This window comes from Pseudonocardia bannensis (assembly GCF_012911875.1).
GTDB classification, from domain to species: Bacteria; Actinomycetota; Actinomycetes; order Mycobacteriales; family Pseudonocardiaceae; genus Pseudonocardia; species Pseudonocardia bannensis.
Genome location: NZ_JAAXKZ010000011.1, coordinates 1 through 57,671 on the forward strand (window position 1 = coordinate 1; position 57,671 = coordinate 57,671).

Annotated in this window: 52 protein-coding genes and 2 pseudogenes; 27 read left to right on the forward strand and 27 right to left on the reverse strand. The window is 72.4% G+C overall.

Annotated elements, in window-relative coordinates; all coding sequences use genetic code 11:
- Window positions 1–482: hypothetical protein (locus HF519_RS05035; protein ID WP_169410559.1), on the reverse strand; the 482-nt coding region annotated here is incomplete at its 3' end.
- Between the two features lie 161 nt (window positions 483–643).
- On the opposite strand from HF519_RS05035, the gene HF519_RS05040 reads away from it, so the two are divergent.
- Together HF519_RS05040 and HF519_RS05045 are read left to right on the forward strand one after the other, a co-directional pair.
- Window positions 644–1,636: an LLM class flavin-dependent oxidoreductase gene (locus HF519_RS05040; RefSeq protein ID WP_312859908.1), complete on the forward strand. Its 993-nt coding sequence runs from the start codon at window positions 644–646 to the stop codon at window positions 1,634–1,636.
- Between the two features lie 17 nt (window positions 1,637–1,653).
- Window positions 1,654–2,034: a nuclear transport factor 2 family protein gene (locus HF519_RS05045; RefSeq protein WP_169410563.1), complete on the forward strand. Its 381-nt coding sequence runs from the start codon at window positions 1,654–1,656 to the stop codon at window positions 2,032–2,034.
- Here HF519_RS05045 and HF519_RS05050 read toward each other — a convergent pair whose 3' ends face one another.
- Entirely contained in the window at window positions 2,035–3,324 is a 1,290-nt protein-coding gene (locus tag HF519_RS05050; RefSeq protein WP_169410565.1) for an alpha/beta hydrolase, read from the reverse strand.
- A gap of 473 nt (window positions 3,325–3,797) precedes the next feature.
- Here HF519_RS05050 and HF519_RS05055 point away from each other — a divergent pair, with 473 nt between their 5' ends.
- Together HF519_RS05055 and HF519_RS05060 are read left to right on the forward strand one after the other, a co-directional pair.
- On the forward strand, window positions 3,798–6,089 hold the full coding sequence (locus HF519_RS05055) for a transglycosylase domain-containing protein (protein ID WP_312859909.1): 2,292 nt from the start codon (window positions 3,798–3,800) through the stop codon (window positions 6,087–6,089).
- A 45-nt stretch (window positions 6,090–6,134) separates the two neighbouring features.
- Entirely contained in the window at window positions 6,135–6,383 is a 249-nt protein-coding gene (locus HF519_RS05060; RefSeq protein WP_169410569.1) for a hypothetical protein, read from the forward strand.
- 262 nt (window positions 6,384–6,645) lie between these two features.
- Here HF519_RS05060 and HF519_RS05065 read toward each other — a convergent pair whose 3' ends face one another.
- The 7 genes from HF519_RS05065 to HF519_RS05095 form a co-directional block, all read right to left on the reverse strand.
- Window positions 6,646–7,332 (reverse strand): cyclase family protein, encoded by a 687-nt coding sequence (locus HF519_RS05065; RefSeq protein ID WP_169410571.1) that lies wholly within the window; start codon window positions 7,330–7,332, stop codon window positions 6,646–6,648.
- Window positions 7,333–7,348: 16 nt separating this feature from the next.
- Window positions 7,349–8,128, reverse strand: a complete 780-nt coding sequence (locus HF519_RS05070) for an SDR family NAD(P)-dependent oxidoreductase (RefSeq protein ID WP_169410572.1) — start codon at window positions 8,126–8,128, stop codon at window positions 7,349–7,351.
- A gap of 30 nt (window positions 8,129–8,158) precedes the next feature.
- Window positions 8,159–10,603 (reverse strand): xanthine dehydrogenase family protein molybdopterin-binding subunit, encoded by a 2,445-nt coding sequence (locus tag HF519_RS05075; RefSeq protein WP_169410574.1) that lies wholly within the window; start codon window positions 10,601–10,603, stop codon window positions 8,159–8,161.
- On the reverse strand, window positions 10,600–11,109 hold the full coding sequence (locus tag HF519_RS05080; protein ID WP_169410576.1) for a (2Fe-2S)-binding protein: 510 nt from the start codon (window positions 11,107–11,109) through the stop codon (window positions 10,600–10,602). The genes HF519_RS05075 and HF519_RS05080 overlap by 4 nt, the downstream gene beginning before the upstream one ends.
- A gap of 4 nt (window positions 11,110–11,113) precedes the next feature.
- Window positions 11,114–11,983, reverse strand: a complete 870-nt coding sequence (locus HF519_RS05085; RefSeq protein ID WP_169410578.1) for an FAD binding domain-containing protein — start codon at window positions 11,981–11,983, stop codon at window positions 11,114–11,116.
- 175 nt (window positions 11,984–12,158) lie between these two features.
- Complete coding sequence (locus HF519_RS05090; protein ID WP_169410580.1) at window positions 12,159–14,042, reverse strand: helix-turn-helix domain-containing protein; 1,884 nt, start codon at window positions 14,040–14,042, stop codon at window positions 12,159–12,161.
- Window positions 14,043–14,136: 94 nt separating this feature from the next.
- Window positions 14,137–14,820, reverse strand: coding sequence for a nucleoside/nucleotide kinase family protein (locus HF519_RS05095; RefSeq protein ID WP_169410582.1), 684 nt, complete (start codon window positions 14,818–14,820; stop codon window positions 14,137–14,139).
- A gap of 137 nt (window positions 14,821–14,957) precedes the next feature.
- Between HF519_RS05095 and HF519_RS05100 the strand changes: the two genes are divergently transcribed.
- The gene (locus HF519_RS05100; RefSeq protein WP_211169574.1) at window positions 14,958–16,127 is read left to right on the forward strand and encodes a DUF3500 domain-containing protein; all 1,170 of its coding nucleotides are present in this window, start codon (window positions 14,958–14,960) and stop codon (window positions 16,125–16,127) included.
- A gap of 110 nt (window positions 16,128–16,237) precedes the next feature.
- On the forward strand, window positions 16,238–16,777 hold the full coding sequence (locus HF519_RS05105) for a TipAS antibiotic-recognition domain-containing protein (RefSeq protein ID WP_169410584.1): 540 nt from the start codon (window positions 16,238–16,240) through the stop codon (window positions 16,775–16,777).
- A gap of 28 nt (window positions 16,778–16,805) precedes the next feature.
- On the opposite strand, the gene HF519_RS05110 is transcribed toward HF519_RS05105, so the two are convergent.
- The gene (locus HF519_RS05110) at window positions 16,806–19,205 is read right to left on the reverse strand and encodes a SpoIIE family protein phosphatase (RefSeq protein ID WP_169410586.1); all 2,400 of its coding nucleotides are present in this window, start codon (window positions 19,203–19,205) and stop codon (window positions 16,806–16,808) included.
- 133 nt (window positions 19,206–19,338) lie between these two features.
- Between HF519_RS05110 and HF519_RS05115 the strand changes: the two genes are divergently transcribed.
- Both HF519_RS05115 and HF519_RS05120 read left to right on the forward strand, forming a co-directional pair.
- A complete protein-coding gene (locus HF519_RS05115; protein ID WP_169410588.1) occupies window positions 19,339–19,572 on the forward strand; it encodes a hypothetical protein in 234 nt (77 codons plus the stop codon).
- Between the two features lie 20 nt (window positions 19,573–19,592).
- Window positions 19,593–20,378: an alpha/beta fold hydrolase gene (locus HF519_RS05120; protein ID WP_312859910.1), complete on the forward strand. Its 786-nt coding sequence runs from the start codon at window positions 19,593–19,595 to the stop codon at window positions 20,376–20,378.
- Between the two features lie 24 nt (window positions 20,379–20,402).
- On the opposite strand, the gene HF519_RS05125 is transcribed toward HF519_RS05120, so the two are convergent.
- From HF519_RS05125 to HF519_RS05135, 3 genes are all read right to left on the reverse strand, one after another.
- Window positions 20,403–20,825: a TIGR03668 family PPOX class F420-dependent oxidoreductase gene (locus tag HF519_RS05125; protein WP_169410590.1), complete on the reverse strand. Its 423-nt coding sequence runs from the start codon at window positions 20,823–20,825 to the stop codon at window positions 20,403–20,405.
- A 6-nt stretch (window positions 20,826–20,831) separates the two neighbouring features.
- Window positions 20,832–21,713, reverse strand: a complete 882-nt coding sequence (locus HF519_RS05130) for an SMP-30/gluconolactonase/LRE family protein (RefSeq protein ID WP_169410592.1) — start codon at window positions 21,711–21,713, stop codon at window positions 20,832–20,834.
- A 184-nt stretch (window positions 21,714–21,897) separates the two neighbouring features.
- On the reverse strand, window positions 21,898–23,046 hold the full coding sequence (locus tag HF519_RS05135; protein ID WP_169410594.1) for a hypothetical protein: 1,149 nt from the start codon (window positions 23,044–23,046) through the stop codon (window positions 21,898–21,900).
- Between the two features lie 544 nt (window positions 23,047–23,590).
- On the opposite strand from HF519_RS05135, the gene HF519_RS05140 reads away from it, so the two are divergent.
- From HF519_RS05140 to HF519_RS05150, 3 genes and pseudogenes are all read left to right on the forward strand, one after another.
- Complete coding sequence (locus HF519_RS05140) at window positions 23,591–23,746, forward strand: hypothetical protein (protein WP_169410595.1); 156 nt, start codon at window positions 23,591–23,593, stop codon at window positions 23,744–23,746.
- A gap of 30 nt (window positions 23,747–23,776) precedes the next feature.
- A pseudogene (locus HF519_RS33205) lies at window positions 23,777–24,109 on the forward strand (MBL fold metallo-hydrolase); the annotation flags it as partial.
- A 48-nt stretch (window positions 24,110–24,157) separates the two neighbouring features.
- Window positions 24,158–24,759 (forward strand): annotated as a pseudogene (locus tag HF519_RS05150) (DinB family protein).
- 62 nt (window positions 24,760–24,821) lie between these two features.
- Here HF519_RS05150 and folD read toward each other — a convergent pair.
- The 10 genes from folD to HF519_RS05200 form a co-directional block, all read right to left on the reverse strand.
- Window positions 24,822–25,685, reverse strand: coding sequence for a bifunctional methylenetetrahydrofolate dehydrogenase/methenyltetrahydrofolate cyclohydrolase FolD (folD, locus tag HF519_RS05155; protein WP_169410601.1), 864 nt, complete (start codon window positions 25,683–25,685; stop codon window positions 24,822–24,824).
- A 10-nt stretch (window positions 25,686–25,695) separates the two neighbouring features.
- Window positions 25,696–26,652, reverse strand: coding sequence for a formyltetrahydrofolate deformylase (gene purU / locus HF519_RS05160; RefSeq protein ID WP_246242497.1), 957 nt, complete (start codon window positions 26,650–26,652; stop codon window positions 25,696–25,698).
- A 60-nt stretch (window positions 26,653–26,712) separates the two neighbouring features.
- Window positions 26,713–27,381, reverse strand: coding sequence for a sarcosine oxidase subunit gamma (locus HF519_RS05165; protein ID WP_169410603.1), 669 nt, complete (start codon window positions 27,379–27,381; stop codon window positions 26,713–26,715).
- Window positions 27,374–30,262 (reverse strand): 2Fe-2S iron-sulfur cluster-binding protein, encoded by a 2,889-nt coding sequence (locus HF519_RS05170; RefSeq protein ID WP_312859911.1) that lies wholly within the window; start codon window positions 30,260–30,262, stop codon window positions 27,374–27,376. Before HF519_RS05170 ends, HF519_RS05165 begins: the two co-directional genes overlap by 8 nt.
- Window positions 30,259–30,510 carry a sarcosine oxidase subunit delta gene (locus tag HF519_RS05175; RefSeq protein WP_169410605.1) on the reverse strand — a complete coding sequence of 84 codons (252 nt, stop codon included), beginning with the start codon at window positions 30,508–30,510 and terminating at the stop codon, window positions 30,259–30,261. Before HF519_RS05175 ends, HF519_RS05170 begins: the two co-directional genes overlap by 4 nt.
- A gap of 61 nt (window positions 30,511–30,571) precedes the next feature.
- Window positions 30,572–31,891: an FAD-dependent oxidoreductase gene (locus HF519_RS05180; RefSeq protein WP_312859912.1), complete on the reverse strand. Its 1,320-nt coding sequence runs from the start codon at window positions 31,889–31,891 to the stop codon at window positions 30,572–30,574.
- 57 nt (window positions 31,892–31,948) lie between these two features.
- Window positions 31,949–33,301 carry a type III glutamate--ammonia ligase gene (gene glnT / locus HF519_RS05185; protein WP_169410607.1) on the reverse strand — a complete coding sequence of 451 codons (1,353 nt, stop codon included), beginning with the start codon at window positions 33,299–33,301 and terminating at the stop codon, window positions 31,949–31,951.
- 37 nt (window positions 33,302–33,338) lie between these two features.
- Window positions 33,339–34,751 carry an FMN-binding glutamate synthase family protein gene (locus HF519_RS05190; protein WP_246242500.1) on the reverse strand — a complete coding sequence of 471 codons (1,413 nt, stop codon included), beginning with the start codon at window positions 34,749–34,751 and terminating at the stop codon, window positions 33,339–33,341.
- Window positions 34,751–35,434 (reverse strand): GltB/FmdC/FwdC-like GXGXG domain-containing protein, encoded by a 684-nt coding sequence (locus HF519_RS05195; protein ID WP_169410609.1) that lies wholly within the window; start codon window positions 35,432–35,434, stop codon window positions 34,751–34,753. The genes HF519_RS05190 and HF519_RS05195 overlap by 1 nt, the downstream gene beginning before the upstream one ends.
- On the reverse strand, window positions 35,422–36,309 hold the full coding sequence (locus tag HF519_RS05200; RefSeq protein WP_169410611.1) for a class II glutamine amidotransferase domain-containing protein: 888 nt from the start codon (window positions 36,307–36,309) through the stop codon (window positions 35,422–35,424). The genes HF519_RS05195 and HF519_RS05200 overlap by 13 nt, the downstream gene beginning before the upstream one ends.
- Window positions 36,310–36,510: 201 nt before the next feature.
- On the opposite strand from HF519_RS05200, the gene HF519_RS05205 reads away from it, so the two are divergent.
- The 11 genes from HF519_RS05205 to HF519_RS05255 all read left to right on the forward strand — a co-directional run bounded on the left by HF519_RS05205 (window position 36,511) and on the right by HF519_RS05255 (window position 46,415).
- On the forward strand, window positions 36,511–37,227 hold the full coding sequence (locus HF519_RS05205; protein WP_169410613.1) for a FadR/GntR family transcriptional regulator: 717 nt from the start codon (window positions 36,511–36,513) through the stop codon (window positions 37,225–37,227).
- 258 nt (window positions 37,228–37,485) lie between these two features.
- On the forward strand, window positions 37,486–37,788 hold the full coding sequence (locus HF519_RS05210; RefSeq protein ID WP_169410615.1) for a hypothetical protein: 303 nt from the start codon (window positions 37,486–37,488) through the stop codon (window positions 37,786–37,788).
- A gap of 1 nt (window position 37,789) precedes the next feature.
- The gene (locus HF519_RS05215; RefSeq protein ID WP_169410617.1) at window positions 37,790–38,212 is read left to right on the forward strand and encodes a hypothetical protein; all 423 of its coding nucleotides are present in this window, start codon (window positions 37,790–37,792) and stop codon (window positions 38,210–38,212) included.
- Window positions 38,209–38,400, forward strand: coding sequence for a hypothetical protein (locus HF519_RS05220; protein WP_169410618.1), 192 nt, complete (start codon window positions 38,209–38,211; stop codon window positions 38,398–38,400). The genes HF519_RS05215 and HF519_RS05220 overlap by 4 nt, the downstream gene beginning before the upstream one ends.
- Complete coding sequence (locus tag HF519_RS05225; protein WP_169410620.1) at window positions 38,397–39,854, forward strand: APC family permease; 1,458 nt, start codon at window positions 38,397–38,399, stop codon at window positions 39,852–39,854. The genes HF519_RS05220 and HF519_RS05225 overlap by 4 nt, the downstream gene beginning before the upstream one ends.
- Window positions 39,855–39,882: 28 nt before the next feature.
- Entirely contained in the window at window positions 39,883–40,557 is a 675-nt protein-coding gene (locus HF519_RS05230; RefSeq protein WP_169410622.1) for a hypothetical protein, read from the forward strand.
- Window positions 40,557–40,820 (forward strand): hypothetical protein, encoded by a 264-nt coding sequence (locus tag HF519_RS05235; RefSeq protein WP_169410624.1) that lies wholly within the window; start codon window positions 40,557–40,559, stop codon window positions 40,818–40,820. Before HF519_RS05230 ends, HF519_RS05235 begins: the two co-directional genes overlap by 1 nt.
- Before the next feature lie 189 nt (window positions 40,821–41,009).
- Window positions 41,010–41,999, forward strand: coding sequence for a pirin family protein (locus HF519_RS05240; protein WP_169410626.1), 990 nt, complete (start codon window positions 41,010–41,012; stop codon window positions 41,997–41,999).
- Window positions 42,000–42,001: 2 nt separating this feature from the next.
- Complete coding sequence (locus HF519_RS05245) at window positions 42,002–42,310, forward strand: GNAT family N-acetyltransferase (RefSeq protein WP_169410627.1); 309 nt, start codon at window positions 42,002–42,004, stop codon at window positions 42,308–42,310.
- A 135-nt stretch (window positions 42,311–42,445) separates the two neighbouring features.
- Entirely contained in the window at window positions 42,446–45,577 is a 3,132-nt protein-coding gene (locus HF519_RS05250) for a DEAD/DEAH box helicase (RefSeq protein ID WP_169410629.1), read from the forward strand.
- The gene (locus HF519_RS05255; RefSeq protein WP_169410631.1) at window positions 45,570–46,415 is read left to right on the forward strand and encodes an SWIM zinc finger family protein; all 846 of its coding nucleotides are present in this window, start codon (window positions 45,570–45,572) and stop codon (window positions 46,413–46,415) included. The genes HF519_RS05250 and HF519_RS05255 overlap by 8 nt, the downstream gene beginning before the upstream one ends.
- A 17-nt stretch (window positions 46,416–46,432) precedes the next feature.
- Here HF519_RS05255 and HF519_RS05260 read toward each other — a convergent pair whose 3' ends face one another.
- A complete protein-coding gene (locus tag HF519_RS05260) occupies window positions 46,433–46,783 on the reverse strand; it encodes a DUF3817 domain-containing protein (protein WP_169410633.1) in 351 nt (116 codons plus the stop codon).
- 121 nt (window positions 46,784–46,904) lie between these two features.
- Here HF519_RS05260 and HF519_RS05265 point away from each other — a divergent pair, with 121 nt between their 5' ends.
- Window positions 46,905–48,101: a trans-sulfuration enzyme family protein gene (locus tag HF519_RS05265; RefSeq protein WP_169410634.1), complete on the forward strand. Its 1,197-nt coding sequence runs from the start codon at window positions 46,905–46,907 to the stop codon at window positions 48,099–48,101.
- 184 nt (window positions 48,102–48,285) lie between these two features.
- Here HF519_RS05265 and HF519_RS05270 read toward each other — a convergent pair whose 3' ends face one another.
- Complete coding sequence (locus HF519_RS05270) at window positions 48,286–50,352, reverse strand: transglycosylase domain-containing protein (protein WP_169410636.1); 2,067 nt, start codon at window positions 50,350–50,352, stop codon at window positions 48,286–48,288.
- A gap of 371 nt (window positions 50,353–50,723) precedes the next feature.
- Between HF519_RS05270 and HF519_RS05275 the strand changes: the two genes are divergently transcribed.
- The gene (locus tag HF519_RS05275) at window positions 50,724–51,647 is read left to right on the forward strand and encodes a TIGR03854 family LLM class F420-dependent oxidoreductase (protein WP_312859913.1); all 924 of its coding nucleotides are present in this window, start codon (window positions 50,724–50,726) and stop codon (window positions 51,645–51,647) included.
- Between the two features lie 89 nt (window positions 51,648–51,736).
- Here HF519_RS05275 and HF519_RS05280 read toward each other — a convergent pair whose 3' ends face one another.
- Window positions 51,737–51,916, reverse strand: coding sequence for a hypothetical protein (locus HF519_RS05280; protein ID WP_169410638.1), 180 nt, complete (start codon window positions 51,914–51,916; stop codon window positions 51,737–51,739).
- A gap of 172 nt (window positions 51,917–52,088) precedes the next feature.
- Window positions 52,089–52,835: a Clp protease N-terminal domain-containing protein gene (locus tag HF519_RS05285; protein WP_169410640.1), complete on the reverse strand. Its 747-nt coding sequence runs from the start codon at window positions 52,833–52,835 to the stop codon at window positions 52,089–52,091.
- Between the two features lie 148 nt (window positions 52,836–52,983).
- Between HF519_RS05285 and HF519_RS05290 the strand changes: the two genes are divergently transcribed.
- From HF519_RS05290 to HF519_RS05300, 3 genes are all read left to right on the forward strand, one after another.
- Window positions 52,984–53,604, forward strand: coding sequence for a ribonuclease H family protein (locus HF519_RS05290; RefSeq protein ID WP_169410701.1), 621 nt, complete (start codon window positions 52,984–52,986; stop codon window positions 53,602–53,604).
- A gap of 458 nt (window positions 53,605–54,062) precedes the next feature.
- A complete protein-coding gene (locus tag HF519_RS05295; protein WP_211169575.1) occupies window positions 54,063–54,941 on the forward strand; it encodes a YceI family protein in 879 nt (292 codons plus the stop codon).
- Between the two features lie 294 nt (window positions 54,942–55,235).
- The gene (locus HF519_RS05300; protein ID WP_169410642.1) at window positions 55,236–57,371 is read left to right on the forward strand and encodes a molybdopterin-containing oxidoreductase family protein; all 2,136 of its coding nucleotides are present in this window, start codon (window positions 55,236–55,238) and stop codon (window positions 57,369–57,371) included.
- Window positions 57,372–57,671: the final 300 nt, after the last annotated feature.

Genomic DNA, 57,671 nt, shown 5'->3' on the forward strand with positions numbered 1-57,671 from the left:
GCGCGTGGCGGGACGGCGGCCGGGGACGTGGCAGGCGCGGGTGCAGCGGCGGCCGCCGCCCCGGTGTCCCGGGCGGCCGCTGACACGTCCCCCCGATCGCTGCGCCCACGGGCCAGGTCGAGGACCGCCCGCTGGATCTCCGCAGTGCCGAGTTCGCGGCGGGCGAGGGCCAGGGTGGCACGGCCGCGCTGCAGACGGATGTACAACAACAGTGTCGGACCGGCCGGGACATCCACCGGACGCAGCACGTGATAGCAGCGCCGGGAACTCAAGATCAGGTCCTCGACGGGACCCTCTCCCGGTGCGTCGGCGATTTCTGCGGCACTCGTCGCCAAGGCGATGACAGAATTGATGTCGACCGCGTGTCCGTCGTTTCCACCGACATCGCCCAGAATGCGTGCAGAATCGCGCTCGACCACGCAGACATACGAAGCACCCGCCAATTCGAGAAGCTTCGACAGAACGCCACCGAGACCAGCCACGCGCTACTCTCTCGCATCGATCAGGAGTATCGTCGACCAACCCTCTCGGAGCATCCGGCCGACGATGATCAGAGGTCGCTGCTACTCCGTGCGGCACATCCGTAGCACGGCTGATCGGCTCAGGGAAGATCCGGACCCGGGGCCGTGTTGCATCCGGCGTGGTGCCTCTCTCCGTTCTCGATCTCGTTCCCGTCGGATCCGGCTCGACCGCCACCGCCGCGCTCGCCAGCAGCACGGCCCTGGTCCGGCGCGCCGAGGAGCTCGGCTTCCGCCGCTACTGGGTGGCCGAGCATCACGCGATGCCCGGCATCGCGAGCTCGTCGCCGGCCGTCCTGATCGCGCATCTCGCCGCGGCGTCGTCGTCCATCCGCGTGGGCTCGGGCGGTGTGATGCTGCCCAACCACCAGCCGCTCGTCGTGGCCGAGCAGTTCGGCACCCTCGAGGCGCTGCATCCAGGCCGCATCGACCTCGGCATCGGCCGTGCGCCGGGCACCGACCAGCGAACCGCCCGGGCGCTGCGCCGGGGCACGGACGCGATGAACGTCGACGACTTCCCCGACCAGCTCACCGAGCTGGCCGCCTACTTCCGCGGCGAGGGCCCCGTCACCGCCGTGCCGGCCGCGGGGAACGCGCCGGCGATGTGGCTGCTCGGGTCGAGCGGTTACAGCGCGCAGGTCGCCGGCCTGCTCGGGCTGCCGTTCGCGTTCGCGCACCACTTCAGTGCCGAGAACACGATGCCGGCGCTGGCGCTGTACCGGCAGCGGTTCCGCCCGTCGCCGACCCTCTCCGAGCCGTACGCGATGATCGCCGCGAACGTCACGTGCGCCGAGACCGACGCCGAGGCCCGCAGGCTCGCGCTGCCCGGTGCGCTGTCGTTCCTGCAGCTGCGGCTCGGCCGGCCCGGCCTGCTGCCCAGCCCGGATGAGGCCGCGGCCTACCCGTACACCGACGAGGAGAGGCTGTTCATCACCGACCGCCAGTCCACGCAGCTCATCGGCTCACCGGAGACCGTCCGCGAGCAGGTGCACGAGCTCGTGGAGCGCACCGGTGTCGACGAACTGATGATCACCACCCAGACGCACGCCGGGGCGGACCGGCTGCGGTCCTACGAGCTGGTGGCCGACGCGCTGGACCTCGCACCGGTCGCCGCATGAGGTGATCTGATGGGGGCATGACCCCCGAGACCTCCCCGGCCGCCGCGTTCCGCCAGGCGGTCGAGACCGGCGACGTCGACGCCGCGGTGGCCCTGTTCCGCGACGACGTCGTGTTCAACTCCCCCGTCGTGCACAAGCCCTACAAGGGTCGGGAGGCGCTGCGCGCGATCCTCGGCGCGGTGTTGCAGGTGTTCTCCGACTTCCGCTACGAGACGGAGTTCGACGGGCCGGGCGGTCACGTGCTGGTGTTCCGGGCGCGGGTCGGGGACCGGGAGCTGGAGGGGGTCGACATCCTGCGCAGCGAGTACGGCGAGCTCATCGAGCTGACGGTGATGGTGCGGCCGTACTCCGCGGCCACGGAGTTGCGCGACCGGATGGCGGCCCTGCTCACGGGGTGATCACGGGTTGAGGCGGACGGGGCGGCCGAGCACGGCTCCGTACGACGACCCGTTCACGGCTGCCCCGTTCACCGGGGTGCTGCCCGCCGCTCGCGCCCGATCCGCCCGGTACTGCTCGTGCACCACCGTCAGGAACCGGTGCACCGCCCGGACGGCGTGCCGGGTGCGGGCGGTCGGGAACGCGTCGAAACCGTGCTGGGCGTGCGGTAGTTCGGCATAGCAGACGGGCCGGCAGCTGACCTGCCGCAGCCGGGCCACGAGCCGGCGGGACTGGCCGACGCCGGCGATGGTGTCCGTGCTCCCGTGGATCACCAGGAACGGCGGGGCGTCCGGGCCGGCCCGGTGCACGGGCGACGCCTGCCGCCAGCCGCGCTCGTCGTCGGCGAGCGTCGTGGTGAAGACCTTGCCTTCGAGCAGGGCGAACAGCCCCTCCTCGTCGACGGTGAAATCGTGCACGCCGTAGAACGGCACCGCCGCGGCCACCGAGGTGTCGGCGCCGGTGAAACCGGGCTGGAAGTCGGGGTCACCGGGCGAGAGGGCGGCCAGTGCGGCCAGATGGCCACCGGCCGAGCCCCCGGTGATCGCGACGAAGCCCGGATCGCCGCCGTAGTCGCCTATGTGCGCCCGGGTCCAGGCGATGGCCCGCTTGACGTCGATGATCATCGACGGCCAGCGCTCCCCCGGTCCGAGCCGGTAGTTGACCGTCACGCACACCCAGCCGTGCTCGGCCAGGTAGGCCATCAGCGGCTCGGCCTGGCCGCCCTTGTCGCCGCCGCTCCAGGCGCCGCCGTGCACCTGCAGCAGGACCGGCGCGGCCGCCGCAGCGCCGGCCGCGGCCACGTCGGGCCGGGCCCACACGTCGAGCCGGTGTGCCGGATCGTCGCCGTAGGCCACGTCGGCGGCCCGCCGGTAGAGACGGCGCGCCGCCCGGCCGGAGGGGACCCGGTCGTGGACCGCCGGGCGGCCCGTCACGCCCAGCGGCGCCAGCGCCGCGGCGAGCACGTCGGCAGAGCGGTCGGCGTCCCGCCGCAGATCCGCCAGCGCCGCGACCGCCGCGGCGTTCGCGAGGGCACCGGCGATGCCGTCGGGGCGTCGCCAGCCCCCGCGGGCGAGGGCCGCCAGGCCGGCCACGACGTGCACCGCGCTCTGCACCGAGGGCGCCTCGGAGGCGGGCGTGCACGGGGCGGCCTGCAGGACCGAGACCGGCCAGCGCCGGATCAGCGGGGCGCGGACGCCCGCCCCCGCCAACACCCCGGCCAGACCCAGCACGATCGCGGCGCGACGACCCACGGAGCACTCCTCTCGATGCGGCGGACGTCGCCGCCGGCTCTCCCTACTGGACAGTACGCGGGCGAGGGCGTCCACTCGGTGGCTCTGACTACCCACAGTGGCGGCACGGCACCGTTCCAGCCGAAGCAACCCCCGATCGATGCCGTCATTCGGGTGATGTCGACGCCGGGGGCGCACCGTGGGCACGGGGCCGCCCGTTGACCTCACGACGTTCCCGTCCGGGCATCCGGGGCAACGCCCGGGCGGGAGGACATCGATCCCGGAAGGGGGCCGTGCAGGTGCCAGGCGCACACACTCCACCGCCCTCACGGATCGGACGGACCGCGGCGGACCGGCATCCGCCGGAGCGGCCGTCCCGGCGACGCGCGGCCCGCCCGGCCGGTGTCGGCTGGTGGCAGACCCCCAAGGGCACCAGATCCCGTCGTGCAGCCGGTCCACCGCCCGGCCCGATGAACGGTCGACCTTCCGGCCCGGTGGGCAGCGACGACCTCACCCGGGTGCTGCCCGCGAGGGCGGGTGGGACCGAGACGGGCCGGGACGGCTCCCGCCCCGCGACGCCGCGCCGGCGCGCCGTCCCGGCCGGCCCCGTGGAGGGGCTCCGCCGCCGACTGGGTCGCGCCACCCGGTCCCAGCACCGCCGACCGCTCACACCCGAGCAGCTCAAGGCCCGCCGCGGGCGGCGCATCAGGTACGCCGTGCTCGGCTCGATCGGCACGGTGCTGCTCGGCCCGGTGCTGGCCTTCGCCCTCGGTTACCTCTTCTTCTCCGTCCCCAGCCCGGACGACGCGGTCAACAACCAGGTCGCCCTGGTGTCCTACGGCGACGGCAGCCAGCTCACCCGGCTGGTTCCCGAACAGGGCAACCGGATCAAGGTGCCGATCGAGGCGATACCGGTACCCGTCCGCAACGCGGTGCTCGCCGCCGAGGACCGCAGCTTCTACTCCAACCCCGGCTTCGACCTGACCGGCATCCTGCGGGCGGCGTGGAGCCAGCTGCAGGGCGGCATCGGCGGCGGCTCGACGATCACCCAGCAGTACGTCAAGAAGACCCTGGTCGGCGACGACGCCACCCTGTGGCGCAAGTACAAGGAGATGATCGTCGCGGTCAAGCTGTCCCAGCAGAAGACCAAGGACGAGATCCTCAACGACTACCTCAACGCCATCTACTTCGGCCGTGGCGCCTACGGCATCCAGTCGGCCAGCCAGGCCTACTTCGGCAAGCCCGTCGACCAGCTCAGCCCGAGCGAGGGCGCGCTGCTGGCCGGGCTGATCCAGTCCCCCTCGCGCTGGGATCCGGCGATCAACCCGGACAAGGCGGTCCAGCGCTGGGAGTTCGTCATGGACGGGATGGTGAGCCAGAACTGGCTGACCCCGGCCGAGCGCGCGGAGGCCCGGTTCCCGCAGACCTCGCCGCGCAAGCTCGCCTCGGGTGGGGTGCCCGGGGACAGCCGCGGGCACATCGTGACCGCGGTGAAGGAGGAGCTCGAGGCGCTGGGCATCTCCGACCAGGAGCTGGGTCAGGAGGGCCTGCGGATCAGCACGACCATCAACCCGGAGCAGCAGCAGAAGGCCGTCGACGCCGCCCGGGAAGCGCTCGAGGGACAGCCGGCGAACCTGCGCACCGCGATCGTGGCGATCGACCCGGCGACCGGCGGCATCCGGGCCTACTACGGCGGGGACAACGGCGTCGGCCTGGACTACGCCCGGGTCCGCAAGCAGGCCGGCTCGACGTTCAAGCCGTTCGTCGTCCTCGCCGGGTTGCAACAGGACCCCCCGATCGGCCTGGGCGAGACCTTCGACGGCAAGGCGGTGCCGGGCCTGCGCAACTCCGAGGGTGCCGACTGCGCGCGGTGTGACCTCAAACAGGCCATGACGATCTCCAACAACGTCGTGTTCAACACGCTCGCGCGGAAGGTCGGTCCGCAGAAGGTCGCCGACGCCGCCCGCAGCGCGGGCATCACCTCGCCGCTCGAGGACGTCAACGAGGGCATCGCGCTGGGCAACAAGGAGGTCACCCCGCTGGAGCTGGCGTCGGCCTACGCGACCATCGCCGCCGGCGGTGTCTGGCACCAGCCGCACCTGGTGTCGAAGGTGGTGACGGCCGACGACCGGGTGCTCTACGAGGCGCCCGAGGCCGACGGTGAGCGCCGCTTCCCCGAGCGGGTGGCGCGCAACGTCACCGAGACCATGCTCAACGTGGCCGGGAACGACGGGCTCGCCCTGCCCGGCCGGCGTCAGGTGGCCGCGAAGACAGGCACCGTGCAGTCCCGTTTCGAGGGCGAGAACAACGACGCCTGGATGAGCGGGTTCACCCCGTCGATCTCCACCACCGTGTGGATCGGCACCGACATGAACTCACCGATCCGCACCGCCAGCGGTACCCCGATCAGCGGCAAGACGCTCCCCGGCGAGGTCTGGCAGGACTTCATGTCCGACGCCGTGCAGGACGAACCGCCGCAGAGCTTCCCGACGTTCCGCCCGATCGGCGACCCACCGTCGGACCTGGCTCCGAACGAGACCCCGACGAGCTCGGCCGTCCCGACCCCGACCCCGTCGGCGGCCCCACCGTCGGGCGGGCTCCCGCCGGGTCCCGACGGTGTGCCTCCTGGAAGCGACGCCCCGGCCCTGCCGTCCGGGACCCCCGTCCCCGACGCTCCGGGAGCGGACGCGGGGGAAGCGCAGGTCACCCCTGCGCCGGGACCGCAGCCGACCGTGGAGCCGACGCCGACCCCGCGGCAGGACTGCACACTCTTCGCCTGCGGCTGAGGCCGTGCCCTCCCCGCAGGCGTCGCCGACCGCTACCGTGGATCGGTGACCAGGTCGGATGCGCCGCGGGATCAGCGCAGCTTCGACGTGGTGGCGTGGATGTCCGAGCGCCGGATGGTGCTGTACGTGCCGGAGATCGAAGCCGCCACCAGCGTGCGCGACATGGCCGACGCCGACGACGCCGCCCGCGACCTCATCGCCGAGCTGACCGGACTGGATGCCGCGAGCATCAGCTGCGACATCCGGCTCGGCCGGCCGGGTGGCGGTCCGGTGGGGCCGGCGGAGATGCCCTGAGATGTAGTCCGTTCTGTCCAGACGGCAAGGTGGAGCGGTGCCTGTGGACGTCGCCGCGGGCACCGCTCCGTTGTCCGGAGACAGCCGGTGCCCGCAGGCCACCACCGATCGGGCGTGCACATCCAGCCCGGCACTCCTACGCTTCCGGTCCCCTGGGCCTCCCACATCTTGTGGCTCTACCGGCCAGGACCCACTCCTGCCCGGCAACCCACGTTCACAATGTGGCGAGGCCCCAGCCCGGCCCCCTCCCGTCCAGCCCGGATCAGTCGACCAGCGCGACCGCGCGGGTCGGCCCACCGTGCGCGCCCTGCAGCTTGAGCGGGAACCCGGCGAAGGTGAACCGCGTGTTCACGACCCGGTCGAGGTTGGCCAGGTTCTCGTAGTGGGTGATGTGCTCGCGGCGGCACATCATGTGGCACGGGTAGCTGGTGCTGGCCGGGTTGTCCGGGGTCGGGCTGTCCACCCCGAACGTTTTGACCCGCCGGCGGACGATCCACTCACTCGCCGACTCCCCCAGCCCGGCGAAGTCGGTGAGGTAGCGCTTGTCCCCGGCGTAGCGGTTCCAGGTGGCGGTGTGGAACAGCACGATGTCGCCGGGCCGGACGTCCACCGGGGACTCCGACTCGATCCGGTCGAGGTCCTCGGCGGTGATGTCGGTCTGCGGCTTGAAGTCGGTGACGTCCAGGCACACCGCGGTGCCGTAGAACAGCTCCAGCGGCATCTTCTCGATCGTCTCCGCCGACGGGTCCGGGTCGAGGTGGGAGAACGAGTCGACGTGGGTCGGGCCGTTGTCGTTGAGCATGAAGCCGGTGGTCTGGAAGGAGAAGCCGCTGTCGAACCGCGGCGCCGTCTCCTCGTGCGTGGCGTGGTCGAACTGCACCGTCTTGAGGTGGCCCGGATAGACCTTCATGCCCTCGTAGATGTCCTGCGACAGGTCGATGATCTGCATGTTCAGCTCCTGGTACTCAGTACATGACCACACCGGCGGTGACGTTGAGGTCCTCACCCGTGATGGCGGCGGCATCGTCGGAGGCGAGGAACGCGCAGGCCCGCGCGACCTCACCGGCGTCGACAAGCCGGCCCAGCGGGGAGGGGCCGGTGAACGCGGCCAGCGCCTCGTCCTCGGTGATCCCGCGGGCGGCGGCCTGCTTGGCGATGACGTCGTCGATCCGCGGCCCCGCGACCGCACCCGGGCAGACGGCGTTGACCCGGATGTCGTGCGGTCCCAGCTCCAGCGCCAGCGTGCGGACCAGACCGATCACGCCCAGCTTCGCCGCGGCGTAGGGGGTGCGGCCGTGCAGCGGGCGTTTCCCGGTCATCGACGACACCGCGACGAGCGAGCCTGCACCGCGTTCGACGAGCCCCGGGATGAACGCGCGAAAGGTCAGGAACACCCCGTCCAGGTCGGTGGCCAGGCAATCCCGCCACTCGTCGAGTGAGATCTCGTGCAGCGGCGCGGTCGGCCCGGCGACCCCGGCATTGGCGACGACGGCGTGCACGGGGCCGAGCTCTGCGGCATCCTCGGCCATCACGGCGACGGACGCCTCGTCGCGGACGTCACACGCCAACGGCAGCGCGGTGCCACCCTCCTTCTCGATCTCCGCGACGGTGTCGGCGAGGGTGGCCCGGTCGCGGGCGGTGGCGACGACGGCGAACCCGTCCGCGGCCAGCGCGACCGCGATCGCCCGCCCGATTCCCCGGTTCCGCCGGTCACGACCGCGACCCGCGGGCTCACCCCGACTCACCCACTGCCCCGCCGCGACTCGCGCACGGTGTCACCGCGACTCGCGGGCGTTGCGGATGGCGGTGAGCAGGCGGTCCGGTGTCATCGGCAGCTCGGTGACTCGTACCCCGAGCGGGGCCAACGCGTCGTTCACCGCCACGTTCAGGGCCGCCGGGGCCATCATCCGGCCGCCCTCGCCGCCCCCCTTGATGCCGTGCGGGGTGTAGGGCGAGGGCGTCTCGGCGTGCCCGATCTTCAGCTCCGGAACCTCCATCGCCGAGGGGATCAGGTAGTCGAGGAAGCTGGTTGCCTGTAGCTGACCGTCGTCGTCGTAGGCGAACTCCTCGTAGAGCGCCGTCCCGATGCCCTGCGCGGTGCCGCCGACGATGTGCCCGGCCAGCGAGCGCGGGTTGACCAGTGTTCCGCAGTCGTGCACGGCGGCGTAGGAGAGGAACCGGACGCCCCCGGTCTCGATGTCCACCTCGATCACCGGCACGTGGCAGGCGTGGCCCATGAACGGGTAGAAGACCCCGAGGTCCTTGCGGTCGGCCGAGGGCATCGTCGTGTACGGGTGGTCGAAGACCTTGCTGTCCTCGAGACCGGACTCGATCTCCTCCGGGAAGCTGTGCTTGAACAGGTGCAGCGCGATCGCGATGTCCCCCAGCGACTTGCGCCGCTCGGGAACGCCCTTGACCTGGTAGCCGCCATCGACCCACTCGAGGTCGTCGGGGTCGATCTCGAGCAGGTGCGCCGCCGCCTGCCGCGCCTTGGCCTTGATCTTCGCGGTGGCGCCCTCGACAGCGCCGGCCAGCATGACCGTGGTCCGGGACCCGCCGGGCCCGGTCGCGGGCAGCCCGTCGCGGCTGCCCCGGTAGACGATGCTCACCGAGTACGGGTCGACATCGAACTCCTCGGCGACCATCTGGGCGACCATCGTCTCGGGGCTGTTGCCCCAGAAGGCGCAGGAGTACAGCGTCGCGGTGATGCCGCCGGTCGCGTCGACCTTCAGCGTCACGCTCTCGGGCATGCTCGTGACCGGGGCTCCGGGCTCGTCGAACCAGAACCAGAACTCGGTCGCGGAGAACACGCTGCGCTCCTGCGCCGTGATCAGCCCGATCCCGATGTAGCGGCCCTCCTCCTCGAGCAGCCGCCGCTGCTCGGCCCGCCAGCGGTCGTAGTCCGACAGTTTGAGGGCCTGGTCGAGGACGGCGTCGTAGTTGCCACTGTCGTAGACGTTCCCGGTCGGAATGAAGTGTGGGAAGGTCCGGACGAAGTTCTGGCGCCGCACCTGCACCGGGTCGAGGCCCAGCTCGCGGGCGGCCTTGTCCACCATCTGCTCGAGCATCCAGTTGTTGACCTCGGAGCCGAAGCCCCGGTATGCGCCCTGCTGGTTCTTGTTGGTCAGCACCGCGCGCACCCGGTACCGCACGCTGCCGATCCGGTAGGGGCCGGTGACCTGGGCGAGCGCGTTGCCGTGGTGGCCGACGCCGAACTGGATGTAGGCGCCGTAGTCATCGATCGTGTCGATCTTCAAGCTGCGCATGGTGCCGTCGCGCATCATCGCCAGCTCGACCTCGTAGACCCGGTCCGAGCCGTGGTGGTCGCAGTTGGACATGTTGTCGACCCGGTCCTCGAGGTAGACGACCGGACGGCCGACCTCGCGCGAGCACATCCCCGCGATCACCGACGGCTTGGTCGCGAACAGCTTGGAACCGAAACTGCCGCCCGCCGGTACCGGGATGATGTCGAGCTTGTTCGTCGGGATCTTCAGCGTGCCCGCGACCATGAACAGGTAGCTGGTGAAGCTCAGCGAGTTGGTGTGCACGGTGAGTTCGCCGGTCGCGTGGTCGAAGTCGGCGATGGCGCCGACGGTCTCCAGTGGCTGACCGCCGGAGCGGTGCCAGCGCAGCCGGTCGCGGATGACGACGTCGGCCTCGGCGAAGTCGGTCTCGACGTCACCGAAGTCGAACGTCCGGTCGTAGGCGCAGTTCGATCCGAGCGGCTCGTGCACCAGCGGCGCACCCTCGGCGAGCGCACGCTCCGGGTCGACCACCGGGTCCAGCGGCTCGTACTCGACCTCGATCAGCGCCGCCGCGTCCTCGGCCAGGTACCGGTCGTCGGCGACGACGACCGCGACGCCCTCGCCGACGTAGCGCACCGTGTCCACGGCCAGGCAGCGCCATGTGTGGTTCGCCGGGTCGGGGCCGAAGTCGGGCAGCGGATCGCACAGCGCGGCGGCGCGCGCACCGGTGATCACGGCGTGCACCCCGGGCGCGCTCAGCGCCGCGACGGTGTCGATCGCGGCGATCCGGGCGTGCGCGTGCGGGCTGCGCAGCACGGCCACGTGCAGCATGTCCGGCGTGACGAGGTCGGCGATGTAGCCGCCCCCGCCGCGCAGGAACTTCGGGTCCTCGACGCGGCGGATCGACTTGCCGACCCACTTCCGGTTGTCCTTGTGGGTGCGCACGGGAGGCGCGGAGCGGTCGACGATGGTCATGTCTGGGCTCCCGTCGTGGAATCCGAGTCGGCGCGCATCCGCTTCGCCGCGTCGACGACGGCCTCGGTGATGAACTGGTAACCGGTGCAGCGGCACAGGTTGCTGGCGATCTCCTCGCGCACCTGCTCGGGCGTCGGATCCGGGTTCCGCTCGATGATCTCGCACGCCCGCATGAGCATCCCGGGGGTGCAGTAGCCGCACTGCAGGCCCTGCTTCTCCCAGAACTCCTCCTGCAACGGGTGCAGCGTGGCGCCCTGGGCCAGCCCCTCGACGGTGCTGATCTCGGCGCCGTCGGCCTGCACCGCGAACGTGATGCAGGACCGGATGCTCGCGCCGTCGCGCAGCACCGTGCAGGTGCCGCAGACGCCGTGTTCGCAGCCGATGTGCGTGCCGTGCAGGCCGAGGTCCTCGCGCAGGAGGTCGACGAGCAACCGACGGGGCTCGACGTCGGCGGACACCGGCCGGCCGTTGACGGTCAACGTGATGTGGCGCTTCTGTCCGGTCACGGGGTCATCTCCGGTCCTGGGCGCGAGAGATCGCCCGTTCGAGCGCGCGGTGGACGTAGCTGCGGGCCAGCGCGACACGTGTCGCAGCGCTCGCGTGCAGGTCAGCCGCGGGCGTCAGGCCGGTGACGGCGGCATCGGCAGCCGCCGCGATGGTCTCGGCGCCGGGGGCGGCGCCGAGCAGGGCGTTCTCGGCAGCGGTCGCGCGGATCGCGGTGGGGGCGACGCCGGTGAGCGCGATCGCGGCCCGGGCGACCCGGCCGGCCTCGATCTCGACCTGGGCGGCGACCCCGACCAGGGCGAAGTTGCCGTGGGTGCGGGCGAACTCGACGAACGCGTGCCCGCCTCCCCGACGGGGGATCCGGATCTCGGTGAGGATCTCGTCGGGACGCAGCGCGGTGCTGAACGGGCCGAGCAGGAACTCCGCAGCCGGTATCGTGCGGGTGCCCTCCGGGCCGGTCGCGACCAGTTCGGCGTCCAGTGCCAGGGCGACTGCGGGCAGCTCGGCGGCCGGGTCGGCGTGCGCGATGCTGCCGCCGATCGTGCCACTGTTGCGGATCGGGGCGTGGGCGACCAGGCCGACGGCCTCGGCCAGCAGCGGCGCTGTCAGTGCCACCTCGGGCGAGCGCTCGACGACCGACTGGCGGGTCATCGCCCCGATCACCAGGACCCCGCCGTCGACGCGGATCCCGTCCAGCTCGGCGACGTTGCGCAGGTCGATGAGGTGGCCGGGCTGGGCCAACCGAAAGTTCATCAGCGGGATCAGGCTCTGCCCACCGGCGAGCACCCGTGGTTCGGCGGCGGCGTGGGCCACGAGAAGTTCGACGGCTTCGGCCACCGAACTCGGCGCGGCGTAGTGGAAAGGCGGTGGTTTCACATCGGCCTCCGGTGCACTGCGGCCTCCTCGACGCGGTGTGGTGGGCGGCGCGAACCGGGCCGATCGCGTGTGATCCACGGCACGCGCACGGGAGATCCTGGTGCCGCCGCGCACGACCCGGCCATGTGTGCCGGCCCAGGAAACAGCGACGATCCCTGGGCCCGTACACAACCGGTCAGGTCGGGTGGTCGAGGTGGACGATCTCGCGGATCGTCAGGGCCAGCTGCAGTTCCAGACGCACCTCGGTGTCCCGCAGGCTGCGGCCGGTGAGCTGCTCGACGCGGGCGAGCCGGTAGCCCACGGTGTTCGGGTGCACGACCAGCGCGGCCGCCGCCGACGACGTCGAGCAGCCCGCCGCCAGCCAGGCCCGCAGGGTGGCGAGCAGATCTCCGCCGCGCACGGCCTCGTGCACGATCAGGGGCTGCAGCAGCCCCCGGGCGAACCGGCGCAGCGCGTCGGGCGTGCCGGTCTCCAGCAGCAACGCCGACAGGCCCAGATCCCGGACGTCGACGAGACCACCGGGCCGGTTCGCCCGGCGCAGCGCGGCAGCCCCGCGGGCGACCCGGAACGCCGTCGCGTAGTCACCGAGGGTGCGCGCCACCGGCCCGGCGACGACGGTGGGGGTCGCGCGCGGGGCCAGCGCCGCCGCGGTGTGGGTCAGGATCCGGCCCAGCACCTCCAGCACCTCCGGCGGCCCGGGCTCGGCGCGCAGCAGCAGCACGTGCAACCCGTCGTAGGGCCCGGCCAGCGGATGGGCGTCCGGCTCGGCCCCGCCCCGGATCAACTCGGACAGCCGGGTCGCGGCCGGCGCCGGACCGTCCACCGCCAGCACCGCGAGCACGTGCGGCCGCGACAGGTCGTGCCCGAGCGCCGCGGCGCGGGTCAGCACCGCCTGCGGCCGGGCCGGACCGTCGGGCCGCAGCAGATCACCGAGCAGGTCCCCGGACAGCCGGCCCTGCATGTCGACGAGGTGGCGCTGCTTGAGCAACTCCAGCCCGACGACCAGCGCGAACCGCTCGACCACCCGCAGCTGGACCGGTGCCGGGGCAGCGGGCGGAGCGGTCACCCACAGCCGGCCGACCAGCTCCCCGCCGAGTACCACCGGCGCCGCCCAGGCCACCTCCCCGGCGGCCCGCCCGGGGGCGCCCGGCACGACCGGTCCGGCCGGCCGGACCACCGGGACCTGCACCACCTCGTAACGGCGAGTCGGGTTGTCACCGGCCTCCAGCGCCGCGCGGGCCGGACGACGGCGCCGCGCCCGGGAGTCCGGAGGTGGCCGATAACCCACCTCGGGGGCCCGGGCGAGCAGCGCTCCCTCGGCGTCCTCGACGGTTACCGAGGCTTGCAGCGTCGCAGCCAGCGCGGTGACCAGACCGGGCAATCCGACCCCGTCGAGCACCAGCTGCATCAGCCGATGGTGCTGCTCCTCGGCCCACTCCAGCACGGCCCGGCCCCGGCGCAGCTCCGCGTTGGCCCGGGACAGCTCCCCGATGACGGCCTGCGAAGCGGTGCGCAGCCGGGCCGTCTCGAGCGCCAGCGCGGCCTGCCCGGCGAGCAGCTCGATCAGCTCCACCTCGGGCGCGGCGAACTCCCGGGCCGCGACCGAGTACGCGACGATCACCCCGGCCAGCTCGTCCGAGGTGCGCAGCGGTGCCGCCAGCAGCCCCTGGTAGCCCTGGGCGGGTGCGAGCGACCGGAGCCGGCCGTAGCTCGCCGCCGTCGCGACGTCGGGCACGGCGACCGTGCGACCCTCCCGGAAGGCACGGGCCGCGGGCGAGTCCAGATGCGGGCCGGGCGGCCGGATGAGCAGCGAACCGCCGTCGCTGACCAGCGCGACGTAGTCCGGGGACAGCCCGGACCAGCCGGCCACCTGCAGGTGCTCCCCGGCGGCGTCGGCCAGCATCACCGCGCAGTACTCGAACCCGATCAGCAGACAGGCCTGCTCGGCGACGCGGGTGAGGACCGCGTCCAGTGGCTCGGCCGCGTTGACCGCGCGCGCGATCTCACTCACCGCGGACATCCACGACCGCAGCGAGGCCGGCACCTCCGGCACGCTCACGCCGCCCACCCTCACCCCGCGGTGCCACGTGGGCAAGGGTTCGGTGCCGGCCGAGCACATCGCCCACCTCGATCGTCGAGCAGCAGGCCGGGGTTCAACCCGGCGGGCGCCCCCCGATCGACTCCAGTACACCGCTGGGCACCAGCACGTCGGCCCGGCACCTGGTCGACTCGACGAGCTCCGCGTTGGGCCCGTCCACGTCGCGGACCCAGGCCGCGGCGCGTGCGGGGACCTTGCCGAACGCCTCGTGCCGGGCGGTCAACCGGCCGATCCGCACGTCGGCCCGCAGGTCGCAGAACCACACCTCGTCCAGCGCCGAGGCCACGGCGCGCCACCGGGGGTCGTCGACCAGCAGGTAGTTGCCCTCGGTGAGGATCAGCCGGGCCGCCCGCGGGACCGCGATGGCGCCCGCGATCGGCTGCTCGAGGACCCGCTCGAAGGCCGGCGCGTAGACCACGTCCTCGTCGTCGGCCCGCAGCCGGCGCAGCAGCGCGCCGTACCCCCCGGCGTCGAACGTGTCCGGGGCGCCCTTGCGGTCACGCCGGCCGAGCCGCACGAGCTCGACGTCGGCGAGATGGAAACCGTCCATCGGCACGTGCCCGACCCACTCCCCCGCGGCCAGGCCGGTCGGCGGATCGTGGCGCAGCGCCGCGGCGAGCTCCTCGACGAGCGTCGTCTTGCCGGCTCCGGGACTCCCGGTGACGCCGAGCAGCACCCGTCGTTCGCCGGTGCCGGCGAGCTCCCGGGCGCGGTCGACGAGATCGGCGAACGTGTCCACCCGTCCACCCCCTCGTCGCGTCCTCGCCGCGCTGTCGGCCGCGCTGTAGGTCGCACTGTAGATCGCCCCCGCTCGTAGCGTGGACGACGTGGCCCGGCACAGCGCCGCCGGCCGCCCGGCGTCGTAGGGTGCCCGTCATGGCCACCGTCACCGCCGACGCGAGCAGGATCGACGAGAACAGGGCCCGCGAGGTCGCCGACCGGATGGCCGCGGCCGCGGGTGCGCTGCTGGAGTCGCTGGACGCCGAGCAGACCGCCGTCGCGCGCCGGGGCACTCCGGGCTCCGACGCCGAGTCCGACGCCGAGCGCCTCCGCTGGTACTACACCCCCACCGACCACGGAGGCCTGCCGCTGAAGGACATGCGCCCGGCCCAGCAGAGCCTGGTCATGCAGCTGGTCGCCAGCGGCCTGTCCACGGCGGGCTACAACACCGTCACCACCGTCATGGGCCTGGAGAACGTGCTCGACCACGTCGAGGGCTGGAACGTCGACTGGGGCCGTGAGCGCGGCCGGGACCCGGGCATGTACTACGTGCGCATCTTCGGCGAGCCCGGCGGGACCGCACCGTGGGGCTGGCGCTTCGGCGGGCATCACGTCTCGCTGAACAACCTGGTCGTCGACGGCGCCGTCCGGTCCACCACGCCGTGCTTCATCGGGGCCGACCCGGCGTCCTCCCCGCTGCTGGGCCCCAGCCCGCTGCGCCCGCTCGGAGGTGCCGAGGACCTGGCCCGCGAGCTGGTCCGCTCGCTCCCGCCGGAGCTCGCGGCCCGCGCGGTGCTCCTGGACCGCGCGCCGTCGGACATCATCGCCGGCAACCGGGCCCGGATCGCCGACGGTGACGAGATGCTGCACCTGACCGACATCTGGCGCGGGCGTTTCACCGAGCAGCGGCTCGTCGACCGCATCGCGATGATGGACGAGAAGGCGGAGGCGGGTTCGGGCTTCGACGCCGCCGACCACGCGACGCTGGCGCTCACGGCGGCACCGAAGGGGTTGGCCGCAGCCGAGCTGGACGCCGGTCAGCGTGAGGTGCTGCGCGCGCTGCTCGACACCTACCTGGGCCGGGTGCCCGACGGGCTCGCCGCCGCCCCGACCGACACGGTGCTCGACACCGTCCACTTCGCGTGGGCGGGCGGCACGGCGCCCGAGGACCCGCACTACTACCGGCTGCAGGGCCCCCGGCTGCTCGTCGAGTACGACAACACGCAGCGGCAGGTCAACCACGCGCACTCGGTGTGGCGGGACCCGGAGTCCGACTTCGGGTTCGACGCGCTGGCCGCACACCGGGCGGCGCACCACTCCGCGTGAACGGTTGCGGTTGACGCTACGTCAACCCCTAGCGTCCCTCCTGCGAACGACGGGAGGTCGAGGATGCGCTGCTGCGCGAGCTGGGACTCGGGCTGCCCGACATCGCCGCGGTGCTCGACGGGCACACCGACGAGGTCGCGGCACTGCGCCGGCACCACATCCGGCTGCTCACCGACGCCGAACGGCTCCACCGGCTGGCCGACACCGTCGCCCGCACCATCGAGGAGAGAGAAGGTGGGACGCCGATGGCGGCGGAGGAACTGTTCGACGGGTTCGCCAACGACCCGTATGGGCAGGAGGCGCGCGAGCGCTGGGGCGAGACGGCGGTGGAGTCACAGCGCCGCGCGGCGAGCTGGGACCCCGGCACCGCAGCGCGGATCAAGGCCCGGGGCGACGCGGTGAACGTGAAGCTGGCCGCGGCGATGCGCGCCGGCACCCCGGTGGACGACCCGACCGTGCAGGAGGCGGTCGCGGAGCACCACGCGTGGGTCGGCAACTTCTGGACCCCCAACCGGGAGGCCTACATCGGGCTGGGCGACCTGTACGTCGACGACCCGCGGTTCTCCGCGAACATCGACAGGGCAGGGCCCGGACTGGCCGCCTACCTGCGCGACGCGATGACCGTGTACGCGCAGACCGAGCTGCGCTGATCCCGGGAGCGGCGTGGCGGTGTTCGCGCTAGGACCGCTCCCGGGCGCGCAGCGCCAGGACCACGATGTCGTCGCCGGTGTCGGCGAGCGTCCCGCGCACCAGGTGGTCGCAGAACGCGGCCAGCGGCAGCCGGGCCCCGCGCCGGACGAGATCCAGCAGCTGGGCGGCGCTGCGGTCGTCGGGGTCGCTACGGCGCTCGACCAGGCCGTCGGTGTAGAGCAGCAGCGTCGACCCGGGCGCGAGCTCGATCTCCTGGTCACCGCGCGGCAGCTCCGGCGCGACCCCCAGCACGACGTCGACGTCGCCGGGGACGGGCCGCGGCGTCCCGTCCGGATCGACGAGGATCGGGGCGGGGTGGCCTGCGTTGGACCAGCGGAACAGCGTCCGGTCTCCCGTCCACAGCACCCGGCCGTAGAGCAGCGTGGTGAACCGGGTGACGGCGAGCCGGGAGGCCACCCGATCGAGCCGGCTCAGGACGAAGGACGGGTCACCGTCGCTGTCGAAGGCGAGCGCCCGCAGCATGCTGCGCAGCTGGCCCATCGTCGCGGCCGCCGACAGGTCGTGCCCGGCGACGTCACCGACGGCGAGCGCCAGGTCGCCGCCGGGCAGCCGGAACGCGTCGTACCAGTCCCCGCCGACCTCGAGCTCTGCCGTGGCCGGTAGGTAGCGGGCCTCGACCTCGAGCCCGCCGATACCGATCTCCGCGGACGGCGGGGGCTCGGTGAGCATCGAGTTCTGCAGCGCCAGGGAGGCCCGCCGGGTCTGCTGGAAGCGCAGCCCGTGCTCGACGGCCGCGGACGCCCGCGCGGCGAGCTCGCTGACCAGCGCGACGTCGTCCTCGGTGTAGGGCGGGCGGTCGCCGCAGGCGACCAACCGCAGGGCCGCCACCACCCGGCCCTCCGACAGCACCGGCGCGACGAGGGTCGAGTTGAGCTCGACCTGCTTCGCCCACTCCCACATCTCCCCGGTGCTCATCCAGTCGTCGCGGTCGGACAACGGGCCCCTGTCGAGCAGCGGTGTGCCGGACCGGACGCTCCGCGTGACCGGATGGTCGGCCACGAACACGAAGCGCTCGTCGATCGGCGGCGCGGGCACCACCCCGGGTGCGACCCGGGTGACCACGCGCTGGCCGGTGATCACGCCGCGACCGCCCGGCGTGACCGGATCGACCAGGTAGACCCGGCACAGGTCGGCGAACGCCGGCACCACCGCGTCGGCCAGCGCGATCAGCTCCGTCTCGGGGTCGAGCGCCGCATTCACCGCGAACGTCGCCCCGGCCAGCACCGCGATGCGGTGCTGGGCGCGGGCCTCGTCGTCGATGTCGGTCTCGGTGCCGACCCACTCGACGATCCGGCCCTCGGCACGCACGGGGACCGCGCGGGCGCGGAACCAGCGGTACCGGCCCTCGGCCGTCCGCAGCCGGTTGATGTGGGTGAAGTCCGAGCCGGTGCGGACGGCGTCGAGCCAGGCCGCCCGCTTCGAGGCCCGCTCGTCGGGGTGGATCGCGTCGAGGAACCCCCAGCCGCGGTACTCCTCGAAGCTCTGACCGGTGATCGCCCGCAGGCTCGGCGAGTCCTGAGCCGCGCTGCCGTCGGGCTCCCGGATCCAGACCGCGGCGCTGGTCGCCTCGACAAGGCTCTGGTAGCGGTTCAGCGCGCGCTCGCGCTGCCCGGCGGCCTCGACGAGCTCACGGCGGGTCTTCTCGGCCTCCGTCACGTCGGTGACGACCAGGCCGACCCCGATGACCTCCCCGTCCGCCCCGCGCACCGGGAACTGGTTCAGCAGCCAGCTCTGCGAGGGTCCGCGACCGTGCCACAGCCGGCCCTGCAGCGGGACGTCGCGCCGGACCACGCCGGTGGCCAGCACCTCGCGCAGGCCCGCCTCGATCACGGCGCCGATCGGGCCGTGCACCTCCACCAGGGTGCGGCCGAGACGCTCCTCGCGGGTGCCACCGGCCTGGTCCACGAGCGCGTCGTTCACCCGGCGGTAGCGCATCTCGGTGTCGAAGTAGGCGAGCGCCACCGGCGCGGTCTCCCACAGGGCGTCGAGCAGGGCGAACGCCTCGTCGCCGGCGCGGGAGTCGGCCACGTCCTGCAGCACGCCGACGACGATCGGCCCGCGGGGCGACAGCGGGGCGAGCGCGGCACGGACGAACAGCGTGATCCCGGTCGGCACCACCACCGGCAGTCGCCCCGCATAGGTCCGCCCCGCGAGCACCTGCTCGATCAGCTGCCAGGCGGCCGAGGTGTCCACGATGGGCGCCCCGAGGTCGGCCCCGCCGCGACCGAGCACCTCCTCGTGGCTCCAACCGGTGATCCGGGCCGCCTCGGCGTTCCACTTGAGCACGATGCCGGCCGCGTCGAGCGCGAAGAAACCCACCGGAAGGTGCTCGACGGCATCGGCGAGAACATCGTCCGGAGAGACCAACCGACCTCCCGGTGCCAGGACGCGGAACGCGTCGGGCGCTCATCGTAGGGGGCGCACCGGACCGCGGCCACAACCGCGGTATCACCCGCGGCGTCGGGGCTGCGGCGTCGCCTCTGGGCCCTACCGTCTCGTCATGAGCATCCACCCCGCCGCCCGCGCCCACCGGCCCGTCCCGAAGCCGGAGCGGATCAGTCACGGCGAGCCGACCTGGTTCGTGCGCCGGGCGTTCGCGATGGACACCGACCACCACCACGACGACCGGGTCGCGTTCTGGTGCGCGGCGCCGCCGGGCGCCCAGACCGAGCTCGTCACCGACGCCTCCCGGGAGGTCGCACCGAAGAAGCTGATCGCACGATCGGGCCGGTGAGCAGTCGTTAACATGCGGGGGTGTCCGACCCCGCTCCCCCGCTGCCCCACGTCGAGCTGCACGGCTCGGCGTACGAGTACGACGACGTGCCCGGCGACCCCGCCCTCGCCCCGCTGCTGTTCCTGCACGAAGGGCTCGGCTCGGTCGGCCTGTGGCGCGGGTTCCACCGCCGGATCGCCGCCGCGACCGGCCGCCGCGCCGTGGCCTACTCCCGGCTCGGGCACGGCTTCTCGGACCTGCCGCCGGCCAAGCGGTCACTGACGTTCATGCACGACGAGGCCGCGCACGTGGTCCCGGCGCTGGCCGACGCCCTCGGGCTGGGCGCGCCGGTGCTCGTGGGACACAGCGACGGGGCGTCCATCGCGCTGCTGCACGCCGCCCGGGCCGACGCCGCCGCGCCGGTGAGCGGGCTCGTCGTGCTCGCGCCGCACGTCTTCGTCGAGCAGCTGGGGCTGGACGGGATCGCCGCGGCCCGCGAGGCGTACACCGAGGGCGACCTGCGCGCCCGGATGGCCCGGCACCACCGCGACGTGGACGTCACGTTCTGGAGCTGGAACGACGTCTGGCTCGACCCGGACTTCCGGGACTGGGACATCCGCCCCGAGCTGCCCGGCATCGGTTGCCCGGTGCTGGCCGTCCAGGGCGAGGTCGACCAGTACGGCTCGATGGCGCACGTCGAGGCGGTGCGCGACGCCGCGACCGGGCCGGTGCAGCTGCTGACGCTGCGGTGCGGGCACTCCCCGCACCTGGAGGTCGCCGAGCCGACCGAGCGGGCCGTGGCCGAGTTCATCCGCGCGCTGCCGTAGCGCGGGCCCTCCCCGGGGACGAGCTCAGCTCGCCGACCATCCCGCCCAGCGCTGCGGCGTGATCACCAGCAGCGGTCCCTGCGGGCGTGCCGAGCGGTAGGGCGGGTACCTGGCGGCCAGCTCGTCGAGTGCGCGTTCCCGGAACTCCCCGTCGCTCTGCACCGCGGCCGTGCCGTCGATGCGCACCCACCACAGCGAGGACCAGTCCTCGTCGTAGTGGTCGGCGAGCAGTCCCACCCGTGGGTCGCGCTCGACGTCGGCGAGCCGCGCCAGCTTCGTGCTGCGCTTGGGTTTGACCTCGTCCACGGCCGAACAGACCAGGCCGTCGACGAGCGCGAACGTGATCGGCACGAGCCGCGGGGTGCCGTCGGCCCGCAGCGTGGCGAGCCGGGCGACCCGCGCCGCCGCGAACCGGCGGCGCGAGTCGTCGTCGTCGAGCGCGGGCACCGTGGCTCAGGCTGCGGGCACGTCCACGCGGACGGCGAGCAGCTTGGCCTCCCGGGTGTCGCGGCGCTCGTGCTCGGCGAACCCGGGCGCGGTGCACAGGTACAGCGTCCGCCCGTCGTCGCCGCCCAGCACACAGGCGAAGCAGCCGGTCTCGCCGGTGGAGATCTCCTGCGCGATCTCGCCGCCCTCCCGGATCCGAACCACCCGGTTGCCCAGCGCGTCCGCGGCCCAGATCGCGCCCTCGGCGTCGAGCGCGATGCCGTCCGGGGCGATCGTCAGCTGCGGCAGCGCCTCGTTGATGTCGTCGGTCTGGGGCACCGGACCGAATGACGCCCAGTCCCGCCGGTTCGACAGGCCGCCGTCGGCGCCGATGTCGAACGCGCTCAGGCGGTGCCCGAAGCTCTCCGCGACGACCAGCGTGTTCCCGATGATCACCGAGCCGTTCGGGAAGACCAGGTCCTCGGCCACGACGGTCGTCGACCCGTCCGGGTCCACCCGGACCAGCGGTGCGTTGCGCATCGCGGCCCCGTTCATCAGGTCGAAGCCGAAGTTGCCGACGTAGGCGCGGCCCTGGTCGTCGACGACCATGTCGTTGAGGATGCCGCCCGCGTGGGCGGACAGGTCGGCGTGCTCGACCAGGCTGCCGTCGTTCTCCCGGCGCAGGAGCTTGTGGTCACGCATCGACACGATCAGCAGCCGGCCGTCGGGCAGCCAGCCCAGGCCCGAGGGCTGCGCGGGGACCTCGGCCTCGACCCGGACGTCGCTGCCGTCGGCGCGGGCCGAGACGACCTGGTGGGTGTAGAAGTCCGATACCCACAGCCGCCCGTCCCGCCAGCGCGGGCCCTCCAGGAACGAGTACTTCTCCAGCACCACCGACAGCTCGCTCATCGTGCCTCCTGAGATCGACCCGCGCCCGGCCGCGTTGCCGGGCGGGCCCAGTCTGGCCTCGTCGGTCGCGCGCGACCACCATCTGTCCTGATCCAGGACGCCGGGCGTGTCGTTCGGCTCTCGGTTCCGCCCCTGGGGGAGCCTTCTGCACGTCGCACTTGCCAGAGACGTCGTGAACGGCGTCTCATGTGTGCTGGGGCTCCCGCGGTGGCCGGTGTCGTTCTCGGGAGCCGTATGTCGCTGTTCGTACGGAGTCCTCGGACTCCAGCCCGGAACCCAGCGCGCCGCCGATCGTGCCGATCGAGGACACCAGCCAGGCCAGCCGGAGGTAGTCCGAGACGTGGGCCGGGTGGCCGATGACCGCCGAGAGCACCTGCGGGACCACGACGAACCACCCGGTGGCCAACGAGCCGGCCAGCAGCACGACGTATGCAACGCCGCACCCGATAACCAGTGTGAGCATGGTGGCGGCGTTGTAGAGCCGCACTTGCCGGTACTCGACGCGGTCGCGTCGGTCGGCGTGCTGCCACAGGTTGTGGTTGAGGATGAGCCACAACACGATCATCGCCAGCGAGGCCACTGTGGCGATCCCGAGCCGCAGGGCGCTCATCGCTCCGCTGAGTTGCCACACCACGCTGGAGACCAGCCCGAACGCCGCGGAGGCCAACCCCGCGGCGACCGCGTTGCGGAGCCCCCAGACCAACCGCCATGGCCGGTTGACTCGGACCATCCCGACCAGCAGCCGCAACCTGCCCGCCGGTGCCGCGTACTCGACGTCGATGTCCTCGTCGGTGGGCGCTACCGGCTGGACTCCGGACCGCACCCCTACGCCGCCGCCCTCGATCTCTTGGTCTCCGCTGTCGGCGGGGAGCTCACCGGCCCATTCCAGGATCAGCCGGACCACGATGTCGCGGGCCTGCTCGGCAGGCCGCAGCATGTCCAGCGCGGGGACGGAAACCACCGCTGCGTTCGCCCGCCTACTCAGATCGCCCACGAGGTAGCCCTGATTCGCCGAAAGAGGCAGGTCGGTCAGGCAGACGACGAAGTCCCAGCCCTCGCGGGCCCGCCGCTGGGCCGCCAGGTCGATGATCCGCTCGCCCTCGCCGCGAGAGAGCGTCTCCGAGACCACGGTGACGCGGCAGTGCAGCCGGTACCCCGACCGCTCCGCGAGTGCCCCGGGCAGTTCCTCGGCCAGCCGGTGGGCGATCTCGGTGGCGAAACCCGGGTCCGCGACGAGCCCGATCAGAAGAGTGCGAGTCCCTCCCGACCGCCTCCCCGAACGTTCTCCCCGGCCTTCCAGGATGCTCCTGCTGCTCCCTGCCGTCCCCGTCATGACTGCCCCTATCCTGGCCCGAGCACCGAATCTGGCGCGCGCCGGGCGGCCGGCGCCGGAGCGCGCAGGCCAGGATCTGGCGGGGCCCTGCACGATTTCGTCAGCCCCCCGGGACGAGGCCCCCCAACCGGCTTGGCCCGGTCGGGCTCATCCGACTACCGGACAGGACCGGATCCGATGAGAACAGTGCAGCTTCCCTTGAGTCGGCGGCTATTCGGCGCCCGAGGACGCCGGGACCATGTCGTCCACCAGATCCTCACGAAATTGCTCACCTTCGATGAGACATCAACGGCTGACCTTGACTCGCCGAAGGTGACCAATCCGCTGGTCAGCGACGACCGCGTTGCTCAACCGCACCGAAACCGACAGCGGGCGGGTGCGCCTCAGCGTGTGGAACGTCGGTTGGGAAGGCTCGCCGGGGATCTCCCCATCGTGCCGCCGCCCGGCACAACCCGTCGCAGCGCTCCCGGTCGGCGATCCCCGATTCGAGCATCGGGCACCCACGCGGAGCACGCCGCCACCGCGTCCCCTCCTGCGTCCCCCGATGTTTGCGCCGTGCCGCCTGCGCAAGCTGCTGGTGTGGCTGGTCGGCGGCTCCACCGCGCCGGGCCGCGCCTCCGTGGGGGTGAGAAACGGCGCCGACTGCTGGGCAACCGGAGAGTTCATTCGATTCACCGTCGACGCGGCCGCCTACCGCTGACACCTCAGCTCGATTTCCCCAGGCGGATGAGTGGCTCGACGGGGCCGGTCCGCACCCCGGATCCTGCCGGGGAAGCGGCCGGCGGCGGGGGACTGGGCTAGGCTCCGCCCGCATGGCGCATCCCCAGCGACCGAGCTCGCCCCGGGCGCCTGGCGGATCCCGACACTCGGCTCGGACCGGATCAACTCGTTCGCCTTCGTCGACGACGACGGATCGGTGACCCTGGTCGACGCCGGCCCGAAGCCGGCCCCACCGCGGATCGTCGCGGGCCTCGCCGCGACGGGAAAGCGCCCGTCCGACGTCACCCGGATCGTGTCGACGCACGCCCATCCCGACCACGGTGGCGGCGCGGCCGTCCTCGTGGCCCGGCCGTCCGGCCGGGCCCCGGAGAAGCACCCGAAGGAGGGCCCCATGCCCGGTATGCCCGGCCCGGTCGCCGACGAGCGCGCAGGCCTGCTCGCCTTCCTCGCCCAGCAGCGCCTCGCGCTGCGCATCGCCGCCCACGGCCTGACCGACGAGCAGGCCCGGCAGGCACCACGGCGGGGACGCTCACCATCGGCGGGTTGATCAAACACGTTGCGCACACCGAGCGCGGCTGGATCGACACGATGCTGCAGCGTGACCGTGACACCGGGGAGGATCAGTACCTCGACGGCTTCACGCTCGGCCCGGACGAGACCCTGGCCGATGTCCTGGCCTTCTACGACCGGGTCGCCGCCGAGACCGAGGAGGCGGTGGCCGGGGTGTCCGATCTCGGGCAGCCCGTGCCGGTCCCGCAGGGGGTGCCGTGGTTCCCCGACGATATCGAGGCGTGGTCGGTGCGCTGGGTGCTGCTGCACGTCATCGAGGAGACCGCCCGGCACGCCGGGCACGCCGACATCGTTCGCGAGTCCGTCGACGGGGCCACCGCCTACCCGCTGATGGCCGCGGTCGAGGGCTGGCCGGAGACGCCGTGGATGAAGCCCTGGACCCCGGCCGACGGGGCGGACGCGGTGCCCACCGCGACCACCTGATCAGGGCAGCTCCGCGACAGGGCGGAGATCACCCGGGCCTGCGGAGCCTGCCTGGTACGGGCTCAGCGCAACGCGTCCTGAGCCCGGCCGCCGGCCACGCGCTGCGCCGCGGTCACCGTGTTGCGCAGCAGCATCGCGATCGTCATCGGGCCGACCCCGCCGGGGACGGGTGTGATGGCGCCGGCCGTGGCGCGCACGGCGTCGGTGTCCACGTCGCCGCACAGCCCGTCCGGGGTGCGGTGCATCCCCACGTCGATGACGGTGGCGCCCGGCTTGATCGCGTCCGGCCCGAGCATCCGCGGCACCCCGGCCGCGGCCACCACGATGTCCGCACGGCGGCAGACGGCCGCGAGGTCACGGGTACGCGAGTGGCAGATCGTGACGGTGGCGTTGCGCTCCAGCAGCAGCTGGGCCTGCGGCTTGCCCACCAGGTTCGACCGGCCCACCACGACCGCCTCGGCGCCCTCCATCTGCACCCCGGCCCGGTCGAGCAGCAGCACCACCCCGGACGGGGTGCACGGGCGCAGCCCGGACTTGCCGAGCGCGAGCCGGCCTGCGCTGATCTCGGTGAGGCCGTCGACGTCCTTGTCCGGGTCGATGCGCGCGAGCAGCGCGGCGGCGTCCAGATGTGGCGGAAGCGGCAGCTGCAGCAGGATCCCGGTGACGTCGGGGTCGGCGCTGAGCTCGTCGATCAGCGCGCCCAGCTCGTTCTGCCCGATGTCGCCCGGCAGGTGCCGATGCAGGTCCCGCATCCCGACCTCGACGCACTGGCGCCGCTTGTTCGCCACGTAGATCGCCGACGCCTCGTCGTCCCCGACCAGCAGGGTGGCGAGCCCGGGCGCCGTGGCGAGGGTGGCCACGTCGCGGGCCACCTCGTCGCGCAGCTCGGCTGCGACGGCCTTCCCGTCGATGATCGTTGCGACCACGCCGGCCTCCTCAGAAGACGATGGTGGTGCGGCCGTTGACCAGCACTCGGTCCTCGCAGTGCCAGCCGACCGCGCGGGCCAGCACGTTGCGCTCGATGTCCGCGCCGCGGCGAACCAGATCGGCGGCGCTCTGCCGGTGCGAGACACGCACGACGTCCTGCTCGATGATCGGGCCCTCGTCGAGGTCCTCGGTCGCGTAGTGCGCCGTCGCGCCGACGAGCTTGACGCCGCGCTCCTTGGCCCGCTCGTACGGCCCGGCCCCGGCGAACGCGGGCAGGAACGAGTGGTGGATGTTGATCACGGGCACGCCGATCCGGTCCAGGAAGTCGCCGGAGAGGATCTGCATGTAGCGGGCCAGCACCACCAGGTCCACCCGACCCGCCAGCAGCTCCAGCTGCCGCGCCTCCGCTTCTGCCTTCGTCGCCTTGGCGACCGGGATGTGTGCGTAGGGGACCCCGAAGGACTCGACGTCGTCGGCGAGGTCCGGATGGTTGGAGACGACCTGGACCACCTGGATCGGCAGCTCGCCGCGCCGCCACCGCCACAGCAGGTCCAGCAGGCAGTGGTCGTAGCGCGAGACGAACAACGCCACCCGCGTCGGCACCGCCGCATCCCGCATCCGAAACGTCATCGCGAACCGGCCGGCCACCTCGGTGGCGAACTCCTGTTCCAGGCGCGGCAGCGCTTCGGCGAGCCCCGGCAGGTGGAACACCAGCCGCTGGAAGAACCGTCCACCACGCGGGTCGGTCGAGTCCTGATCGGACTGCACGATGTTCGCGCCGCGGGTGTGCAGGAACGTGGTGATCGCCGAGACGATCCCGGGTCCGTCCGCGCACGAGACCAACAGCCGGCCGATGTCCTCGGCACGTCCGTTGCGGGAATCCGGGCGCCGGACCGGGCCGGGCCGGGGATCGACCGGATACTCGGCGATCGTCTGGCTCATGATCTCCCCATCGAGTGCGGCCATGCTGGGTGGCCGTCCCGGCGGGCGGCCGGGACGGGTCGGGGGGTCGAGACGGACGGTTGCTCAGATCCCCGGGTCGCGGAACCCGTCGACGTCGATGCCGAACTCGGCCCCCGCGTCGAGCAGTGCGGCGGCCAGGTACTGGCCGGACGACCGCTCGCAGTGCAGCAGGTACGACCGGACGCCGCCGGCGTCGTCACGCACGACGTCGGTGACGAGATTGGCGACCGACGAGCGGAACGCCGCGCCGTCCGGGGTCACGGCGTCGGAGAGGTCGACCGCGCACACCTTGGCGAGCAGATCGGCGCTCGCCTCGCCGCGCAGCCGCAGCAGCGCCCGGCCGTGCGTCAGGTCGACGACCGTACCGAACTCCCCGGCCTCCGTGACGATCCCCGCCAACTGCTCGCGCACCTCGCCGGCCGTTCCCACCGGGGCGAGCACGAGCCACTCCCCCGGGCCGGAGCCGACGACGAGCGTCCCGTCGAGCGCCGGGGCACCGTCGCGGGCGGCGCGCCCGAACGGCGCTCCGAGGGCGCGCTGCACGGCCCCGTCCATCGGCGCCCGCACCGCGACCTTGGCCAGCGGCGTGAGATCGGTGATCGTCAGCGCGGCGGCGCTGCGCCGTCCGCTGACCTCCCAGCCGCGGTGGGGCACCAACGGCTCGGGTGCTGCGATCGGGCTGCGCGCGATCGTGACCGTCGGGCCATCGGCGCTGCGGTCGGCATCAGACACGTTGCCTCTCCCCCTCCGGGTCCACCTGTGCATGGTGGGCCGTGATCACGGCCTCGACGTCCCGGCCGTCGGGCAGCCGGACGGTGACCCGGGTGCCGGCTTCGGCGAGCCCCGAGTCGACCTGGCCCAGGCAGATCGCCCGGCCGAGCGTCGGCGACATCCGGCTCGAGGTGATCCGTCCGGCGATGTGCCCGCCACCGGTGATGATCTGGCTGGCCTCGGGCGGCACCACGTCCCCGTCCACCGGGAGCAGCCCGACCAGCTGCGGGTAGCCCCCGCGCTCGGCCTGCCAGGCCAGTTCGGGCTTGCCGACGAAGTCGGCCTTGTCCAGCTTGATCAGCGAGCCCAGCCCCGCGGTGTAGCCCTGGGTGAGCCCGTCGGTGTCCTGCCCGACGATGAAGTGGCCCTTCTCCAGCCGCAGGATCCGCTGCGCCTCCACCCCGAACGGCACCACACCGAGATCGGCGCCGGTCTCGATCAGCCGTTCCCACACGTGCAGGCCGTAGGACGCCGGGAGGTGGATCTCGTAGCTGAGCTCACCGGTGAACCCGATGCGCCACAGCACGCAGTCCTGCACGCCGGCCACCGTGCCGGTCCGCACGTTCATGTAGCCGAACGCCTCGGGGCGCAGGTCGACGCCCTCGGTGAGCCGGCCGAGCAGCTCGCGGGAGCGCGGTCCGGCGACGTTGATGCTCGCGTACGCCGTGGTCACCGGGGTGACATGGACCTGCCAGTCCGGGTGCTCGGTCTGCAGCCAGTTCTCCACCCACTCCCAGACCGTCGCCGCCCCGGAGGAGGTCGTGCTCATCAGGTAGTGGTCGTCGCCGAGCCGGCCGGTGACGCCGTCGTCGAGCACGACCCCGTCGTCGGCGCACATCACGCCGTAGCGCACCCGCCCGATGTCGAGCTTCGACCACTTGTTGACGTAGAGCAGGTTCAGCAGCTTCGCGACGTCCGGCCCGCGCAGGTCCAGCTTGCCGATCGGGGTGACGTCGATGATCCCGACGCCGCTGCGCACCGTCCGGACCTCCGCGGCGGGATCGCCGTAGTGCTCGGGCCGGATCCACTGGCCGGCGACGAGCGGGGTCGCACCGTGCCGCTCGTGCCAGGGTTGCATCGGCGAGTGCCGGATCGGCTCGAAACTACGGCCGGCCAGCGCACCCAACGTGACCGGCGCGTACATCGGCCGCCAGGTCGTGGTCCCGGTCTCGGCGATGCTGCGTCCGGTTGCCGCGGCGACGATCGCAACGGTGTTGACCGTCTCCAGCTTGCCCTGGGCCGGGCCCATCGTGGCCGTCGTGTAGCGCTTGACCAGCTCGACGGAGTCGTAGCCCTCCTTCACCGCCGTGACCAGGTCCTTGGACGACACGTCCTCGGAGAAGTCGACGAAACCGTGGGTGGAGAAGAACAACTCCGGGTGCTCGGCGAGCGGCAGTTCGGGTATCGGCACCGGGTCCGTGACAGGAGCGGGCTGCGGCGCGGCGTCGCGCGGCCGGGTCGGCAGCGCCCCGTGCAGCCGGTGGGCGAGCTGCGCGGCTCGGCGCGCGGCCTCCCGGCCCACCGCGTCGGCATGCTCGCGGAGCTGGTCGAGCGTCCCGTCCCCGGCGATCCCGCCGACGGCCAGAACGCCATCGGGCGTGTGCGCGGGGTCGGGTACGAAACGCGCCACCTCGGGCCGGTAGACCGGCCGGGCCCCGGCCATGTTGAGCAGCGAGGTGGGCGCGGTCCAGCCGACCGCGGTGACGAGCAGGTCGCAGTCGATCCGGGAACCGTCGGCCAGCTCCACGGACTGCACCCCGCCGCGGCCGCGCGCACGCACCACCCGCTGCCCCCGCCGGGCGTCGGCCACGGCCGCGATCTCCACGCCGGCCCGCTGCAGGTCCGCGACGGCGGCGTCGCCCTCCGGGTTCGCGGAGAGCACGACGGCGCGCTCGCCGGGCTTGACGGCGTAGAGGTTGATCAGCCGGCGAGCCGCGGTCGACAGCATCACGCCGGGGAGGTCGTTGCCGGTGAACACGTAGGGCCGCTCGACCAGCCCGGGCGCCACGACCAAGGACTTGGCCCGCACCTTGACCAGGCGCTCCACCACGTGCGGCAGGTTCCGCTGCATCACCCCGATCCAGTTGTCGTCGTAGCGCCCGACGACGACGGAGTCGGTCAGCACCTCGATGCCCGGCTCGGACCGCACCTGCTCGGCGAGTTCGGCGCGCACGGCCCGGGCCGTGTCGTCACCCCACCGCAGGTGCCCGCCGAGGTGGTGCTCCTCCTCGACCAGCAACACCCGGGCCCCGGCGCGCGCCGCCGCCACTGCAGCCGCCATGCCGGCCGGGCCGCCGCCGGTGACCAGGACGTCCGGGTGGGCGTAACGCTTGTCGTAGTAGCCGTGCTCGGTGTCCGGGGAGACCTCACCGGCGTGCACGAACTTGCGCAGCACCCGCTCGTAGGCCGGCCACAGCCGCTCGGGCTTGATGAAGGTCTTGTAGTAGAAGCCGGTGGCCAGGAACCGCCCGGCCAGACCGTTCACGGCCTTGACGTCGAACTTCAGTGACGGCCAGGTGTTCTGCGAGCGGACGTCCATGCCCGCCTCGACCAGGCGGTGCGCCGCGCGCACGTTGGGCTCGTCCCCGACCTGCAGCTGACACCCCGGGTCCAGGAAGTCCGCGGTGAGCAGACCCCGGGGACGGTGGTACTTGTAGCTGCGCGAGAACACCCGCTCGCCGGCCGCGGCGAGCGCCGAGATGATCGTGTCCCCGGGATGCGCCTGGTATGCGCGCCCGTTCCAGCGGAACTCGATCGTGCGGTTGCGGTCGATGACCTCGCCGGGCTGCGGGCCCAGCCGCATCGCGGCGCCGGTGGCCGTCGCCGTCGATCCCTGCGTCACGAGTGGCCTCCCGAACTGCGGACCTCGTTGGTCGCGGTGTGCCGCTCGGCGGCGAAGTAGCGGCGGCAGCCGGCGCGGTGGTACCAGCTCTCCCGCACCCAGCCGCGGGGGTTGGCGTGGAAGTACAGGTGGCGACGCCACTGCTCGGGGGTGGCCGTGGTCGGATCGGGCCGCGGCCCGGTCTCGCCGACGTAGCGGAACTCGCTGGCGTTGCGAGGCCCGCACCACGGGCACGGGAGCAACATCATCGGTGGATCTCCCTGTGGTGTGTCGTGCCGGTCTTCGGTGGGAAACGTGCCGGGCGTCCGCTCAGTGACCCACGGCCGCCGCGCCCTTCTCACCGACCAGGCGCCCGGCCTCGAACCGGTCGAGCCCGAAGGCCGAGATGATCTCGGGCGGTCGTTCGTTCGCGATGCAGTCGGCCATCGCCTCACCCGAGACGGGCCCGGCCTTGAAGCCGTAGGTGCCCCAGCCGACGTCGACGTAGAAGCCGCCGACAGGGGTGGGCCCCATGATCGGCGAGTAGTCCGGCGTCATGTCGCACAGGCCGGCCCACTGCCGCAGCAACCGCATCTTCGACAGCGCCGGCATCAGCTCCAGGACGTGGCCCGCCACGCCCTCGGCGAACTCCAGCGAACCCCGGGTGGAGTAGGACGCGAACGGGTCGACGCTCGCCCCGAACACCAGCTCGCCCCGGTCGGTCTGGCTGACGTAGACGTGCAGCGTGCCGGACACGATCACGGTGTCCAGGAACGGCTTGACCGGCTCGGTGACCGCCGCCTGCAGCGGGAAGGTCTGCACCGGCATGGACACCCCGGCCATGTCCGAGATGAGCGTGGACCAGCCCGCGGTGCAGTTGACCACGACCGGCGTCGCGATGCGGTGACCGTCGTCCGTGCGCACCCCGGTGACCCGGCCGCCCTCGACGTCGATGCCGACGACCTCGGTCTTCTGGTGGATGTGCACGCCGTGCGCGTCGGCCCCGCGCGCGTACCCCCAGACCACGGCGTCGTGGCGGATGATGCCGCCGGGCGGGTGATACAGCGCGCCCAGAACCGGGTACCGCGTTGTGCTCGAGGTGTCCAGGTAGGGCACCAGCTTCTTGACCTCGTCCGGGCCGATCACCTCGGAATCGACGCCCTGCAGCTTGTTGACCTCGGTGCGCCACCGCATGGTGCGCAGCGAGGCGTCGTTGTGCGCCAGCGTCAGGTGGCCGCGCTGGGAGAACATGACGTTGAAGTTCAGCTCCGCGGCGAGGTGCTCGTAGAGCTTCACCGAGCGGTCGTAGAACCGCACGCCCTCGGGCGTCAGGTAGTTCGACCGCAGGATCGCGGTGTTGCGCCCGGACCCGCCGGAGCCGATGTAGCTCTTCTCCAGCACCGCGACGTTGCGGATCCCGTGGTTGGCCGCGAGGTAGTAGGCGGTGGCGAGCCCGTGCACGCCACCACCCACGATCACCACGTCGTAGCTGTCACGCTTGGGGTGGCTGCGGAAGGTCACCGGCCAGTCGGCCCCGGAGAGCCCGTGCTGGAGCAGGCTCCACGCCGAGTAACGCCGCCCCCGCCGCAGCGGCCGGTGACCGTTGCGCGAGCCGTTCCGATTGCCCGTACCGTTGTTCGAGCTGCTCACCTGGGGATCCTTAAGGCTCTGCGGTGCTGCGATGGGGTGCTGCGATCGGGTCCGCGCTCACGCGAGCGTGAGGTACCGGTCGATCTCCCACTCCGACACCGTCGCGTGGTACTCGTCGAACTCCGCCTGCTTGACCTCGGCGAAGTAGTCGATGAAGTCGCCACCGGGGACCGGCCCGAGCGCCGCGCGCAGCACGGGGTCGGCGACCAGCTCCTCGATCGCACGGTCGAGGGTCTTCGGGAGGTGCACGATGCCGCGGCGGGCCACCTCTTCGGCGGGCAGCGCGAACAGGTTGTCCGTCACCTGCTCCCCCGGGTCGAGGCCTCGGTCGACGCCGTCGAGGCCGGCCGCGAGCAGTACCGCGGAGGCCAGGTACGGGTTCGCCGAGCCGTCCACCCCGCGGTGCTCGATCCGGCCGCCCTCGGGCACCCGCAGCATCAGGCTGCGGTTGTTCCCGCCGTAGGCCACGTAGGCCGGGGCCCAGGTGGAGCCGGACTGCGGCGCCCCCACCCCGATCCGCTTGTAGGAGTTGACGGTCGGGCAGATGACCCCGGCGCTCGCCCGAGCGTGCTCCATCAGGCCGCCGACGTAGGCGTAGGCCGTCTTGGACAGCCCGAGGGGGTCGGCGTCGTCACCGAACAGCGGCTCGCCGTCGAGCGTCCACAGGCTCTGGTGCATGTGCAGCCCGTTGCCGGTGACCGAGCTGAACGGCTTGGGCATGAAGGTCGCGGTCATGCCGGCGTCATGGGCCAGCATGTGCACCATGTAGCGGAAGAAGATCGTCCGGTCCGCCGTCGTCACCGCGTCGGAGTAGACGAAGTTGCTCTCGAACTGCCCGTTGCCGTCCTCGTGATCGTTGGCGTAGTTGCCCCACCCGAGCTTGTTCATGTGCTTCGACAAGGTGGACAGGTAGTCCCACATCCGGGTCAGGCCCTTGACCTCGTAACAGGGCTTCGACGAGGAGTCCAGCGCATCGGCGATCTCGATCTTGCCGTCCTCGGTGCGCCGCAGCAGCGAGTACTCCGCCTCCACACCGGTCTTGAGCGTCCAGCCGCGCTGCGCCGCCAGCTGGGCCAGCTGGCGCTTGAGGATGACCCGCGGCGCGTAGGGCCACGGCTCGCCGTCGACGTACGGGTCGCAGTGCAGGACGGCGACTCCCTGCTTCCACGGCACCGGGGTGTACGACGCGGGGTCGGGCATGGCTGTGATGTCGGGGTCGGCCGGACACTGGCCGAGGTCACCCGCGGCGAAGCCGGCGAACCCCGCACCACCGTCCATCAACAGATCGAAGCTGGCCATCGGCACGGCTTTCGCGCAGGGCTTGCCGTGCAGGTCGACGAACATCGCGAGGAAGAACTCGATCCCGTCCTCCTCGGCGCGTGTTCGCAGGTCCTCGCGCCCATCACCCATGGCAACTCCTTTGTCGAGGGGGATACGTAGCGGCGGCTCAGGGACTACCGGGAATCCAGCTCGTACCGGCCAGCGGCACTCCGGCCATGGCGGCCGCTTCGATCGTGAGCGCCGCCAGGTCCTCCGGTTCGAGGTTGTGCACGTCGGACTTGCCGCACGCGCGGGCCAGGGTCGTCAGCTCCATCGTCACCGACTTCAGGTAGTTCACGACGCGCTGCGCCCCCACGTCGGGGTCCAGTCGCGACTCCAGCTCGGGATCCTGCGTGGCGATGCCGACCGGGCAGCGCCCGGTGTGCATGTGGTGGCAGTACCCGGGCTCGGTCCCGAGCGCGTGGTAGTCGGCCGTCACGTCGTGCTCGACGCCGCCGCGCAGATAGGTGCGGCTGTTGCAGCCCAGAGCGATCAGCGGCGCGACCCCCATCGAGACCGCCGTCGCACCGAGTGCGATCGCCTTGGCGGCGTCGGCGCCGGTCCGGATGCCGCCGGAGACGACGAGCTGCACCTCGTCCTCCACGCCGATCTCGCGCAGCGCCTGGGCGGCCTGGCGGACCGCGGCGAGGGTGGGGATGCCGGCGTGCTCGATGAACACGTCCTGGGTGGCGCCGGTGCCACCCTGCATCCCGTCCACCACGACCACGTCGGCCCCCGCGGCCACCGCGAGCTTGACGTCGTTCACCACGCGGGTGGCGCCGAGCTTGACGTAGATCGGCTTCTCCCACGAGGTCGCCTCGCGCAGCTCCTCGATCTTGATGCGCAGGTCGTCCGGGCCGACCCAGTCCGGGTGCCGGGAGGCGGAGCGCTGGTCGATCCCGGGCGGCAGCGTGCGCATGTCGGCGACCCGCCGGCTCACCTTCTGCCCGAGCAGCATCCCGCCGCCGCCGGGCTTGGCCCCCTGGCCGATCACGACCTCGATCGCGTCGGCCCGCCGCAGGTCGGCGGGGTTGAACCCGTATCGCGACGGCAGGCACTGGTAGACGAGCAGGTGCGAGGCCGCCCGCTCCTCCTCCGACATGCCGCCGTCACCGGTCGTCGTCGAGGTGCCGACCGCGGTGGCCCCACGACCCAGCGCGGTCTTCGCCGCGGCGGACAGGGCGCCGAAGCTCATCCCCGCGATGGTGATGGGAATGTCGAGCTCGATCGGCTTGGTGGCATGCCGGGTGCCGAGCACGGTGCGGGTCTCGCACTTCTCCCGGTAGCCCTCGAGCGGGTACCGCGAGACCGACGCGGTGAGGAAGACGAGGTCGTCGAACGTCGGGAGCTTGCGCTTGGCGCCCCAGCCGCGGATCTCGTAGTGACCTTCCTCGGCCATCCGCTGGATCTGTGCGATCGCCTCGGGCGGGTAGGAGTGGCTGGCACGCCGGGCGTCCATCGGCAGCGCCGGCGCAGGGTGTCGGGCCGCCCCGTTGCGCAGGCCGGGGGTGGGGAGGGCCTCACTCGACAGCTCGGTCATCAATACCTCTGGTCCTTCAGCGCGTCGAAGTTGTAGAGCTGGCGGGCGGACGCGACGCGGGTGACGTTCTCGGGGTCGATGTGGTCGAAACCGGCCAGGGCCGCGAGCTGCTTCACCGTGAGGACGTCGTCGTCGGTGAGGTCCTCCGCGCGTGCGTCGGATCCCAGTGAGGCGATCGAGCCCGCGACGTAGATGACGGTCTCGTACAGCGAGTCGCCCAGCGCGTGCCCGGCGTCACCGCCCACGAGCATCACGCCGGCCTGCGCCATGAAGCCGCTCATGTGCCCGACGTCCCCGCCGACGAGCACGGTCCCGCCCTTGAGCGAGATGCCGGCGCGGGACGAGGCGTCGCCCTCGACGATCACGGCGCCGCCGTGGGCCGACGCGCCGGTGCACTCCGAGGCGTTGCCGCGCACACGCACCGTGCCGCTCATCAGGTTCTCCCCGGCCGACCAGCCGACGAAGCCGTCCACCACGACGTCGGGCCCGTCGCCGAGCCCGCCGATGAAGTAGCCGGCGTTGCCCTCGATCTCGACGGTGATGCGATTGACCAGGCCGACAGCCAGGTTGTGCCGGCCCCAGGGCTCGAGGATCCGGGCGCGGGATCCGTCCGGGAGGGCGGCCAGCGCGGCGTTGACCTCGCGGGTCGTCAACTCGGCGCAGTTCAGCGTCACCTGGTCCACGTGTAGACCTCCTCGGGGACGGGCTCGAACACGGTCGCGTCGGCGACACCGGGGAGGTCGGCCAGAGCGTGGTACTCGGAGGCGACGGCGACGTAGTCGTCGGTCTCGGCGATCACGGCCGGCTTGCAGGCGAACGAGTCGCGCATGACCGCGAACTGCGTCTCGGTCGTGACCAGGAGGGTGAAGAACCCGTCGAGCTCCTTGAGCACCATCCGCAGTGCGTCGGACAGGTCCGCGCCGGAGTCGACCTGGTGGGCGACGAAGCGGGCGGCCACCTCGGTGTCGTTGTCGGTGACGCAGTGGATCCCCTCGCGCTCCAGACGGCGGCGGACCGTGGCCGGGTTGGAGAACGAGCCGTTGTGCACCAGAGACATGTCGGCGCGCGGGGCGAAGGGGTGCGAGTGCTCGGTGGTGACCGCCGACTCGGTGGCCATCCGGGTGTGGCCGATGCCCTGGTAACCGGCCCGCTCCCCGACCCGGTAGTGCGCGCAGATGTCCCGGGGCGGGCCGACGTCCTTGACGACCTCCATCGCCCGGCCGTGTCCGACCAGCGCGATGTCGGGCGCCATCCGTTCCAGGGCCGCGAGCACGCGGCCGGGCTCCCCGGGCGCGGCCAGCGTCGCGGCGTCGCCGAAGTTCTCGACCTCGACCGCAGCGCCGAGGTCGGCCGCGAGATCGCGGCTCAGCGCGTCCCAATCCCGGCCGTCGCCACGCAGCGAGAGCCGGAGCCGGCCGTCCGAGGGTTCCCGGTAGAGCGCGACGCCTGCCGAGTCGGGCCCCCGGCTCGACATGCAGTCGAGCATGGCGGCGAGCAACTCACCCAGCCGGGGGTGCAGCTCGGGAGTCTTCAGATGGAGACCGACGATCCCGCACATGGCCCGCTCCTTCACCGATCGTCCCGCGAGGCCGGTGACGGGCCGCCGATGTCGGCCTCCGGTCGCTGCGCGGTGGGTCGAGTTCCGTTCAAGGTCTGGACTTAGGACCTTTCACATGCGACCACCGGTCCGGGTTGTTGTCAAGAGCACGTGCGACGGCGCCCTCCCGGAGCGGGACGATCGCGCGTATAACCTCGGGGTATGGCCCGGACCGTCACCTCCCTGACGCTGACGCAGGCCGTCGCGGAGCACCTCCGGAACCTGATCCACCGGGGCGAGGTCGGGCCGGGCGACCGTCTGCCGGCCGAGCGCGAGCTCGCCGACCAGCTCGGCGTCGCGCGGATCAGCCTGCGCGAGGCGATCAAGATCCTGCAGGACGACGGGTACGTGCAGGTGCGCCGCGGCGCTCATGGCGGCACCTACGTGACCGAGTTGCAGCTGCCGGTCGAACGCTGGCGGGCCCGGATGCGGACCGAGTCGGGCGAGTTCGACGACATCATCGACTTCCGCATCGCCCTGGAGACCGACGCCGCACGGCTGGCGGCGCGCCGCCGCGACCGGTCGGACCTGGTCGGGCTGCGAACGGCGATCAAGAAGCTCGGCCAGGCGGACTGCCGGGTCGCGTTCCGGTTGACCGACTCCCAGTTCCACGACGGGCTCGCCCGCGCCGCCCGCAACATCCGACTGGAGAACGCGATCCAGTCGGCCCGCGGCGAGCTGTTCAGCCCGCACGACCTGCTGCCGTTCGTCGACCCGGTCGAGGAGTCCGTACGCGACCACCAGCAGATCTACGAGGCCGTTCGCGACGGGGACGAGGAGGCGGCCGCGGCCACCATGCGCGAGCACATCGAGCGCACCCGCCGCCAGCTGCGGGACATCGTCTTCGGCTCCGAGAGCGGCGGCGCCCAGACCGGTTGATCCCGCCCGGCTTCCCGCTGCGTGACCCTTGACACACGTCCGACCCCGATGGTCGTATGACCCGTGGTTCGAGGTCCGGACCTCGAACCACTGACCCGGGGCATACCCCCTGACCTCGGGTGTTGCTGTGTCCTGCCAGCAGTCCGGGTGCACCACCAGGCCCGGACGTGATCTCCCAGCTCTCGAGCGAAGGTGCTCCCCGCCCTGCGGCCCGGCGCCCCTTCCGCGGGATCGGAGGCACCCGTGCAATCCACGCCCGTGCAATCCACCATCGAGTCGCGCATCGACGCCCTGGCCCGGCGGGACCGCCTCCTGGCCGTGACGTTCACGGCGCTCATGTGGAGCGTTCTCGCGTTCGTGCTGACGGTGGCGAGCGCCGTCGCCCCCAGCCCGGGGATCGTCGTGGCGCTCGTGGCGTCACTGCTGCTGCTCGGCCTGTTCAACACGGCCTCGATGGTCGCGCTGGTGCGCCGCTACGCGGCGAACAAGGACCTCGTCTACCGGCCGGACATCGTCAACCTGGACCGGATGCGGCACGAGCGCGCGCGGGGGAGGTCCTGACGTGGCGCACTACGAGCCGCCGGTGCAGTCCAAGCGGGGCCAGCTGTTCGATGCCGCCACGGTCCTGGTGTTGATCTTCGCGACGCTGTTCGTCACGACCTTCCTCGGCCAGGAGGCCGAGACCGCGTCCGCGCCGGCGGCGCCCCCGGCCCGCGAGCTCGCCGAACTGGAGATCACCGCGACCGAGCGGGACCAGTTCCAGAAGCTGATCGACTCCGGCGCCACCGACCTGGCGGGGGCGACGGCCGCGGTGGAGACCAACCAGGCCGGATCGGACAAGTACGACTTCAGCGTCGCGGCGCTGCTCGGTACGGCCGCGCTCCTCGCGGTGTACCTCGCCTTCGTGTACCGCACCTCGTTCCGGGAGTACCGCGAGGTGATCGACGAGAAGTTCGGCCCGGGGGAAGGAGGTGGGTCGGCATGACGATCGCCGGTGGCCTCGAACTCGTGGCCTGGATCCTCAGCGCGATCATCGCCGGCTGGCTCGTCTTCGACGTGGTCCGCGTCGCACGCACCCATGACGAGCACCTGCTGATCAACGCGGCCGAACTGATCGACACGCCGGCCGAGCCGCGGGCCGGCGCACGGGACGCGGAAGGTGGACGCGCATGAGTACGGCGGCGAGCGACCCGCCCACGCCGGGCGTGATCGACGAGGTGACCACGGCGGAGCGGCCCGCACTCCGCAAGGTCCTCTCCCCCATGCACATCTGGGCCCTCGGCGTCGGCATCGTCCTCGTCGGCGAGTTCATGGGGTGGAACTTCGCGGTGGAGAAGGGCGGCATGTACGGCGCTCTGATCGCCGCGTGGGTCGTGGGCCTGCTCTACACGTCCATCGTGATGATCAATTCGGAGATCACGTCAGCCATCCCCGCGGCGGGCGGGCAGTACGCACAGGCCAAGCACACCGTCGGGCCGCTGATGGCGTTCAACGTCGGGCTCTACCTGACATTGGCCTACACGATGCTCGAAGCCGCGAACGCGAACGTGCTCAGCTACCTGCTGACCACGCTGGCGAACCTGATGGGCAGCACCGAGGAGCTCTCGCCGTACCCGTTCGCCACCCTCGCGATCCTCGCTCTGGCGTGGCTGAACTACCGCGGCGTGTTCGCGACGCTGTCGCTGAACTTCGTGATCACCGGCTTCGCCTTTCTCACGATCCTCATCCTGTTCGTCGGCACCGGCGCCTGGAACCCCGCCGGGGAGCTGCAGCTCGCCGGGCTGGTCGGCCGGCTCGAGAACGGCCTGCCCTACGGCTGGCTCGGCGTGATCGCCGCGTTCCAGTTCGGGATGTGGTACTACCTCGGCATCGAGGGGACCGCGCAGGCGGCGGAGGAGTGCCGTTCGGCGCCGCGGTCGGTCCCGATCGGGAGCATGGCCGGGATGATGACGCTGATCATCGCCGCGACCCTGACCTGGTACATCTGCGCCGGCCTGCTGCCCTGGCAGTACCTCGGCACCGCCATCACGCCGCTGTTCGACGCTGCGCGGGTCACCGGCAGCGGGGCGCTCGTGGTGCTGCTGCTGCTCGGCACCCTGTGCGCGACCCTCGCGTCGGCCAACGGCTGCATCAACGACGCCTCCCGGGCGTGGTTCTCCATGGGGCGCGACCGCTACCTGCCCGAGTGGTTCGGCGCGGTGCATCCGCGCTACCACACCCCGTTCCGGGCGATCGTGTTCCTGGTCCCGGTCGCGATCGCGTTCGCCCTGCTCCCGGTGCTGCTGAACCAGCCGACGCTGCTCGCCACGGTGATCACGTTCTCGATCCTGTCCGGGCTGCTCATGTACAGCTTCATGGGGCCCAACTTCATCCGGTTCCGCAAGCTCTGGCCGATCGGCTCGATCACCCGCGGCTATGTCCTCCCGTTCCACCCCGCGCCGGCGATCGCGCTGATCGGGTTGTCCGGGACGGTCTTCTTCGCGACGTTCCTGGGCTACGGCACATCGCTGCTGTCGATGCTCGCCTTCTACTTCCTGGCGTCGGTGTGGTTCGTGCTGCGGCGCTACAAGTACGTCCGGAGGGGGGCGCAGTTCACCGCCGACCTGCCGCGCCCGCGGGGCTACTGAGCACGACAGGCCCCGGGGGGCGATGCCGATGACGACCACTCTCGTGGTGCTGGCCGCCCTGGCCGCCATCGGGGTGCTCGCCCGGCTCCAGCTCTCCCACGTGCGCCGGGAGCGCCGGGAACGGGGCAGTCTCTTCGACGACGCGGGGCACCTGCTGGACGCGGCCCGGGTGCACCGCGAGGGCTTGGGCTACCCGGTGCTCACCGGGACCTACCGCGGCCACCCGGTGCGGCTCGAGCCCGTCGTCGAAGCCCTCGCGCTACGCAAGCTGCCGGTGCTCTGGCTGCTCGTCACCCAGCACCGTGAGCTCGACGTCGGTGCACCGCTCGACATCCTCACCCGGCCGTCGGGCACCGAGTTCTTCTCGCCCAACGCGGGATTCGCCCACGAGCTGGAGCGCCCGGCCGGGTTCCCCTCACACGTCCGGATCGCGAGCCCCGACCCCGCCGCCGCCCCGGCGCCGGGCGCACTCGAGTTCCTGGCGCCGCTGCTGCACGACCCGCGGACCAAGGACGTCCTCCTCACGGCGGGAGGGGTGCGGGTGGTCCGCCGGCTCGCCGAGGGCGCCCAGGGCCCCTACCGGACCGCGCGGCGCGCCGACTTCGGGCCGGTGCAGATCCGCCCCGACGGCCTGCGAGAGCTGCTGGACACCGTCAGCGGGATCGGCGACCTGCTCGCCGTCGGCCGCGTCGAGCCGACCTGATGCGGCCCCGGCCGCTCCTCGTGCTCGGCGTGGCGATCGTCCTGCCGGGCGTGGGCCAGGTCCTCAACCGCACGCCGGTGCGGGGCCTGATCTTCGTGTTCTACATGCTGCTGCTCGGCACGATCACCTATCAGCTCACCACTCCTGAGCACTCCTTCACAGGCCGCTACGCGGGCGGCTTGTTCGTCTACGCCATCAGCGTCCTGGACGCCTACCGGTGGGCCGCGTACCGCGTGTCGGCCACCCGCCCGAGATCCGAATGATCACAGCGTTCACCGTCGAGATCGATCACGCCCGGCCGGGCTGACATCGGGACGGTCACCGAGGGGCAGCACCGGGATCATCAGGACCGACGCTCCCGGACGCCGGCCGGCCCGGCACGAGGAATGGCGGGCGGAGGAGTACGGTTGAGCGGAGTAGTTGCGTTCTCAACTGCTTGAGTGGAGGTCACGATGCCCGCCGTCACCGTCTCCGATGTCACGACACTGCCCCGCGTGCCCGAGCCCGGGCCGACCGACGTCGACAGGCACGTCCGGTCGGTCACGACCGCGCCGTCGGGGTACGAGGGTGAGGGCTTCCCGGTGCGCCGCGCCTTTGCCGGGGCCGACCTGCGCGATCTCGACCCGTTCCTGCACATGGACCAGATGGGCGAGGTCGAGTACGCCCCGGGCGAGCCCAGGGGCACGTCGTGGCACCCGCACCGCGGCTTCGAGACGGTCACGTACATCATCGACGGGACCTTCGAGCACGCCGACTCGCACGGCGGCGGCGGGGTGATCTCCAACGGCGACACCCAGTGGATGACCGCGGGCGGGGGTCTGCTGCACATCGAGCGGCCACCGGAGGCGCTGGTGATGAGCGGCGGGCTCTTCCACGGCCTGCAGCTGTGGGTGAACCTGCCCAGGGCCGACAAGTGGCTGGAGCCGAAGTACCAGGACCTGCGGGCCGGTGAATCGGTCCTGCTCACGACCCCCGACGGCGGCGCACTGATCCGGGTGATCGCCGGTGAGCTGGCGGGCCACCGCGGCCCGGGCTCGACGCACACGCCGATGGCGATGATGCACGCGACGGTCAGCCCCGGCGCGACCGTGCGACTGCCCTGGCGGCGTGACTTCAACGCGCTGGTCTACGTGCTCTCCGGCGCCGGCACGGTCGGCCCCGAGGGCCGGCCGGTGCGCACCGGGCAGCTCGCCGTGTTCGGCCCCGGCGACGTGATCACCGTGGCCGGCGCGGTCAAGCAGGAGTCCCACCTGGCCGGGCTCGACGTGGTGATCCTCGGCGGACAGCCGATCCGGGAACCGATCGCGTGGGGCGGGCCGTTCGTCATGAACACCAAGGCCGAGGTGCTCCAGGCGTTCGAGGACTACCAGAAGGGCAAGCTCGGCGTCATCCCGGCGACCTACGTCCCGCACGGCGGCCTCGGCGGATCGACGGGATCCTGACCGTGGCCACCCCGGAACAGACGGTTCGCGACGTGCCCGAGCGCTCGCGCTTCGAGATCCGCGTCGACGGCGATCTCGCCGGGTTCGTGGCCTACCGCACCCGGCCCGGCGCGATCACCTTCACCCACACCGAGATCGACGACGCCTTCGCCGGTCAGGGCCTGGGCTCCACCTTGGTCCGCGCCGCACTCGACACGGTGCGCGACCGCGGGTGGGCCGTGCGGCCCGAGTGCCCGTTCGTACGCGGCTGGATCGCGAAGCACCCCGGCTACGCGGACCTCGTCGCGGAGCGGTCCCGCTACGACCTCTGATCACTCCGGGGCACCGAGGACGACGGTCGGAGATCCACGACGAGGCGACCGGAACACCGTCCCCCGGGCGAGGCCCCGGGATGTCGGAGGGGCGTCGTAGCCTGGGCCCTCGTCGGCGGCGGGAGGAGGGGTGCGGTGCTGGCCGTGCACGGGCTCTGGTCCCCCGGTCGCGGTCTGCTGCTGTGGGCCGAGGACGGTTCCCGCCCGTCCACCACCGGCCGCCGATCCCTGCGGTCGGCCCGGCCGCACCCGTTCGCGCTGCCCACCTCCGAGCTCGCGGCGCTGCACCCGGGCAAACCGACGACCGTGACACTGCTGCTGCCGTCGCGCAGCAGCGGCCCGCTCGACTCCCCCGAGCTCGTCCGCTCCGTCCGGGTCGGGCGCACCCGGTCGGCCCCGAGCCTGCAGCCCTGGACCGTGCCCGCGGTCGTCGTCGACCCGGCCGAGCTCGACGACCCGGCCGAGGAGGCGCGCTACGGCGCGTCGGTCGCGCACCTGCGGGCGCTCGCCCGCTTCGCCGCCGATCTGGCCGCTCGCGGCCGGGTGGCGCCCACGCTGACCCGCGGCGAACCCGGTCCGGAGGCGCGCTGGCGGCCCGTGGTCCAGGGACTCGACGCCGTCGCGCTCGACACGCTGGTCGCCGCGATGCCCCCGGTCGGCCGGGCCGAACAGCGCCCCCACCGCGGGAGCGGGCCGGGTACGGGTGGCGTACCCCGGTCCGGCCCCGAGCGCACCGGCCAGGACCCCGCGGCTCTGGTCCGCGATGCCGTCGCGGTCCTCGTCGACGCCGCGGTCCGTGACCGGCTGGCCCGCGCCGACGAGCCCGTCGCCCTGCTGCCACCGCGGCGCGGCCGCATCCCGCGCCGCCTGCCGGCGACCGAGGCCTGGCTCGCCGCGCTCACCACCCCGGACGCGGGCATCGACGCCGACCCCGGCGAGCTCGAGGAACTGGCCCGGGCGCTCGCGCCGTGGGACCGGATCGGCACCGAGCCCACCGGCCCCGGCCGGGCGAGCTTCCGGCTGGCGGAGATCCGGGTTCTGGACGACCCCGCCGACCCGGACGGGCCGGGCACCGACCAGACCGGCGACGGCACCCGCTGGCAGCTGCAGTTCCTGCTGCAGTCGACCGAGGACCCGAGCCTGCTCGTGCCCGCGGAGCGGGTGTGGAGCGGCGGCTCCGGCGCGCTCGGCCGGCTGATCGCGGCGCCGCAGGAGCTGCTGCTCGCCGAGCTCGGCCGGGCAGCCCTGGTGTACCCGCCGCTGGAGTCGGCGCTGCGTCAGGCCCGCCCGGAGGCGCTCGATCTCGATCTCGACGGCGCGCACCGGTTCCTCACCGAGGGTGCCGCGCTGCTACTGGCCGCCGGCTTCGGTGTGCAGCTCCCGTCGGGCTGGGACGGCAGCCGCCGCCTGGGCCTGCGGCTGTCCGTCCGCTCCACGGCGACCGCCGGCGTCGTCACCCGCGGCGGCCTCGGCCGTGAGCAGGTCGCCGACTTCCGCTGGGCGCTCGCGGTCGGCGACGAGGTGCTCGACGAGGAGGAGATCAGCGAGCTGGTCGCGGCGAAGGCGCCGCTGGTCCGGCTTCGTGGGCGGTGGGTGACCGTCGACCAGGACCGGTTGCGCACCGGGCTGGAGTTCCTGCGCCGGTCCCGCCGGGGGCGCCCCGCACCGACCGCGGCCGAGGTCCTCGCGCTCGCCCAGGCCGATCCGGCCGATCATGACACCCCGCTGCCCGTCACGGGTGTCGACGCCGACGGCTGGCTCGGCGACCTGCTGACCGGCACCGCCGAACGCACCCTGGTCCCGCTGGAGCCGCCGCCGGACTTCCGCGCGACGCTGCGGCCCTACCAGCAGCGGGGGCTGTCGTGGCTCGCCTTCCTGTCCTCGCTCGGACTCGGCGCGTGCCTGGCCGACGACATGGGTCTGGGCAAGACCGTTCAGCTGCTCGCCCTGGAGACGCACGAGCGCGCGGGCGGCGCGAGCGGTCCGACGCTGCTGCTGTGCCCGATGTCGCTGGTCGGCACCTGGCAGCGGGAGGCGGCGCGGTTCGCGCCCGGCCTGCGCGTGCACGTCCACCACGGCGGCGCCCGGGCGCGGGGCGGCGAGCTGGGCACGGCGGTGGCCGCCAGCGACCTCGTCGTCACCACCTACGCCACCGCCGCCCGCGACATCGACGAGCTCGCCGGGGTCGAGTGGCGCCGCGTGGTGCTCGACGAGGCGCAGGCCATCAAGAACAGCCACGCCACGCATGCCCGGGCCGTGCGCCGGTTGCGGGCCGGGCACCGGATCGCGCTCACCGGCACCCCGATGGAGAACCGGCTGGCCGAGCTGTGGTCGGTGATGGACTTCCTCAACCCCGGGGTGCTCGGCACGGCCCAGCGATTTCGCGCCCGGTTCGCCATCCCCGTCGAGCGCCACGGCGACACCGACGCGGCCGACCTGCTGCGCCGCATCACCCGGCCCTACCTGCTGCGCCGGGTCAAGACCGATCCGACGGTCATCGACGACCTGCCCGAGAAGATCGAGATCACCCAGCACTACCGGCTGACGCGAGAACAGGCCTCGCTGTACCGCACCGTGGTCGACGACATGATGGAGAAGATCGAGGACTCCGACGGCATCGCCCGGCGCGGCAACGTGCTGGCGGCGATGGCCAAGCTCAAGCAGGTCTGCAACCACCCGGCCCAGCTCCTGCACGACGGCTCGGGGGCCGCCGGGCTGGGCCGGCGATCGGGGAAGGTGATCCGGCTCGAGGAGATCCTCGCCGAGATCCTGGCCGAGGGCGACAAGGTGCTGTGCTTCACCCAGTTCACCGAGTTCGCGTCCATGCTGGTGCCGCACCTGACCGCCCGGTTCGATCAGGAGGTGCTCTACCTGCACGGCGGCACACCCAAACCGAAGCGCGACGAGATGGTGTCCCGGTTCCAGTCGGCGGACGGCCCGTCGATCTTCCTGCTGTCCCTCAAGGCGGGCGGCACCGGGCTGACCCTGACCGCCGCCAACCACGTCGTGCACCTGGACCGCTGGTGGAACCCGGCGGTGGAGAACCAGGCCACCGACCGCGCGTTCCGGATCGGCCAGCACCGCACGGTGCAGGTGCGGAAGTTCGTGTGCCCGGGGACCGTCGAGGAGCGGATCGACACCATGATCGAGTCGAAGAAGGCGCTGTCCGGCATGGTCATCAGCGACGGCGAGGCCTGGCTGACCGAGCTGTCCACCGGTGAGCTGCGCGAGGTCTTCGCGCTCGGCGCGGATGCCGTCGATGACTGAGCCCCCCAGCCCCTGGTGGCTCGACGCCCCGCCCAGCAGGCCGCTCCGGGTCGCGGGCGGCATCCAGATCCACAGCACCCGTGGGAGCATCGCCCAGACCTGGTGGTCGGCTCGGTTCATCGAGGTACTGGAGTCGCTCGGCGTCGGTGGCCGGCTGGCCCGCGGGCGCTCCTACGCGCGGGCCGGGCAGATCCTCGAGTTGCAGGTCGACGCGGGTGCCGCCGTCGCGCGGGTGCAGGGCAGCAGGCCCGAGCCCTACCGCGTGCGGGTCGGCCTCACCACCTACGGCAAGACCGAGTGGGCCGCGGTGGAGCAGGCGCTGGCCGACGACGCGTGGTACACCGCGACACTGCTGGCCGGGGGGATGCCGCCGGAGATCGAGCAGTTGTTCGGCTCGCTGGGGCTCGCCCTGTTCCCGGCGGGTGGGCGGGACCTGAGCATGGACTGCTCCTGCCCTGATCACGCCGTGCCGTGCAAGCACCTGGCCGCGGTGTTCTACCTGCTCGCCGAGCGCTTCGACGCCGACCCGTTCCAGGTGCTGGCGCTGCGGGGCCGCGACCGCGAGACCCTGCTGGCCAACCTCCGGGCCCGCCGCGGTGGCGGCGAGACGGCCGAGGACACTGCGGCGCAGAGCCAGGCCGCGCCCCTGACCGAGTGCCTCGACAGGTTCTTCACCGCCGGGCCGGGACTGGCCGACGTGGGGCGGATCGGGTCGAGCCCGACACCGCCCGACGCGCTGCTCGACCAGCTCCCCGCGTTCCCGATCGCCGTCCGCGGGCACCGCGTCGCCGACCTGCTCCGCCCCGCCTACCGGGCGCTGGGCGAGCAGCCGGACTGAGCCTGCGGCCGCCGGGGTCAGCGCGTGGCGGCCGGGCTGTTCAGCCGGCCGGTCCGCGCCGCCCACCGCTCGAACCACAGCGTGAACAGCGGCGGGACGCTCGCGATCAGAGCGAGCACGATGGTGCGGGCGTCCCAGCGCAGCGGGCGGGCCACCACGAAGGTGATCACGACGTAGGCCACGAACAACGCGCCGTGGATCGGGCCGAAGATCTTCACCCCGATCTCGTTGCCGATGACGACGTACTTGAAGAGCATCCCGATCAGCAGGCCGGCCCAGGAACAGGCCTCGGCGATCGCGATCGCCCGGAAGACCCGGCCGTGGCCGGACAGGGTCGCAGGTGCGGAATCGGTGATCGGGGCGCTCATCGGCGGCAGCTCCAAGGATGGTGCGGTCGTTACGTCCCTTTCCACTGTGCCGCAACCCCGCACCGGGCCTTCTACCGGGTGTCGAATGTCTCCTCCCGGCCCGGTGCGCTACGAAGAGACCATGGACTCCTCCCCCACCGCCCCGGGCATCGCCACCCTCAGCGTGCACGCCGGCAACGCGGTCGACCCGGGCACCGGGGCGATCCGCCGCCCGCTGGTGACCGCCAACTCCTACGCCCTGCCCGAGGACCCGTCGGAACTGAGCTGGTCGGGCACCGACACCGCGCTCTACACCCGCAACGGCGGCGCCAACCAGCACTGGCTGGAGGAGAAGCTCGCCGTGCTCGACGGCGGCGAGTCGGCCGTCGCGCTGGCCAGCGGTGTCTCGGCGCTGCACGCGGTCCTGTTCACGTTCCTGAAGGCGGGCGACCACGTGGTGTCCTCCGACGTCACCTACGTCGCGGTCTTCCGGCTGCTCACCGAGCTGCTGCCGGCCAAGTACGGGATCACCGCGACGCTGGTCGACTCGTCGGACCTCGACGCGGTGCGCGCCGCGATCCGCCCCGAGACCCGCCTGGTGCACATCGAGACCCCGGCGAACCCGACGACCCGGATCACCGACGTCGCCGCCGTGGCCGAGATCGCGCGCGCCGCCGGCGCCCTGCTGTCGGTGGACGCGACCTTCGCGACCCCGGTCCTGCAGCGTCCCCTCGGCCTCGGCGCCGACCTGGTGGTGCACTCGCTCACCAAGTACATCAACGGCCACGGGGATGCGATGGGCGGCGCGGTGATCGGCGCCGCCGAACTGATCGACCGGATCCGGGCCGAGGCGATGGTCAACGTCGGCGGCACGATCAGCCCGTTCAACGCCTGGCTGATCATGCGCGGGTCGGTGACGCTGCCGATGCGGATGCGGGCGCACTGCGCCGGCGCGCAGGCCGTCGCGGAGTTCCTCGCCGCCGATCCGCGGATCGCCTACGTCGCCTACCCGGGGCTGCCCTCGCACCCCCAGCACGAGCTGGCCGCGAAGACCCTGGACGGCGGGTTCGGCGGCATGCTCGCGTTCGCGGTCCGGGGCGACGCCGCGACCCAGAACCGGTTCGTCGCAGCGCTGCAGATCATCACCTCGGCGGTCTCGCTGGGCCATGACGAGTCGCTGATCGTGCACGTCGCGGCCGACGACGAGCGGGCGCCGTACTACCCGGAGGAGTTCCGCCGCTGGGGGCACCTGCGGTTCTCGGTCGGGTTGGAGGATCCGCGCGACCTCGTCGCCGACCTCGACCGGGCGCTCACCGCGACGCTGGGACCGGTCGGCTGATCCCCCGGCTCGGCAGCGGCGGGCGATGGGGAGGTGGCCGGGCGCCTTCCCCACGCCCCGACTCGCGCACCGGAGAACCCCGACTCGCGCACCGGAGAACCCCGACTCGCGCACCGGAGAACCCCGACTCGCGCACCGGAGAACCCCGACTCGCGCACCGGAGAACCCCGACTCGCGGGGTGGGTCAGGGGATGCGGCCGGTGAGGTAGCGCGGGTCGGGGTCGGGCAGCGGGGCCGCCGGCTCGCCGGCGAGGATCTCCCCCATCGCCCGGTACCAGGTCCGGGCCGGCACGGTGCCGCCGTACAGGGTGCCCTCCGGGCAGCTGTAGGGCGGCGAGCCGTCACAGATGGGCTGCGGCGAGGGCGAGTCGTCGAACACGATCGAGGCCCCGGCCAGCTGCGGGGTGGCCCCCACGAACGCCGCCGACTTGTGATCCTGCGTGGTGCCGGTCTTCCCCGCCACCGGGCGCGTCCAGCCCTGCGACGCGGCGGCGTCCGCGGAGGTTCCGCCACCCCGGTCGTCGTTGCCGAGCCCGTACATCAGGGTGTCGGCGATACCGGGGTCCAGGACCTGGCGGCACGCCGGCTGCGGCAGCGCCACCGGCGCTCCGGTGCGGTCCGTGACCGACTCGATCGGGCTCGGCGGGCACCAGGTGCCCTGGCTGGCCAGGGTCGCGGCGACGTTCGCCAGCTCCAGGGAACTCGTCGGCGAGACGCCGAGGGTGAACGAGGCCTGCTGCCGCGAGCGGGCGACATCGGCCAGCGACGGCGAACCCGGCTTCCCGTCCGCCGGGGTCGTGGCCAGCGAGGTCACTCCCAGCCGCTGCGCCATGTCGACGACGGCCGGGACCCCGGTGCTCTCCAGCAGCTTGACGAACGCCGTGTTCGGCGACCGGGCGAGCGCGTCGGCGAGCGACAACCGCGCGGGGTAGTCCGTGATGTTGGTGACCTGGATCGGTCTGCCGTTGTCGTCGCGGTAGATCGGCGAGATGTACCCGCTCTCCGGGACGTCGAGGATCGAGTCGATGCCCGCGACACCCTGCTCGAGCGCCGCCGCCGCCGTGAAGATCTTGTAGACCGAACCGGCGCCCATGTTGTCGGCCCGGTAGGGCATCCCGTAGCTGGTCTGCCCGGGCTGGTTGCCGTAGGTGCGGTTGGCCGCCATGGCCAGGACCGGGTGCGCGTCGGTTCCCGGGGCCACGACCGTCATCACGTTGGCCACCTTCGGCGTGGCGGGGTCGACCTGATCGTCCACGGCGGCCTTGACCTGGGCCAGCGCGTCGCTGTCGAGCGTGGTGCGGACGGTGTAGCCCCCGCGGGTGAGCTGCTCGGCGGTGATCCCGGCCTGCTCCAGGAAGGCGACCACGTAGGTGCAGAAGTACCCGGCGTCCCCGGCGGCGAAGCAGCCCCCCGCCGGGACCTCGCCGTCGTCCTGCACACCGAGCGGCGCGGCGCTCGCGGCGGCGGCCTGAGGGCCGGTGATCGCCCCCTGCTGGCGCATCTGATCGATCACGAGGTTGCGCCGGCCCACCGCCGCGGCGGGGCGGCGGATCGGGTCGTACTCCGCCGGGCTCTGCACCAGCCCGGCCAGGAGCGCCGCCTGCGGGAGGGTCAGCTCGGCGGCGGTGGTGTCGAAGTACAGGCGCGCCGCCGCCTCCACGCCGTAGGCGCTGTGGCCGAGGTAGACGATGTTCAGGTAACGGGCGAGGATCTCGTCCTTGCTCAGTTCCCGGTCCAGGGTGACGGCGAGCTCCGCTTCTCTGATCTTGCGTGTGTAGCTCGGAGCCACCGCGGCCTGCCGCTGCTCGTCGGTCTGCGCCGTGACGTAGAGGTCGTAGTTCTTCACGTATTGCTGGGTGAGGGTGGAGCCGCCCTGCCGCGCCCGGCCACCGGAGTTGATCACCAGCGCGCGCAGCGCGCCCCGCGCGTCCACCCCGCCGTGGGAGTAGAACCGGCGGTCCTCGATGGCGACGATGGCGGCCTTCATCACCGGGGAGATCTGCGACGCCGCCACCGGATAGCGGTACTGGTCGTACAGGTACGCGATGGCCTCGCCCCCGGAATCGGTCACGGTCGTGGTTGCGGGCAGAATTCCGGCCCGTAGATCCACTATGCCGGCGATCGTGGATTCACTGATCCGGGAGGCCATCGATCTGGTGCCCCCGAAGGTGGTGAGCATCGATGCGGCGAAGATCAAACCGGCGACCACGGTCAGGGCGGCGAGTCGGGCGGCCGCCTGCGTCCACCTCATCAAGCTGTGTCTACCAGCACCGACGGCCACATCACAGAGGGCTCGCCAGTCCCGCCGCGGCCCGCCACCACGATGCGGCCGCGCTTACGGGAAAGGGTGTAGCCGATTCATCCGAAAATTCGTCCGAGTGGCGGCGGGAACCTCTCCGGGCCGACATCGACCGGCCCCGGAAAGCGTCCGCCGATACTCGCGGGGCTCCTTCATGAAAGGCCCGGGAAAAGGACTGCGGCAGGCACCGGTCGATCGTCGTCGCCGGAGCGGTGGCGCGGTCCGGGACCGCCCGGCGGCGTGGTGCGGCGCACATCACGCGATACGACCCGGGATGCGGTCGCCGTTGCGGGGCGCCGATCCCCGAGGCTAGCGTCGATCATGTGGTGAACCCGAGTGTGCCGATGAAGGTCCGGATCGGAATCGGGTCGCTCCCGGTGGCCGAGCGGCCCGGGCCCGCCTTCGCCGAACTCATCGACGCCCTCGAGGAACGCGATGTCGACTCGATCTGGCTGCCCGACATCGTCTCCTCCGACAACGTCGACGCCCTCGTCGGGCTGGCCTTCGGGGCCGGGCGGACCCGGTCGCTCAAGCTGGGGACCGGCGTCCTCGTGCTGCCCGGCCGCAACCCGGCGCTGGTCGCGGCCCAGCTGGCGTCGCTGGCCGCCCTGGCCCCGCGGCGGATCCTGCCCGCGTTCGGGGTCCGGCCGGCCACCGCGCGCGAGCGTCAGCTCTACCCCGTGCCCGGCGGCGAGCGCGGCGCGGTCTTCGACGAGGCGCTGACGGTCGTCCGGCGGCTGCTCACCGAGCCCCGGTTGACCCACCACGGCCGCTTCTTCCACCTCGACGACGCGTCGGTCGGCCCGCTCCCGGCGCGCCCGCTGGACCTGTGGCTCGGCGGACGTGCGCCCGTCGGGATGCGTCGCATCGGCCGCCTCGCCGACGGCTGGCTCGGTAGCTTCGTCACACCCGAGGAGGCCGCCGACTGTCGCGCGCAGATCGAGCGGGCCGCGGCCGACGCAGGCCGGGAGATCGAGCCCGACCACTACGGCACGAACGTCGCGGTCCTGCCACCGGAGGCGACCGACGCGCAGGCCGACGCCGCGCTGGCCCGCGCCCGGGAACGCCGCCCGGACGTCGAGCCGGAGCAACTGGTCCTGCGTGGCTGGGCGGCGGTGCGCGAGCAGATCATCCGCTTCGTCGATGTCGGGCTGACGAAGTTCGTGGTGCGCCCAGCCGTTCCCGTCACGTCGTGGCGGGGGTTCCTCGACGAGTTCTGCACCGAGCTGAAGGGCCTGGAGAACTGAGGTAGGGCGCGACTCGTCGCGGTTCACGCTGCACCTCCGGGGAGCCCGAGCGGCACTCACCCTCGCCGGGGCGGGGGCTCCCTCCCGCGTCAGGTTCCGGCGAGGACGGACATCCGCCACCGGGCGAGGATCCTGACCAGCGGGTCGTCGTGGTCGGTCCCGATCTCCCCGCTGCGCAGGGCCTCGATGAGGCCGTCGTCGGCGAGGATCTGCCGAGCTTCCTGGACGCGAGCCAGGGAGCGGTGTTCGGTCCTCGAGACGCTGATCATCGGGTTCCTCCGGTCATGACGCCGCGGGTGAGCCGCCACAGGTGCCGTCGTGCACGCTTGTGCACTTTGCCCGGTTACCCCCCTGACATCGCGCATAACCATGTGCATGATCTGAGCTGCCCATGCATCGGCGGCCGCGCACCCGCCCGGAGACGTCCTACCCGGGGTTCCCTCACGGTCCACTCTGCTCGTGGGCGGCAAGAGCGGCGGCCACGGCGGCGGTGACGTCGGCTTCGGCGGCGGCCTTGTCGACGCCGAGGCCGGCGAGGACGCCCGCGCCGTCCTCGAGTTCCAGCAGCGCGAGCAGGATGTGCTCGGTCCCGATGTAGTTGTGGCCCATCCGCAGGGCCTCCCGGAACGTGAGCTCCAACGCCTTGCGCGCCTGCGCATCGAACGGGATGAGCTCGGGCACCTGGTCGACCGCCGGCGGCAGCGTCGCGGTGGCGGCCTGCCGGACCGATTCCAGCGGCACACCCTGCGCGACGATCGACCGTGCGGCGAGGGCGTCCGGCTCGCTCAGCAGCCCCAGCACCAGGTGCCCGGGGTGGATCTCGTGGTTGGCCGCCGCGCGGGCCTCGTTCTGCGCCGCCATCACGACGTTCCTCGCCCGCTCGGTGAACCTGCTGAACCCCTGGCTGGGATCGAGATCCGACGGCTCGCCGGGGACCTTCGGGACGAAACGCTTCTGAGCTGCCTGCTTGGTGACCCCCATGCTCCTGCCGATGTCGGTCCAGGACGCGCCCGAGCGTCGCGCCTGGTCGACGAAGTGGCCGATCAGATGGTCGGCCACGTCGCCGAGGTGATCCGCGGCGAGGACCGCGTCGGAGAGCTGGTCGAGGGCGTCGGGGTGGACCTTCTTGATGGCCTCGATCAGGTCGTCGAGCCGCACCGGATTCGTCATTCGGACCGGATTCGTCATGCGTCAACCCTAAGTTGACGATGTCGGGACCGTCAACGCCAAGTTGACGATGCCCTCTCCGGATCCTCTGCGCCGCCGGCTCATCGTCCTGCACAGCGGCCGCTGTCGGAGGTGCTGCGTCCGGCACCCCTAGGGTGTCCAGGTGCCGATGACCGCGAAGTACGCCACCACCTGCGGCGTCTGCTCGTCCCGTATCCAGCCCGGCGAGGAGATCGCACGGGCCGGCAGCACGTGGGCGCACGTCGCCTGCGCCGGCAGCGCCACGACCGTGAAGGTGTCCACGTCGCTCGCGCCGAGCGCCCGTCCGGTGCGGTCCGCGCCGCGACCGGACATGCCGGCCGCCGACGGCGCCCTCGAGGTCTGGACGGACGGCGCGTGTTCGGGCAACCCGGGCCCCGGAGGCTGGGCGTGGGCCACCCGGGACGGGCGGCAGGGCAGCGGCGGTGAGCCGGGCACGACGAACCAGCGCATGGAGATCCGGGCCGCGCTGGAGGCGGTCCGAGCCCTGGACGGCCCGCTCGTGGTCGTCAGCGACTCGACCTACGTCGTGAACTGCTTCCGCGACGGCTGGTGGAAGGGCTGGCTCGCCCGCGGTTGGGTCACCAGCGCGCGCAAGCCGGTCGTCAGCCGGGACCTGTGGGAGCCACTGATCACGCTGGTCAACGACCGGGGAAACGTCTCGTTCCGCTGGGTGAAGGGCCACTCGGGCGACCCGATGAACGACCTCGTCGACGCCCTCGCGGTGGAGCAGTCGCGCGCGGTGGCCTGAGGCGGCTCCGCGGCGGGCGCGCGATAGCCGCCGGAAATGTGGCGCCACCGGCCCCGGCCCTTGAGGGAGCTTCGCCCGGACTCGAGCCGCCGCTCAGCCGGGTGGCGGCTGCCCGGGAGCCTTCAGTCAGCGGTTCGTTGCGGTACCCGGTGGGTGAAGCGACCCACTTGTGCGACGCAGATGGTTACACAGGGCAACCATCGGCCGCTGCGATGTCACCGCTCACCGCAGTTCCGTGGCACGGATGGGGGTCTGCCCCTACCGTCGGGGCGTCCCGGCGCTCCCATCCCACCCGGCACTGCCACCCGGGACCCGTCAGGGGTGCGCCCGGCGACGTGCGCCGGGCCGGGGGCGTTCCACCTCCGATCCATCGGGCGCCACGGCACCCGGGGAGCCGGGACGGTTCCACAGCGTTGACATCGGCCACGGCCGAGTACTGAACGGAGTTGTTGTCGGGGATGTTGCGCTTCCTTCGCCGAGGTGGCCGCGCCGGGCGCGGTCTCGAGACCGGACGCCATGCCCTGATCCCGATCCCGCTGACCGGAGGTTTGCTCACCGGCCAGGTCCGCGATGCCCAGGGGCAGCCCCTGGCCGGTGCCACGATCTCGGTGTTCGACCGGTCCAGCCGCCGGGTGGCCCGCGTCGACAGCGACTCGTTCGGCTTCTTCGCCGCCGCCGTCGCGCCGGGGGAGCACCGGATCCGAGCGGAGGCCGGCGGCTACCGCAGCGTCACCGAATCCGCCGAGGTCGAGTGGGGCAAGCACGCCGACCTCGGTCAGGTGACACTGCCGCCCGACGTCACCCAGGCCCCGCCCACGCCGGGCGTCTACGACATCGACCCGGACCACACCTCGATCCGCTTCGTCGCCCGGCACATCGCGATGTCCCGCGTGTTCGGCCGGTTCAACGAGTTCCGCGGCCAGATCCAGATCACCGAGCCGTTCGAGGACTCGCACGTCGACGTGGTCATCAACGCGGCCAGCGTCGATACCCAGATCGCCCAGCGCGACGCCCACCTGCGTTCGGCCGACTTCCTCGACGTCGAGCGGTTCCCGCAGCTGCGCTTCTCCAGCACCCGGTTCTCCCGGCGGGGCGGCAACAAGTGGCTCATCGACGGTGAACTCACGCTGCACGGACTGACCAGCGACGTGCAGCTGGACACGACGTTCCTGGGCCTCCAGGAGTGGAACGGCGCGCGCGCCGGCGCAATCGCGCGGACCGAGCTGCACCGCGAGCACTTCACCCTGAACTGGCAGCAGACGCTCGCGCGCGGACTGCCCGTGATCGGCTCCACGATCGGGATCACCCTGGATGTGCAGGCGATCCTGAAGACCTGAAGACCTGAAGACCCGAGCCGATGCCGGCCTCGTCCGGGACGAGGGCCATGACCGGCAACTCGCCACGAGGCACCCGCGTCAGCTCGGGGCGCACGGTGGGCGTCGCGGTCGGGACACAGCACTGACTGATGCCCGGAAGCCGCCGGCGAAGCAGATCTGCCCCGATCGGGCCTTCTGCGCTCGGGCGCACCGATGGACAATCTGCCGACGCCGCCCCATCGCAGGCGCGGCCCCGGTTCCGCGGTCGCATGGGCCCGGCAGCGGCACCCACCATGCCGGCCCGGGAGAAGTCTGATGACCGCGACCGAGGACATCCCCGTGACGACGACCGGCACCGTGCGCGCGGCATGCCCGCATGACTGCCCCGACACCTGCGCGATGCTGGTGACGGTCACCGACGGCCGGGCAACCGAGGTTCGCGGCGATCCCGAGCACCCGTTCACCCGGGGTGGGCTGTGCGTGAAGGTCAACAACTACGTGGACAAGGTCTACAGCCCGGACCGTGTCCTGTACCCGATGCGGCGCACCGGCCCCAAGGGCAGCGGCCGGTTCGAGCGCATCTCCTGGGACGCCGCGCTGGACGAGATCGCCTCACGATTCCGGGCGACGATCGCCGAGCACGGCCCCGAGGCGATCATGCCGGTCAGCTACCTGGGCACCGAAGGCATCCTGAACGGACTCAACGTCGGCGACCCGTTCTTCAACAAGCTCGGCGCGACGATCGCCGAGCGCACCTACTGCGACTCCGGCTCCTGCACCGCCTACACGATGACCATCGGTGCCACCGCGGGAGTCGATCCGGAGAGCCTCGTGCACTCCCGCTACATCATCATCTGGGCCTGCAACATGGTGTCGACCAACCTGCACCTCTGGCCGTTCGTCGCCGAGGCGCAGCGCCGTGGCGCGAAGGTCGTGGTGATCGATCCGGTCAGGCACCGCACGGCCAAGCACGCCGACTGGCACATCCCGATCCGGCCGGGTACGGACGGTGCGCTGGCTCTGGCCATGATGCACGTGATCATCAACGAGGGTCTGACCGACGAGGCGTACATCCGCGACCACACGGTCGGCTACGCCGAGCTCGTCGAGCGGGTCCAGCAGTACACCCCGGAGTGGGCGGCAGCGGAGACCGGCATCCCGGCGACGGACATCCGCACCCTGGCCCGCGAGTACGCCACCACCGACCCGTCCATGATCCGGATCGGGGTGGCGATCGAGCGTCAGGCGGGCGGCGGGCAGACGGTGCGCTCGATCGCGTGCCTGCCCGCGCTGGTGGGCGCGTGGCGCAAGGTCGGCGGCGGCCTGCTGCAACTGCCGCTGTGGGCGTTCCCGGTCAACTGGGGCGCGCTGATGCACCCCGAGCTGGCCACCCCGGGCACCCGGGTGGTCAACCAGTTCCTGCTGGGCCGCGCGCTCACCGGCGAACTGGCGCTGGACCCGCCGATCACCGCGCTGATGGTCTACAACTCCAACCCCATGGTCGTGTGTCCCGAGCAGGACAAGCTGGCCGCCGGGCTCGCCCGGGAGGACCTGTTCACCGTGGTGAGCGAACAGTTCCTCACCGACACCGCGCGGTACGCCGACATCGTGCTGCCGGCCACCACCCAGCTCGAGCAGCACGACATCATGTTCAGCTGGGGTCACTTCTACGTCTCGCTGAACACCCCGGCGATCGCGCCGCTGGGCGAGGCGGTCTCCAACACCGAACTGTTCCGCCGACTCGCCGCCCGGATGGGCTTCACCGAGCCGTGCTTCACGCGTACCGACGAGGAGATGATCGCCGAGGCGTTCGACTGGTCCGCGCCGGCGATGGCGGGCATCACGGTCGAGTCGCTGCGCGAGACCGGGTGGGCCCGGCTGAACCTGCCGTCAGCCGACGAGTACGCCCCGCACGCCGAGGGCGGCTTCCCGACGCCGTCGGCGAAGACGGAGTTCCGCTCGTCGATCGCCGCCGAGGCGGGCAACTTCGTCGCGCCGCTGTTCCGGCAGGGCTCCAACGAGTTCCAGCCCGGCGGCGTGGTGGACCCGTTGCCGCACTACGTCCCACCCCGGGAGACGGCCGACAACGGCTACCGGCTCAACCTCATCTCGCCCAAGTCGCACGCCTACCTCAACTCCAGCGCCGCCGACCAACCCGCGCAGCGGCGCGTGCAGGGCGAGCCCGCGGTGACCATCCACCCGCAGGACGCGGCCGAGCGCGGCGTCACCGACGGGCAGTACGTGCGGGTGTTCAACGACCGCGGGCAGTTCGTCGCGCTGGCACGGGTCACCGACGAGATCGCGCCCGGCGTGGTCATGTCGCCCATGGGCGCCTGGCCCAAGAACGCCAAGAACCAGTCGACGGTCAACGCCGTCAACCCGTTCGTCTTCGCCGACCTCGGCAACGCCCCGACGTTCTCCGACACCCGTGTGGAGGTCGAAGTCGTCTGAGGACGCCCTCCGTCGACGCACAGCCGCCGGCGCCGAGGTATTTCCCTGCCCTTCTGGTCATCTCGGCGCTGACGCCGTCTCGTCGCACCGCGGGCGATGATCCCGGTCGGTCGGCGCATCCACGGCTCGGAGCGCTACGCCGTCGACCGGGTGCGGTCGACCCGGCCGCCCGTCCGCCGGACGACGTCCGGAGAGGACAGGTGGCCGCGTCCACCGGGGACCGCACGCGCAAGGAACCGCACCTGCACTTCCACGGGATGGCCTCGCGGCTGCCACTCACCGCGGCCGACATCCCCCTCG

Bases quoted from the DNA above. Each gene is read 5' to 3' on its own strand.
- HF519_RS05045 (WP_169410563.1), top strand. From the start codon at position 1,654: ATGACCCCCGAGACCTCCCCGGCCGCCGCGTTCCGCCAGGCGGTCGAG.
- HF519_RS05065 (WP_169410571.1), bottom strand. From the start codon at position 7,332: ATGCAGATCATCGACCTGTCGCAGGACATCTACGAGGGCATGAAGGTC.
- HF519_RS05075 (WP_169410574.1), bottom strand. From the start codon at position 10,603: ATGACCATCGTCGACCGCTCCGCGCCTCCCGTGCGCACCCACAAGGAC.
- HF519_RS05100 (WP_211169574.1), top strand. From the start codon at position 14,958: ATGGCCACCGTCACCGCCGACGCGAGCAGGATCGACGAGAACAGGGCC.
- HF519_RS05115 (WP_169410588.1), top strand. From the start codon at position 19,339: ATGAGCATCCACCCCGCCGCCCGCGCCCACCGGCCCGTCCCGAAGCCG.
- HF519_RS05130 (WP_169410592.1), bottom strand. From the start codon at position 21,713: ATGAGCGAGCTGTCGGTGGTGCTGGAGAAGTACTCGTTCCTGGAGGGC.
- HF519_RS05135 (WP_169410594.1), bottom strand. From the start codon at position 23,046: ATGACGGGGACGGCAGGGAGCAGCAGGAGCATCCTGGAAGGCCGGGGA.
- HF519_RS05140 (WP_169410595.1), top strand. From the start codon at position 23,591: ATGTTTGCGCCGTGCCGCCTGCGCAAGCTGCTGGTGTGGCTGGTCGGC.
- purU (WP_246242497.1), bottom strand. From the start codon at position 26,652: ATGGCCGCACTCGATGGGGAGATCATGAGCCAGACGATCGCCGAGTAT.
- HF519_RS05175 (WP_169410605.1), bottom strand. From the start codon at position 30,510: ATGATGTTGCTCCCGTGCCCGTGGTGCGGGCCTCGCAACGCCAGCGAG.
- glnT (WP_169410607.1), bottom strand. From the start codon at position 33,301: ATGGGTGATGGGCGCGAGGACCTGCGAACACGCGCCGAGGAGGACGGG.
- HF519_RS05190 (WP_246242500.1), bottom strand. From the start codon at position 34,751: ATGACCGAGCTGTCGAGTGAGGCCCTCCCCACCCCCGGCCTGCGCAAC.
- HF519_RS05200 (WP_169410611.1), bottom strand. From the start codon at position 36,309: ATGTGCGGGATCGTCGGTCTCCATCTGAAGACTCCCGAGCTGCACCCC.
- HF519_RS05205 (WP_169410613.1), top strand. From the start codon at position 36,511: ATGGCCCGGACCGTCACCTCCCTGACGCTGACGCAGGCCGTCGCGGAG.
- HF519_RS05220 (WP_169410618.1), top strand. From the start codon at position 38,209: ATGACGATCGCCGGTGGCCTCGAACTCGTGGCCTGGATCCTCAGCGCG.
- HF519_RS05225 (WP_169410620.1), top strand. From the start codon at position 38,397: ATGAGTACGGCGGCGAGCGACCCGCCCACGCCGGGCGTGATCGACGAG.
- HF519_RS05230 (WP_169410622.1), top strand. From the start codon at position 39,883: ATGACGACCACTCTCGTGGTGCTGGCCGCCCTGGCCGCCATCGGGGTG.
- HF519_RS05235 (WP_169410624.1), top strand. From the start codon at position 40,557: ATGCGGCCCCGGCCGCTCCTCGTGCTCGGCGTGGCGATCGTCCTGCCG.
- HF519_RS05240 (WP_169410626.1), top strand. From the start codon at position 41,010: ATGCCCGCCGTCACCGTCTCCGATGTCACGACACTGCCCCGCGTGCCC.
- HF519_RS05255 (WP_169410631.1), top strand. From the start codon at position 45,570: ATGACTGAGCCCCCCAGCCCCTGGTGGCTCGACGCCCCGCCCAGCAGG.
- HF519_RS05260 (WP_169410633.1), bottom strand. From the start codon at position 46,783: ATGAGCGCCCCGATCACCGATTCCGCACCTGCGACCCTGTCCGGCCAC.
- HF519_RS05265 (WP_169410634.1), top strand. From the start codon at position 46,905: ATGGACTCCTCCCCCACCGCCCCGGGCATCGCCACCCTCAGCGTGCAC.
- HF519_RS05270 (WP_169410636.1), bottom strand. From the start codon at position 50,352: ATGAGGTGGACGCAGGCGGCCGCCCGACTCGCCGCCCTGACCGTGGTC.
- HF519_RS05280 (WP_169410638.1), bottom strand. From the start codon at position 51,916: ATGATCAGCGTCTCGAGGACCGAACACCGCTCCCTGGCTCGCGTCCAG.
- HF519_RS05285 (WP_169410640.1), bottom strand. From the start codon at position 52,835: ATGACGAATCCGGTCCGAATGACGAATCCGGTGCGGCTCGACGACCTG.
- HF519_RS05290 (WP_169410701.1), top strand. From the start codon at position 52,984: ATGACCGCGAAGTACGCCACCACCTGCGGCGTCTGCTCGTCCCGTATC.
- HF519_RS05295 (WP_211169575.1), top strand. From the start codon at position 54,063: ATGTTGCGCTTCCTTCGCCGAGGTGGCCGCGCCGGGCGCGGTCTCGAG.
- HF519_RS05300 (WP_169410642.1), top strand. From the start codon at position 55,236: ATGACCGCGACCGAGGACATCCCCGTGACGACGACCGGCACCGTGCGC.